Annotated in this window: 53 protein-coding genes and 1 pseudogene (2 of these 54 cut by a window edge); 35 read left to right on the plus strand and 19 right to left on the minus strand. The window is 64.2% G+C overall.

Annotated elements, in window-relative coordinates:
- Nucleotides 1-644: the 5' portion of a DNA-processing protein DprA gene (gene dprA, locus G4G71_RS02640; protein WP_169935298.1), read on the minus strand. It extends 457 nt beyond the left edge of the window; the window shows 644 of its 1101 coding nt (coding positions 1-644); its start codon is at nt 642-644; its stop codon lies beyond the left edge, outside the window.
- 129 nt (nt 645-773) lie between these two features.
- Nucleotides 774-1799 carry a LysM peptidoglycan-binding domain-containing protein gene (locus G4G71_RS02645; RefSeq protein ID WP_169935299.1) on the minus strand — a complete coding sequence of 342 codons (1026 nt, stop codon included), beginning with the start codon at nt 1797-1799 and terminating at the stop codon, nt 774-776.
- 138 nt (nt 1800-1937) lie between these two features.
- Between G4G71_RS02645 and def the strand changes: the two genes are divergently transcribed.
- The 6 genes from def to G4G71_RS02675 all read left to right on the plus strand — a co-directional run bounded on the left by def (nt 1938) and on the right by G4G71_RS02675 (nt 8236).
- Nucleotides 1938-2444 (plus strand): peptide deformylase, encoded by a 507-nt coding sequence (gene def, locus G4G71_RS02650; RefSeq protein ID WP_017518883.1) that lies wholly within the window; start codon nt 1938-1940, stop codon nt 2442-2444.
- A gap of 71 nt (nt 2445-2515) precedes the next feature.
- A complete protein-coding gene (gene fmt / locus G4G71_RS02655; protein WP_169935300.1) occupies nt 2516-3460 on the plus strand; it encodes a methionyl-tRNA formyltransferase in 945 nt (314 codons plus the stop codon).
- The gene (gene rsmB / locus G4G71_RS02660; RefSeq protein ID WP_169935301.1) at nt 3457-4767 is read left to right on the plus strand and encodes a 16S rRNA (cytosine(967)-C(5))-methyltransferase RsmB; all 1311 of its coding nucleotides are present in this window, start codon (nt 3457-3459) and stop codon (nt 4765-4767) included. Before fmt ends, rsmB begins: the two co-directional genes overlap by 4 nt.
- Nucleotides 4768-4917: 150 nt before the next feature.
- Nucleotides 4918-6291 (plus strand): Trk system potassium transporter TrkA, encoded by a 1374-nt coding sequence (gene trkA, locus G4G71_RS02665; protein ID WP_169935302.1) that lies wholly within the window; start codon nt 4918-4920, stop codon nt 6289-6291.
- Nucleotides 6292-6419: 128 nt separating this feature from the next.
- The gene (locus G4G71_RS02670; RefSeq protein ID WP_169935303.1) at nt 6420-7871 is read left to right on the plus strand and encodes a TrkH family potassium uptake protein; all 1452 of its coding nucleotides are present in this window, start codon (nt 6420-6422) and stop codon (nt 7869-7871) included.
- Between the two features lie 47 nt (nt 7872-7918).
- Nucleotides 7919-8236: a tetratricopeptide repeat protein gene (locus G4G71_RS02675; RefSeq protein ID WP_169935304.1), complete on the plus strand. Its 318-nt coding sequence runs from the start codon at nt 7919-7921 to the stop codon at nt 8234-8236.
- 143 nt (nt 8237-8379) lie between these two features.
- Here G4G71_RS02675 and G4G71_RS02680 read toward each other — a convergent pair whose 3' ends face one another.
- From G4G71_RS02680 to ehuR, 9 genes are all read right to left on the minus strand, one after another.
- The gene (locus G4G71_RS02680; protein WP_169935305.1) at nt 8380-9759 is read right to left on the minus strand and encodes an aspartate aminotransferase family protein; all 1380 of its coding nucleotides are present in this window, start codon (nt 9757-9759) and stop codon (nt 8380-8382) included.
- Nucleotides 9760-9775: 16 nt separating this feature from the next.
- Nucleotides 9776-11233, minus strand: coding sequence for an NAD-dependent succinate-semialdehyde dehydrogenase (locus G4G71_RS02685; protein ID WP_169935306.1), 1458 nt, complete (start codon nt 11231-11233; stop codon nt 9776-9778).
- Between the two features lie 134 nt (nt 11234-11367).
- Entirely contained in the window at nt 11368-12015 is a 648-nt protein-coding gene (locus G4G71_RS02690; RefSeq protein ID WP_054907568.1) for a 7-cyano-7-deazaguanine/7-aminomethyl-7-deazaguanine transporter, read from the minus strand.
- Nucleotides 12016-12274: 259 nt separating this feature from the next.
- Complete coding sequence (locus G4G71_RS02695; RefSeq protein ID WP_169935307.1) at nt 12275-12763, minus strand: Lrp/AsnC family transcriptional regulator; 489 nt, start codon at nt 12761-12763, stop codon at nt 12275-12277.
- A 13-nt stretch (nt 12764-12776) separates the two neighbouring features.
- Complete coding sequence (doeB, locus tag G4G71_RS02700; protein WP_169935308.1) at nt 12777-13793, minus strand: N(2)-acetyl-L-2,4-diaminobutanoate deacetylase DoeB; 1017 nt, start codon at nt 13791-13793, stop codon at nt 12777-12779.
- 4 nt (nt 13794-13797) lie between these two features.
- On the minus strand, nt 13798-14988 hold the full coding sequence (gene doeA / locus G4G71_RS02705) for an ectoine hydrolase DoeA (RefSeq protein ID WP_169935309.1): 1191 nt from the start codon (nt 14986-14988) through the stop codon (nt 13798-13800).
- 225 nt (nt 14989-15213) lie between these two features.
- The gene (locus tag G4G71_RS02710) at nt 15214-16206 is read right to left on the minus strand and encodes a cyclodeaminase (protein WP_169935310.1); all 993 of its coding nucleotides are present in this window, start codon (nt 16204-16206) and stop codon (nt 15214-15216) included.
- Complete coding sequence (eutB, locus tag G4G71_RS02715; protein ID WP_169935311.1) at nt 16199-17173, minus strand: hydroxyectoine utilization dehydratase EutB; 975 nt, start codon at nt 17171-17173, stop codon at nt 16199-16201. The genes G4G71_RS02710 and eutB overlap by 8 nt, the downstream gene beginning before the upstream one ends.
- 274 nt (nt 17174-17447) lie before the next feature.
- On the minus strand, nt 17448-18842 hold the full coding sequence (gene ehuR / locus G4G71_RS02720; RefSeq protein WP_169935312.1) for a MocR-like ectoine utilization transcription factor EhuR: 1395 nt from the start codon (nt 18840-18842) through the stop codon (nt 17448-17450).
- Between the two features lie 407 nt (nt 18843-19249).
- Here ehuR and ehuB point away from each other — a divergent pair, with 407 nt between their 5' ends.
- The 4 genes from ehuB (at nt 19250) to ehuA (ending at nt 22375) form a co-directional block, all read left to right on the plus strand.
- Nucleotides 19250-20104 carry an ectoine/hydroxyectoine ABC transporter substrate-binding protein EhuB gene (ehuB, locus tag G4G71_RS02725; RefSeq protein ID WP_169935313.1) on the plus strand — a complete coding sequence of 285 codons (855 nt, stop codon included), beginning with the start codon at nt 19250-19252 and terminating at the stop codon, nt 20102-20104.
- A gap of 77 nt (nt 20105-20181) precedes the next feature.
- Entirely contained in the window at nt 20182-20838 is a 657-nt protein-coding gene (gene ehuC, locus G4G71_RS02730; RefSeq protein WP_169935314.1) for an ectoine/hydroxyectoine ABC transporter permease subunit EhuC, read from the plus strand.
- Entirely contained in the window at nt 20838-21494 is a 657-nt protein-coding gene (gene ehuD, locus G4G71_RS02735; RefSeq protein WP_024765019.1) for an ectoine/hydroxyectoine ABC transporter permease subunit EhuD, read from the plus strand. Before ehuC ends, ehuD begins: the two co-directional genes overlap by 1 nt.
- Nucleotides 21495-21550: 56 nt before the next feature.
- Entirely contained in the window at nt 21551-22375 is an 825-nt protein-coding gene (gene ehuA, locus G4G71_RS02740) for an ectoine/hydroxyectoine ABC transporter ATP-binding protein EhuA (RefSeq protein WP_277352235.1), read from the plus strand.
- Between the two features lie 132 nt (nt 22376-22507).
- Here the strand turns inward: ehuA and G4G71_RS02745 are convergent, their stop codons facing one another.
- The 3 genes from G4G71_RS02745 to G4G71_RS02755 all read right to left on the minus strand — a co-directional run bounded on the left by G4G71_RS02745 (nt 22508) and on the right by G4G71_RS02755 (nt 25268).
- Complete coding sequence (locus G4G71_RS02745; RefSeq protein ID WP_169935315.1) at nt 22508-22774, minus strand: PilZ domain-containing protein; 267 nt, start codon at nt 22772-22774, stop codon at nt 22508-22510.
- A gap of 57 nt (nt 22775-22831) precedes the next feature.
- Complete coding sequence (locus G4G71_RS02750; RefSeq protein ID WP_169935316.1) at nt 22832-24145, minus strand: Nramp family divalent metal transporter; 1314 nt, start codon at nt 24143-24145, stop codon at nt 22832-22834.
- 235 nt (nt 24146-24380) lie between these two features.
- Nucleotides 24381-25268, minus strand: coding sequence for a lysophospholipid acyltransferase (locus G4G71_RS02755; protein ID WP_045214198.1), 888 nt, complete (start codon nt 25266-25268; stop codon nt 24381-24383).
- Between the two features lie 157 nt (nt 25269-25425).
- Between G4G71_RS02755 and G4G71_RS02760 the strand changes: the two genes are divergently transcribed.
- Together G4G71_RS02760 and xrtQ are read left to right on the plus strand one after the other, a co-directional pair.
- Nucleotides 25426-27417 (plus strand): VIT domain-containing protein, encoded by a 1992-nt coding sequence (locus G4G71_RS02760; protein ID WP_169935317.1) that lies wholly within the window; start codon nt 25426-25428, stop codon nt 27415-27417.
- A complete protein-coding gene (gene xrtQ / locus G4G71_RS29890) occupies nt 27414-28751 on the plus strand; it encodes an exosortase Q (protein WP_205896256.1) in 1338 nt (445 codons plus the stop codon). Before G4G71_RS02760 ends, xrtQ begins: the two co-directional genes overlap by 4 nt.
- On the opposite strand, the gene G4G71_RS02775 is transcribed toward xrtQ, so the two are convergent.
- Nucleotides 28748-29302: a DNA-3-methyladenine glycosylase I gene (locus G4G71_RS02775; protein WP_169935318.1), complete on the minus strand. Its 555-nt coding sequence runs from the start codon at nt 29300-29302 to the stop codon at nt 28748-28750. The two genes, xrtQ and G4G71_RS02775, sit on opposite strands and share 4 nt — an antisense overlap.
- Nucleotides 29303-29491: 189 nt before the next feature.
- On the opposite strand from G4G71_RS02775, the gene glyQ reads away from it, so the two are divergent.
- From glyQ to G4G71_RS02795, 4 genes are all read left to right on the plus strand, one after another.
- On the plus strand, nt 29492-30439 hold the full coding sequence (gene glyQ / locus G4G71_RS02780) for a glycine--tRNA ligase subunit alpha (RefSeq protein WP_015474809.1): 948 nt from the start codon (nt 29492-29494) through the stop codon (nt 30437-30439).
- Nucleotides 30439-32493 (plus strand): glycine--tRNA ligase subunit beta, encoded by a 2055-nt coding sequence (gene glyS / locus G4G71_RS02785; protein WP_169935319.1) that lies wholly within the window; start codon nt 30439-30441, stop codon nt 32491-32493. The genes glyQ and glyS overlap by 1 nt, the downstream gene beginning before the upstream one ends.
- Before the next feature lie 101 nt (nt 32494-32594).
- Nucleotides 32595-33125 carry a D-glycero-beta-D-manno-heptose 1,7-bisphosphate 7-phosphatase gene (gene gmhB / locus G4G71_RS02790; protein WP_169935320.1) on the plus strand — a complete coding sequence of 177 codons (531 nt, stop codon included), beginning with the start codon at nt 32595-32597 and terminating at the stop codon, nt 33123-33125.
- 13 nt (nt 33126-33138) lie between these two features.
- Nucleotides 33139-33912: a lysophospholipid acyltransferase family protein gene (locus G4G71_RS02795; RefSeq protein ID WP_169935321.1), complete on the plus strand. Its 774-nt coding sequence runs from the start codon at nt 33139-33141 to the stop codon at nt 33910-33912.
- Nucleotides 33913-33977: 65 nt separating this feature from the next.
- Here the strand turns inward: G4G71_RS02795 and gyrB are convergent, their stop codons facing one another.
- From gyrB to dnaA, 4 genes and pseudogenes are all read right to left on the minus strand, one after another.
- The gene (gene gyrB, locus G4G71_RS02800) at nt 33978-36395 is read right to left on the minus strand and encodes a DNA topoisomerase (ATP-hydrolyzing) subunit B (protein ID WP_169935322.1); all 2418 of its coding nucleotides are present in this window, start codon (nt 36393-36395) and stop codon (nt 33978-33980) included.
- A 3-nt stretch (nt 36396-36398) separates the two neighbouring features.
- Nucleotides 36399-37501: pseudogene (gene recF / locus G4G71_RS02805) on the minus strand (DNA replication/repair protein RecF).
- Nucleotides 37502-37510: 9 nt separating this feature from the next.
- Nucleotides 37511-38617, minus strand: coding sequence for a DNA polymerase III subunit beta (gene dnaN / locus G4G71_RS02810; RefSeq protein ID WP_024765010.1), 1107 nt, complete (start codon nt 38615-38617; stop codon nt 37511-37513).
- Nucleotides 38618-38646: 29 nt separating this feature from the next.
- Entirely contained in the window at nt 38647-40176 is a 1530-nt protein-coding gene (gene dnaA, locus G4G71_RS02815; RefSeq protein ID WP_169935324.1) for a chromosomal replication initiator protein DnaA, read from the minus strand.
- 521 nt (nt 40177-40697) lie between these two features.
- Between dnaA and rpmH the strand changes: the two genes are divergently transcribed.
- From rpmH to glmU, 19 genes are all read left to right on the plus strand, one after another.
- Nucleotides 40698-40832: a 50S ribosomal protein L34 gene (rpmH, locus tag G4G71_RS02820; protein WP_003100258.1), complete on the plus strand. Its 135-nt coding sequence runs from the start codon at nt 40698-40700 to the stop codon at nt 40830-40832.
- 14 nt (nt 40833-40846) lie between these two features.
- Nucleotides 40847-41254, plus strand: a complete 408-nt coding sequence (gene rnpA / locus G4G71_RS02825) for a ribonuclease P protein component (protein ID WP_169935325.1) — start codon at nt 40847-40849, stop codon at nt 41252-41254.
- A complete protein-coding gene (yidD, locus tag G4G71_RS02830; protein WP_037007231.1) occupies nt 41247-41495 on the plus strand; it encodes a membrane protein insertion efficiency factor YidD in 249 nt (82 codons plus the stop codon). Before rnpA ends, yidD begins: the two co-directional genes overlap by 8 nt.
- Nucleotides 41496-41497: 2 nt before the next feature.
- On the plus strand, nt 41498-43246 hold the full coding sequence (gene yidC / locus G4G71_RS02835) for a membrane protein insertase YidC (RefSeq protein ID WP_169935326.1): 1749 nt from the start codon (nt 41498-41500) through the stop codon (nt 43244-43246).
- 107 nt (nt 43247-43353) lie between these two features.
- A complete protein-coding gene (gene mnmE / locus G4G71_RS02840) occupies nt 43354-44721 on the plus strand; it encodes a tRNA uridine-5-carboxymethylaminomethyl(34) synthesis GTPase MnmE (RefSeq protein WP_169935327.1) in 1368 nt (455 codons plus the stop codon).
- 546 nt (nt 44722-45267) lie between these two features.
- Nucleotides 45268-47160: a tRNA uridine-5-carboxymethylaminomethyl(34) synthesis enzyme MnmG gene (gene mnmG / locus G4G71_RS02845; protein WP_169935328.1), complete on the plus strand. Its 1893-nt coding sequence runs from the start codon at nt 45268-45270 to the stop codon at nt 47158-47160.
- Nucleotides 47160-47810 carry a 16S rRNA (guanine(527)-N(7))-methyltransferase RsmG gene (gene rsmG / locus G4G71_RS02850; RefSeq protein ID WP_169935329.1) on the plus strand — a complete coding sequence of 217 codons (651 nt, stop codon included), beginning with the start codon at nt 47160-47162 and terminating at the stop codon, nt 47808-47810. Before mnmG ends, rsmG begins: the two co-directional genes overlap by 1 nt.
- Before the next feature lie 18 nt (nt 47811-47828).
- Nucleotides 47829-48617, plus strand: a complete 789-nt coding sequence (locus G4G71_RS02855) for a ParA family protein (protein ID WP_024765005.1) — start codon at nt 47829-47831, stop codon at nt 48615-48617.
- A gap of 17 nt (nt 48618-48634) precedes the next feature.
- Nucleotides 48635-49507, plus strand: coding sequence for a ParB/RepB/Spo0J family partition protein (locus G4G71_RS02860; protein WP_169935330.1), 873 nt, complete (start codon nt 48635-48637; stop codon nt 49505-49507).
- Between the two features lie 150 nt (nt 49508-49657).
- Nucleotides 49658-50065: a F0F1 ATP synthase subunit I gene (locus tag G4G71_RS02865; RefSeq protein ID WP_169935331.1), complete on the plus strand. Its 408-nt coding sequence runs from the start codon at nt 49658-49660 to the stop codon at nt 50063-50065.
- A gap of 16 nt (nt 50066-50081) precedes the next feature.
- Nucleotides 50082-50951, plus strand: coding sequence for a F0F1 ATP synthase subunit A (atpB, locus tag G4G71_RS02870; protein ID WP_169935332.1), 870 nt, complete (start codon nt 50082-50084; stop codon nt 50949-50951).
- Nucleotides 50952-51061: 110 nt separating this feature from the next.
- Nucleotides 51062-51319 (plus strand): F0F1 ATP synthase subunit C, encoded by a 258-nt coding sequence (gene atpE, locus G4G71_RS02875; RefSeq protein ID WP_003457994.1) that lies wholly within the window; start codon nt 51062-51064, stop codon nt 51317-51319.
- 52 nt (nt 51320-51371) lie between these two features.
- Entirely contained in the window at nt 51372-51842 is a 471-nt protein-coding gene (locus G4G71_RS02880; RefSeq protein ID WP_017518842.1) for a F0F1 ATP synthase subunit B, read from the plus strand.
- A 12-nt stretch (nt 51843-51854) separates the two neighbouring features.
- The gene (locus G4G71_RS02885) at nt 51855-52391 is read left to right on the plus strand and encodes a F0F1 ATP synthase subunit delta (RefSeq protein ID WP_045213782.1); all 537 of its coding nucleotides are present in this window, start codon (nt 51855-51857) and stop codon (nt 52389-52391) included.
- Between the two features lie 18 nt (nt 52392-52409).
- The gene (gene atpA / locus G4G71_RS02890) at nt 52410-53954 is read left to right on the plus strand and encodes a F0F1 ATP synthase subunit alpha (RefSeq protein WP_017518840.1); all 1545 of its coding nucleotides are present in this window, start codon (nt 52410-52412) and stop codon (nt 53952-53954) included.
- Between the two features lie 52 nt (nt 53955-54006).
- Nucleotides 54007-54867, plus strand: coding sequence for a F0F1 ATP synthase subunit gamma (gene atpG / locus G4G71_RS02895; protein WP_017518839.1), 861 nt, complete (start codon nt 54007-54009; stop codon nt 54865-54867).
- 30 nt (nt 54868-54897) lie between these two features.
- Nucleotides 54898-56274 (plus strand): F0F1 ATP synthase subunit beta, encoded by a 1377-nt coding sequence (gene atpD, locus G4G71_RS02900; RefSeq protein WP_045213787.1) that lies wholly within the window; start codon nt 54898-54900, stop codon nt 56272-56274.
- Between the two features lie 40 nt (nt 56275-56314).
- Nucleotides 56315-56740, plus strand: coding sequence for a F0F1 ATP synthase subunit epsilon (locus G4G71_RS02905; protein ID WP_017518837.1), 426 nt, complete (start codon nt 56315-56317; stop codon nt 56738-56740).
- A 111-nt stretch (nt 56741-56851) separates the two neighbouring features.
- Nucleotides 56852-56944, plus strand: the start of a protein-coding gene (gene glmU, locus G4G71_RS02910) for a bifunctional UDP-N-acetylglucosamine diphosphorylase/glucosamine-1-phosphate N-acetyltransferase GlmU (protein ID WP_169935333.1). It continues 1275 nt past the right edge of the window; only the first 93 of its 1368 coding nucleotides appear in the window; its start codon is at nt 56852-56854; its stop codon lies beyond the right edge, outside the window.

The raw sequence follows: 56944 nt of genomic DNA on the forward strand, positions 1-56944 counted from the left end.
GGCGCGGTGTGCAGGGGAAACTCGGAAACCAGCGCGCTGCCCTGCTCGACGATACGCCTCGACAGGCCCAGATGGCGGCGCGGATAGAGGTGCTCCAGGCCGGTCCCCAGCACGGCGACCGTCTTGCCGCCGCCGTCCAGCGCGCCTTCATGGGCGGCCCCATCGATCCCCAAAGCCAGCCCGCTGGTGATCACGAAACCACCGCCGGCCAGGCTCCGGGCGAAGGCCCGCGCGGTATCCAACCCCGGCTTGCTGGCCCGGCGGCTACCGACCATCGCCAGCTGCGGCCGCTCCAGCAAGGTCGGCTCGCCAGCCAGGAACAGCAGGGGCGGTGCATCCTCCAATTCTGCGAGCAGTGCCGGATACCCCGGCGAATCCCACATGAGCAGGTGCTGCTCCGGTGCCTCCAGCCAGCGCATGGCCTGCGCCGCCTGCTCGCGAATACGCGCGTCGCGGCGTGGCTCTGCACAAGTCGACGGCAGCCCCAGGGAGCGCCACGCCGCCGCTGGCGCGCTCAAGGCGGCAGACGCCGAGCCGAAAGCGTCCAGCAGCCGGCGAAAACGCCGTGGCCCAAGTTCGGGCAAGGCATGCAGGCGCAGCCGCGCTTCAAGCTCGGCTGGGGAGAGGGTGGGGTCGACGGGCATGGCGAAATCCTCGATGCCAGGAGATCGCCGGACTATGTCGCGCCTGCCGGTGCCGCCGCTGTCGGACCCTTCCGGATTGCGCCCACAAAAAACCCCGCCGGAGCGGGGTTTCTTCAAGTCACGCGCGCATCACGGGTTCAGGACGCGGTCGTTGACTTCCAGCGAGCGGGTAGCGGTCAGCACCAGCCCGTAGCTCAAGCGGTTGTAAGTACGGAAGACCATCACCAGGCCCGAGCGCTCGTCCGGGATCTTCACCATTTCGTCGGTGACACGATCGCGGACGGTTTCGCCCAGCTTGTAGATGGCCAGCACGTTGCCTTCGGCCAGGCCATCGCGGGTGCCCTTGTCGATGGTCACCACGTCGAACTTGCCGATCTGCGTCACGCCGCGCGGCACGTCGATGATGGTGCCCTTGATCGGGGTGCTCGGCTCGCTGGGCATGAAGGTCGAGGTGATCGCACGTTCCTCGGTGGGGAACAGGCGATCGCCCGAACGGACTTCCTGGGTGGTACGGGTCAGCATCAGGGTGGCGACGTCGCCTTCCTTCGCAGTGACGTTGGCGCCGCCTACATCCATGGCGTCGATGCCCAGGACTTCGTTGGTTTCCGGGTCGGTATAGACCTTGGCCTGGCGGAAGATGCCGTAACTGCTCTCTTCGGACAGCGAATCGCCGCGGGCGTAGGCACGGTCACCGGCACCGCTGATCACGCTCTCCTGGTCGCCAGCGACCACGTAGGGAGCGCTGGAGAAGTCGGTGTCGCTGTCGACGATACGGTTGGACAGCAGGAAGGCGTTGATCTTGTCCAGCGGAATGGTCGGGATCGCCTCGGCGATCGGGGTGCTGCGCACCCGCGGCGACAGCTTGATGGTTCCGCGGGACTCGCCGCGGTTGAGCATCAGGCGCGGCTGGCCGTCGATATACACCAGGCTCAGCACGTCACCCGGGTAGATCAGGTGCGGGTTCTGAATCTGCGGATTCACCTGCCAGATTTCCGGCCACTTCCACGGCTTGCTGAGGAACTTGCCGGAGATGTCCCAGAGGGTGTCGCCCTTCACTACGGTATAGCGATCCGGATGGCCGTCCTTGAGCTGCACGGCAGCCTGCGCCATCCCGCCTGCAGCGAGCAGCAGCAGGGCGAGTAGTGTTTTCCTCATGCGGTGAATCCCTTTATTATGTGTACACATGAAACGCCTGGAAGCCGCCCCTACCGCGCTTTCCAGCCGTTTTTCGATGCTGCTCAGCATATTAGCAGCCGATTTTGACTTTATTCCACAAGTGCATCACAAACGTATATGGCCATTCTGAACATTCTCGAATTCCCCGATCCGCGTCTGCGGACCATCGCCAAGCCGGTCACGGTCTTCGATGACGCCCTGCGCACGCTGATCGACGACATGTTCGAGACCATGTACGAGGCGCCGGGCATTGGTCTTGCGGCAACGCAGATCAACGTACACAAGCGCGTCGTGGTGATGGACCTCTCCGAGGACAAGTCCGAGCCTCGGGTCTACATCAACCCCGAATTCGAATACCTCACCGAGGAAATGGACCAGTACCAGGAAGGCTGCCTGTCGGTTCCCGGCTTCTACGAAAATGTAGACCGCCCGCAGAAGGTGCGGATCAAGGCCCAGGACCGCGATGGCAACCCGTTCGAGGAAGTAGCCGAAGGCCTGCTCGCCGTGTGCATCCAGCACGAGTGCGATCACCTCAACGGCAAGCTGTTCGTCGACTACCTGTCCAACCTCAAGCGCGACCGCATCCGCAAGAAGCTGGAAAAGCAGCACCGGCAACAGGCGTGACCCCATCCCCAAAGGCTTGCCCCGGCAAGCCCCCGCCAGCTCTTTCATAGAGAGCTTTTTGAGAGCCCGATATGAGTCAGAGACTGCGCATCGTCTTCGCCGGTACCCCGGAATTCGCCGCCGAACACCTCAAGGCCCTGCTGGGCGGTCCCCACGAGCTGGTGGCCGTCTACACCCAGCCGGACCGCCCGGCCGGCCGTGGGCAGAAGCTGATGCCCAGCCCGGTCAAGCAGCTCGCCATGGCGAATGGCCTGACCGTGCTGCAGCCGCCGACCCTGCGCGACCCCGCCGCCCAGGCGGAGCTGGCCGCACTCAAACCGGACCTGATGGTGGTGGTCGCCTATGGCCTGATCCTGCCGCAGGTGGTGCTGGATATCCCGCGCCTGGGCTGCATCAACAGCCACGCCTCGCTGCTGCCGCGCTGGCGCGGCGCCGCGCCGATCCAGCGCGCGGTGGAAGCCGGCGACGCCGAGAGCGGTGTGACCGTGATGCAAATGGAAGCCGGCCTGGACACCGGGCCGATGCTGCTCAAGGTCAGCACGCCGATTTCCGCCGAAGACACTGGCGGCAGCCTGCACGACCGCCTCGCCGAACTGGGCCCGAAGGCCGTGGTCGAGGCCATTGCCGGCCTCGCCGCCGGTACGCTCAAGGGCGAGGTGCAGGACGACTCCCTGGCCACCTATGCACACAAGTTGAACAAGGAAGAGGCGCGCATCGACTGGTCGCGCCCGGCCGACGAGCTGGAGCGCCGCATCCGCGCCTTCACGCCGTGGCCGGTTTGCCACACCACGCTCGGTGACGCCGCGCTGAAAGTACTTGGCGCCAAGCCGGCAGAGGGCAAGGGCGTTCCCGGCATGATTCTCGACGCCAGCCGCGACGGCCTACTGGTCGCCTGCGGTGAAGGCGCGCTGCTGCTGACCCGCCTGCAACTGCCTGGAGGCAAGCCGCTGGCCTTCGCCGACCTGTTCAACAGCCGCCGCGAGCAGTTCGCCGCCGGCCTGGTGCTGGGCAAATGAGTACCAATCCTCGTCTGGCCGCAGCCCGTGCGCTGGCCGCGGTGCTCGCCGGCCGCGCCTCACTGGGCAGCTCGTTGCCGACCCAGATGGAGAACGTCGAGCCACGCGACCGCGGGCTGGTGCAGGAACTGGCTTTCGGCAGCGCCCGCTGGCAACCGCGCCTGTCCACCCTCGCCGCGCGCCTGCTGCAGAAGCCGTTCAAGGCTGGTGACCGTGATGTCGAGGCCTTGCTGCTGGTTGGCCTGTACCAATTGCTCTACACCCGCATTCCGCCCCACGCAGCCATTGGCGAAACCGTCGGCTGCGCGGACAAGTTGAAGAAGCCCTGGGCCAAGGGCCTGCTCAACGCCGTGCTGCGCCGCGCCCAGCGCGAGAGCGAAACCCTGCTGGCCGAGGTCGACAAGGACCCGGCCGCACGCCTGGCGCATCCGCGCTGGCTGCAGAAGGCACTGAAGAAATCCTGGCCGGAGCAGTTCGAAGCGATCTGCGCCGCCAACAACGCCCACCCGCCGATGACCCTGCGAGTGAACCGCCGCCATGGCAGCCGCGATGCCTACCTGGAAGAACTGAACCGCGTCGGCTTCGAAGCCACCGCCTGCGAGTTCAGCCGCAACGGCATCAACCTTGTGCAGCCGTGCGATGTGCGCGAGCTGCCGGGCTTTGCCGAAGGCCGCGTCAGCGTGCAGGACGAAGCCGCGCAACTGGCCGCCGACCTGCTGGAACTGGCACCCAACCAGCGCGTGCTGGACGCCTGCTGCGCCCCCGGCGGCAAGACCTGCCACCTGATGGAAGCCGAGTCCGCGCTGGCTGGCGTGGTCGCCGTAGACCTGGAAGAAAGCCGGCTGGTGCGCGTGCGCGAGAACCTCGCACGCCTGCAGCTCGACGCCCAGCTGTTCGCCGCCGACGCCCGCGACACGGCCAAATGGTGGGACGGCAAACCCTTCCAGCGCATCCTGCTGGACGCGCCTTGTTCCGCCACCGGCGTGATCCGCCGCCACCCGGACATCAAGCTGACCCGCACCGCCGAAGACATCGAGGCGCTGGCGCAACTGCAGGGCGAGCTGCTCGATGCCCTGTGGGCCACACTCGAAGTCGGTGGCGTGATGGTCTACGCGACCTGCTCGGTGATGCCGCAGGAGAACAGCGAGCAGATCGCCGCGTTCCTCGGTCGCACCCCCGGCGCCCGCGAGCTGGACCTGCCCGGCCCCTGGGGCATCAAGCAGCCCCACGGCCGCCAGCTGCTGCCACAGCAGGGCGGGCATGACGGCTTCTACTATGCCAAGCTGATCAAGATTTCGGCCCGCTAGGCCAAACGGGCTGCTGCGCGTCGACGATACGTCGTCAGATCACGGTTTCGAATGCTCATTTACATTCGTAAACTCCGCTTCGAAACCGCGTTCTTCCTAGTCTCGTTCTAGCTCGCAATCCCTCCCCCGAGGAGTTAACAAAGAGCTCTCATGAAAATCATCATCCTTGGTGCCGGCCAGGTTGGCGGCACTCTGGCCGAGCACCTCGCCAGCGAAGCCAACGACATCACGGTCGTCGATACCGACGGCGAACGCCTGCGCGACCTCAACGACCGCCTGGACATCCGCACCGTCCACGGCAAGGCCTCGTTCCCCACCGTGCTGCGCCAGGCCGGCGCCGACGACGCCGACATGCTGGTGGCGGTGACCAACAGCGACGAGGTGAACATGGTGGCCTGCCAGGTCGCCTACACCCTGTTCAACACCCCGACGCGCATTGCCCGCGTGCGCGAGGCGGCGTACCTGACCCGCGCCGGGCTGTTCGACAACGAGGCGATCCCGGTCGACGTGCTGATCAGCCCCGAGCAGGTGGTGACCAACTACATCAAGCGCCTGGTGGAATACCCCGGCGCCCTGCAGGTGATCGACTTCGCCGAGGGCAAGGCGCAGCTGGTGGGCATTCGTGCCTACTACGGCGGCCCGCTGGTGGGCCAGGAGCTGCGCCAGCTGCGCGAGCACATGCCCAACGCAGATACTCGCGTGGCGGCGATCTACCGGCGCAACCGGCCGATCATTCCCCAGGGCGACACGGTGATCGAGGCGGACGACGAAGTATTCTTCATCGCCGCCAAGGCCCATATCCGCGCGGTGATGGGCGAGATGCGCCGCCTGGAGGACAGCTACAAGCGGATCATCATCGCCGGTGGCGGCAACATCGGCGAGCGCCTGGCCGAGGCCATCGAAAGCCGTTACCAGGTGAAGATCATCGAGATGAACCCGGCGCGCTGTCGGCACCTCTCGGACAACCTCGACAGCTCCATCGTGCTCCAGGGCAGCGCCTCCGACCGCGACCTGCTGCTGGAAGAAAACATCGGCGACACCGACCTGTTCCTCGCCCTGACCAACGACGACGAGGCCAACATCATGTCCTCGCTGCTGGCCAAGCGCCTGGGCGCGCGCAAGGTGATGACGCTGATCAACAACCCCGCCTACGTCGACCTGGTGCAGGGCGGCGAGATCGATATCGCCATCAGCCCGCAGTTGGCGACCATCGGCACCCTGCTGACCCACGTGCGCCGCGGCGACATCGAGAGCGTGCACTCCCTGCGCCGTGGCGCCGCCGAGGCCATCGAGGTGGTCGCCCATGGCGACGCCAAGTCGAGCAAGGTCATCGGCCGCAGGATCAACGAAGTGCAGCTGCCGCCGGGCACCACCATCGGCGCGGTGATTCGCGACGACGACGTGCTGATCGCCCACGGCGAAACGCAGATCGAGTCCGGCGACCACGTGATCCTCTTCGTGGTGGACAAGAAGCGCATCCGCGACGTCGAGCGCCTGTTCCAGGCCGGCCTGACCTTCTTCTGATCGACCCGGGGGCCGCCACATGGCGGCCCTGCCAGTTAATTCCGAGGCTCTTTCAGACAGGTCCTACTGCGCCATCCAGCCTCCCTTGTCACCCTGCGCGGCCTGTTCCTGCTTGTCTGCCTCCGGTCATGCGCTACTCATCCATCGGTCGAATCCTCGGCGTACTGCTGATGCTGTTCAGCGTTACGCACCTGCCGCCACTGCTCGTGGACCTGCACTACGCCGAGCGCTCCTGGCAGCCCTTCGCGCTGTCGTTCCTGGTCACCTTGCTGACCGGCTTCGCCCTCTGGTGGCCGTGCCGCCAGCACAAGCAGGACCTGCGCATCCGCGATGGCTACCTGGTCACGGCGCTGTTCTGGGTCGTCCTGGGGTCCTTCGGCGCCTTGCCGTTCGCGTTATCCGACGCGCCGCACATGGGCCTGGTCGACTCGCTGTTCGAGTCCTTCTCGGGCCTCTCCACCACCGGCGCGACCGTGCTCACCGGCCTCGATGCGCTGCCCCACGCCATCCTCTACTACCGCCAGCAGCTGCAGTGGCTGGGCGGCATGGGCATCGTGGTGCTGGCGGTGGCGGTGATGCCGATGCTCGGCATCGGCGGCATGCAGCTGTACCGCGCGGAGATGCCCGGCCCGCTCAAGGACCACAAGCTCTCGCCGCGTATCGCCGATACCGCCAAGACCCTCTGGCTGATCTACTGCGGCCTGACCCTGGCCTGCGCGCTGGCGTACTGGGCCGCGGGAATGAACCTGTTCGACGCCGTCGGCCACAGCTTCTCCACCATCGCCATCGGCGGCTTCTCCACCCACGATGCGAGCATCGGCTACTTCGACAGTCCGCTGATCGAGCTGATCTGCATGACCTTCCTGGTGATTTCCGGGATCAACTTCAGCCTGCACTTCCTCGCCTGGCGCCAGCGCAAGGTCAGCCACTACCTGAAGGACCCGGAATGCCGGGCCTACCTGGGCATCCTGCTGGTGCTGTTCCTGATCACCGCGGCGACGCTGATCCTCAAGCACCACTACGACTCGCCCTTGCAGGCGATCCGCTATGCGGCGTTCATGGTGGTTTCGGTGGCGACCACCACCGGCTTCGGTCTAGCCGACTTCAGCACCTGGCCGACCCTGCTGCCGTATCTGCTGCTCTACAGCACCTTCATCGGCGCCTGCGCCGGCTCCACCGGCGGCGGCATGAAGGTGATGCGCATGCTGCTGGTGTACCGCCAGGGCATGCGCGAATTCCTCCGCCTGCTGCATCCCAACGGGGTGTTCCTGGTCAAGCTCGGGCGACGCACAGTGCCCGACCGCGTGGTGGAGTCGGTGTGGGCGTTCTTCTCCATCTACCTGCTGACCTTCGTGACCCTGATGCTGGTGCTGCTGGCCCTGGGCGTGGACCAGCTCACGGCGTTCTCCACGCTCGCCTCCTGCCTGAACAACCTGGGCCCGGCGCTGGGCGAAGCGGCCGTGCATTACGGCCATCTGCCGGGCAGCGCCAAGCTGGTGCTGAGCCTGGCAATGGTGCTGGGGCGGCTGGAGGTGTTCTCGCTGCTGATCCTGCTGACGCCCGCCTTCTGGCGCACATGAGGCACGGATCTTGGGGCAGAATGGCGGCCTGCTGACGGAGACCCGCCATGATCGATTCACTGGAAAAGATGCTCGCCAAGGGCGTGGACAACTCGCTGCTGCGCTTCGGCCTGGGCAAGGGCTACCTGGATGCCGGCGACGCGACGAAAGCCGCCGAACACCTGCGCCGCTGCGTGGAACAGGACCCCAAGTACTCCGCCGCCTGGAAGCTGCTGGGCAAGGCGCTGCAGGTCGAGGGTGACCTGGACGGCGCCCGCACCGCCTGGACCGATGGACTGGCCGCCGCGCAGGCCCACGGCGACAAGCAGGCGGAGAAGGAAATGACGGTGTTCCTGCGCAAGCTGGACAAGGCAAAGGGCGCGTAAACGCCCTTTTCTGTACCGCCCTCGGTCCTACAAAGAGCAATGCTTCAGGGAGCGCAGGAGCGGACTCTGTCCGCGATCGCCTCCCGACTGCTTCGAACTGTCCGGTGGCGCATCGCGGACGGAGTCCGTTCCCACAACAGTTGCTACAGCACCTGCGCCGCCACCGCATCCACCGCCGACTTGGCGATGCCGACAATCTCGTCCGCCTCGGCGCGAGTAAGCACCAGCGGCGGGGCGAAACCGAGGATGTCGCCATGGGGCATGGCGCGGGCGATCATGCCTCGCTCAAGGCACGCAGCCGACACCTTCGGGCCGACTTTCAGCGCCGGGTCAAAGGGCCTGCGCGCCTCGCGGTCGGCCATGAACTCCAGCGCGGCCAGCATGCCGTCGCCGCGCACTTCACCCACCAGCGGGTGGCCCTCGAAAGTCTGGCACAGCTGCTGGTTCAGGTAACCGCCGACCTCCGCGGCGTTGGCGGTGATGTTTTCCCGCTCAAGGATGTTCAGGTTGGCCAGCGCCGCCGCCGCGCAGATCGGGTGGCCGGAGTAGGTCCAGCCATGGCCCATGGCGCCTTCGCGGCTGGACGCGCTATCGATCACGTCCCAGACCTTCTCGCCGACGATCACCGCCGACAGTGGCGCATAGGCGCTGGTCAGGCCCTTGGCCGTGGTGATCAGGTCCGGGCGCATGCCGTAGCGCTGGCTGCCCATCTTGTCGCCGACGCGGCCGAACGCGCAGACCACTTCGTCGGCAATCAGCAGCACGTCGTACTTCGCCAGCACCGCCTGGATCGCCTCCCAGTATCCCTTGGGCGGGACGATGATGCCGCCAGTGCCCATCACCGGCTCGCCGATGAAGGCGGCCACCGTATCCGGGCCTTCGGCGAGGATCAGGTTTTCCAGCTCCTGGGCGCAGTGGCGGACGAAGCTCGCCTCGTCCATGCCCGCCGGCGCCTTGTAGAAGTGCGGGCACAGGGTGTGCTTGACGCCTTCCACCGGCAGGTCGAAGTGCTGGTGGAAGCTCGCCAGCCCCGTGAGGCTGCCGGTGACGATCCCCGAGCCGTGGTAGCCGCGCTGGCGCGAGACGATCTTTTTCTTCTGCGGCCGGCCCAGCACGTTGTTGTAGTAGCGCACCAGCTTGACCTGGGTTTCGTTGGCGTCGGAGCCGGAGAGGCCGTAGTAGACCTTCTTCATGCCTGACGGCGCCCAGTCGCGGATGATCCGCGCGGACAGCTCGATGATCGCCTCGGAAGAATGCCCCACATAGGTGTGGTAGTAGGCCAGGTGCGTGGCCTGTGCATGGATGGCGTCGGCGACTTCGGTACGGCCGTAGCCGATGTTCACGCAGTACAGGCCGGCAAAGGCATCGAGCAGCTCGCGACCCTGGTGATCGCGGATGCGCACGCCGGAGGCGCCGGTGATTATCCTCCCCGGCAGCGCGCCACTGGCGTGATCGTGGGCGTGGGTCGAGGGGTGCATGAAGTGCGCGCGGTCGTCTTCGAACAGCTTGGCGTAGTCGGTCATGGCGGTGTTCTCCCGGTCAGATGGCGCCGTGGTGCAAGGCGAAGTACTTGGTTTCGACGAAGGGCTCGAAGCCCTCGCTGCCGCCTTCGCGACCCAGGCCAGAGGCCTTCATGCCGCCGAAGGGAATGGGGTGGCCGGTGAACTTGGCGCCGTTGACCGCCACCATGGCGAATTCCAGGCGCCGCATCAGCGGCCAGATGTGATCCAGGCGTTGCCCACAAAGGTAGGCGGCCAGGCCGTACTCGGTGTCGTTGGCCAGCCGGACGGCTTCGTCCAGGTCGTCGTACGCGCTCACACCGGCAATCGGCGCAAAGTTTTCCTCGCGCCAGATGCGCATCTGCGGGGTGACGTCGGCCAGCACGGTGGGCTGGTGGAACCAGCCGCCCAGTGCATGGGGTTCGCCGCCGGCGAGCAGGCGCGCGCCCTGGTCGATGGCGTCCCGCACGCGCTCGCAGGTCACGTCGAAGGCGCCCTGGTGCATCAGCGGACCGATCTGGCTGCGCGCATCGCTGGCAGGGCCGACGCGCAGCTCGCGGGCGGCGCGAGCGAAACGCTGCAGGAAAGGCTCATAGAGTTCGCGGGCAACCAGGATGCGGTTGGCCGCGCAGCAGTCCTGCCCGGAGGTCTGGAACTTGGCGTCGATGGCGAACTTCACCGCCTGCTCCAGATCGGCGTCGGGCAGAACGATGAAGGGCGCGTTGCCGCCCAGCTCCAGGGCGACTTTCTTCACGTCGCGGGCGGCGGCTTGCAGCACCAGCTTCCCCACGCGGGTCGAGCCGGTGAAGCTCACGGCGCGCACGCGGCTGTCGCCGACCAGGGTTTCCATGGCCATCTGCGGCTCGCCCAGCACCACGTTGAACACGCCGGCGGGGAAGCCGGCTTCTTCGGCCAGCTGCGCCAGGGCGAAAGCGGAATAGGGCGTCTCGTGGGCCGGCTTGACCACCACGCTGCAGCCGGCGGCAAGGGCGGCGGCGGCCTTGCGGGTGATCATCGCCGAGGGGAAGTTCCACGGCGTCAGCAACGCGGCGACGCCCACCGGCTCGACCACCGTGCCCAGGTGCGCATTGGGGATATGGCTGGGGATGTTGCGGCCGTTCAGCCGGCGCGCCTCTTCGGCGAACCAGGGGATGAAGCTGGCGGCGTAGTCGATCTCGCCAAGGGCCTCGGTCAGCGGCTTGCCCTGTTCAAGGCTGAGGATCTGCGCAAGGTCGTCGCGGTGCAGGCGGATCAGCTCAGCCCAGCGACGCAGCAGGGCGCCGCGCTCATCCAGGCTGCGCGCGCGCCAGGCCAGGAAGGCCGCGGCGGCAGCGTCAATGGCACCGACGATCTGTTCGCGGTCGAGCAGCGGCACGTGGCCGATGGCTTCGCGGGTCGCGGGGTTGTCGACGGCGATGCTGGCGCCGCTGGCGCTGTGCAGCCAATGGCCGTTCACGTAGCAGAGCGACTTGAACAGCAGGGGATGGGCGTAGGACATGGCGGCGGCTCCTTGGAGGATGGCATGGGAACCATCCTAGGGGCCGCGGGCGCGCGGTTTTTTCCTAAGCGGGGGACGACGGCGGCAAATCTTTTTGCAGTTCTGCCGCCGCTGTTGGGCTTTTTCGGGTGGTGTCAGGCCGTTGCGGCGCGACGCAGGTTGCGGGTGATGGCGCTGAGCAGCATGCCGTAGAGCGGCACGAAGAGCATCAGCATGACCGCCAGCTTCACGCCGTAGTCGACCCAGGCGATCTCCACCCAGTGCTCGGCCATGAAGGCGTTGTCGCTGTGCCAGAAGGCGATGGAGAAGAAGGTGAAGGTGTCCAGCAGGTTGCCGAACAGGGTCGAGACCACCGGGGCGATCCACCACTGGCGCATGCGGCGCAGGCGGTCGAAGACCTGGATGTCGAGGATCTGCCCGAACACGTAGGCCAGGAAGCTGGCCAGGGAAATCCGCGCTACGAAGGTGTTGAATTCGCCCAGCGAGGCGAAGCCCCTGAAGGCGCCTTCCTGGAAGATCACCGAAATGACGTAGGAAGCCAGCAGTGCCGGGATCATCACCCGCGCGATGACCAGCCGTGCCGGGCGCTTGCCGAGCAGGCGGACGGTGAGGTCGGTGGCCAGGAAGATGAACGGGAAGCTGAACGCGCCCCAGGTGGTGTGCCAGCCAAAGAGCGTCATTGGCAGCTGCACCAGGTAGTTGCTGGCGATGATGATCAGGATGTGGAACGCGACCAGGCCGGCGAGTGCGCCGCGCCGTGCCGCCGGAAGGGATGCCGACATGCTTGGGCCTTTTTCGTCGATGGGGTGAGGGAACCCATGCCCGGCACCATGCCGAGCGGCGCGCATTGTATACGATCCGGACCGAAAAGTCAGGTTTTATTGTGCAATTTTTGTTCAGCTGAGTTTAGATGCACGGGGCTTTCTTCACCCCAGCCCTCTCCCGCGGGTCAGCGGTCTTTGGTTTTGTAGGAGCGAGCTTGCTCGCGAACCCACCCACCTCCAGCGCGGCCGGTGAATCCGTTCGCGAGCAAGCTCGCTCCTACAGGGAACCTGCCTCCAGCGCCTCGGCAGGAATCGCCGCATCCTGGGTCTTGATCACCTTGGTGACGATATAGGTGAAGTAGCGCTCGATCCCCACATCCTCCAGCAACAGCTGGTCGATGAAGCGCTGGTAGTGGTCGATGTCGCGCGCCTGGATCATCGCGATGTAATCCACCCCGCCACCGGTGGCGTAGCAGAAGCCGACCTCCGGCGACTGCTGCAGGCGCTGCTCGAAACGCCTCATGTCCTGCGCGGTATGCCGCGCCAGGGTGATCTCCACCAGCACCTGCTGCTGCTTGAACAGCGCCGGCCAATCGATCTGCGCGCGGTAGCCCTTGATCAACCCGGCCTCCTCCAGCTTGCGCACACGCTCCCAGGCCGGGCTGACCGAGAGGTTGATCGCCTCGGCCAGGCTCGACTTGGTGATGCGCCCGTCGCCAGCGAGGATGCGCAGGATCTTCAGGTCGTAGCGGTCGAGCTTGATCATGACGGGCTCTCGTTCAGTCCAGTACCTCGGCGACCACCGCCAGGGTGTCGCCACTCTGCACCAGGCCGGGGAAATGCCGCGCGGCGAGGATACCGCTGCGCTTGGCGCGGTACTCCACCGGCGCCGCGCCGGTGCGCAGCACGTCATGCACCCGCGCCAGCACTTCGCCACGCTCGACACGCTCGCCCAGGTCGCGGCACATCTCCAGCAGGCCGCCGTGCTCGCTGGCGACGAAACAGTCACCGTCGGGCATGTCGAGCATCAGCGACTTCGCCGGCTCGATCTCGCCGCGCAGGATGCCAGCCTCAACCAGCAGGTTACGTACACCACGCCGGGCGATAGCCACAGTGCGCGCGCTGCTGGTGCCGCCGCCACCCAGCTCGGTGGTGACGAACAGCTTGCCCTGTTCCTCGGCGGCGCTGTCGTACATGCCCACCGCATCCAGCTCCAGCATGCGCATGGCGTAGGGCGCGGCGAAGGCGCGCATCAGCGCCTCGCTGGCTTCCTGCTGGGCCTTGTCCGGCAGCACGTGGCAGGCGGCGAAGGGCAGGAAATCCAGGGTCCGGCCGCCGGAGTGGATGTCCAGCACCACATCCGCCAGCGGCAGCAGGGTGCGCTGGAAGTAGTCGGCGATCTTCTGCGTCACCGTGCCGTCCGGGCGGCCGGGGAAGCTGCGGTTGAGGTTGCCGGCGTCGATGGGCGAGGTGCGCTTGCCGGCATGGAACGCCGGCGTGTTCATGAACGGCACGATGATCACACGGCCGCGCACGTCCTCGGTCCGCAGTTCCTGGGCCAGGCGGCTGAGCGCCACCGGGCCTTCGTACTCGTCACCGTGGTTGCCGCCGGTCAGCAGCGCGGTGGGGCCGTCGCCGTTCTTCACCACGCAGACCGGGATCATCACCGCGCCCCAGGCCGAATCGTCCCGCGAGTAGGGCAGCTTGAGGTGGCCGTGCTGCACGCCGTCGCGCTGGAAATCGACGCTGGCGGCGATGGGGTTTTCGCGCAGCTCTTTATCGAGGGACTGTGTCATCGCCTCACTCCTTCACGAACAGCTGGCGCGGGTAGTCGCAGAAGGTTTCCACGCCGCGCTCAGTGATGAGGATGCTCTCGGTGATCTCCAGGCCCCAGTCGTCCATCCACAGGCCGGGCATGAAGTGAAAGGTCATGCCTGGTTCGAGCACGCTGTTGTCGCTCGGGCGCAGGCTCATGGTGCGCTCGCCCCAGTCCGGCGGGTAGCTGATCCCGATGGGGTAGCCGCAGCGGCTGTCCTTGTGGATGCCGAACTTCTCCAGCACGCCGAAGAAGGCGCGGGCGATGTCGCCGGTGGTGTTACCCGGTTTCGCCGCGTCGAGGCCTGCGGCGATGCCTTCGACCACGGCTTTTTCCGCATCGAGGAAATGCTGCGGCGGCTGGCCGAGGAACACCGTGCGCGACAGCGGGCAGTGGTAGCGCTTGTAGCAGCCGGCGATCTCGAAGAAGGTGCCGGCGCCGCGCTCGAAGGGTGTGTCGTCCCAGGTCAGGTGCGGCGCGCTGGCGTCGGCGCCGGTGGGCAGCAGTGGGACGATGGCCGGGTAGTCGCCGCCGTGGCCGTCGGCGCCGAGGATGCCGGTGCTGTAGATCTCGGCGACCAGCTCGTTCTTGCGCATACCCGGCTCGATGCGCTCGACGATGTGCGCGTGCATCTTCTCGACGATGCGCGCGGCGATGCGCATGTACTCGATCTCGCGCGGCGACTTCACCGCGCGCTGCCAGTTCACCAGGGCCGTGGCATCGACGAACTTCGCGTTCGGCAGGTTCACCTGCAGTGAGCGGAAGGCGGCGGCGCTGAAGTAGTAGTTGTCCATCTCCACGCCGATGGTCCGATCCGACCAGCCGCGCGCGGCGATGACCTCGCGGGACAGGTAGTCCATCGGGTGGCGCTCGGTGGACTGCACGTAGTGGTCGGGGTAGCCGACGATGTTGTCCGCCTGCATGAACACGGTACGCCGCGCGCCGTTGGCGTCCTGGCCGCGGCCGAACCAGACCGGCTCGCCGTCCAGCGCCAGCAGCACGCACTGGTGCACGTAGAAGGACCAGCCGTCGTAGCCGGTCAGCCAGGCCATGTTCGACGGATCGGTAACCAGCAGCAGTTCGATGCCGCGCTGTTGCATGCTGGCGCGGACCTTGGCGATCCGCTGGGCATATTCCTCCCGGCTGAAGGGGAGGTTGACGACGATCTCGGACATGCGGAAATCCTCTTGGGGGAATCGTTGTCGGGCTTCGTTGGGATAGCCCGAGACTTTTGGTTCCCCTCACCCCAACCCTCTCCCAGAGGGAGAGGTAGCAATCCGAGCCGGCTGACGCCGCGGCTTCATCCTGCACCTGACGGTCCCCTCTCCCGCTTGAGGAGCGGGGCGCGCAGCCAGGGTTAGGGCGAGGGCGCTCTTCCCGCGAAGCGGGACGAAAAATTCTCAGCTGCTGAAACGGAATCCCTTGCCCATCCGCTGTGCCCGCTGGAAGGCCAGGCCGGCGATAGCGGTGTCCTGGGCGCCGGTGCCGGTGAGGTCGCAGAGGGTGATGTCCTCGGCGCGCACACGGCCCTGGCGCAGCCCGGCGATGACTTGACCGAGCTCGGCGAAATCCGCGTCGAGGCTGACGTTGCCGGCCGCCACCGCGTGGTGCAGCTCGCCCAGCACCAGGGTCTGGCTGAGGCGGTCGGCGACGTAGTGGTCGACGGCGGCCAGCGCTTGGGCGGCGATCTCGTTCTTGTGCTCGGCGTCCGAACCCATGGCGGTGATGTGCAAGCCGGGGCGCAGGTGTTTTTTCTGGATCAGCGGTTCGCGGCTGGGCGTGGTGGTGATGGCGATGTCGGCGCCTTCCAGCGCTTCGTCGACGCTGGCGCAAGGCGTGACCGCAATGCCCAGGCTGCCGCTCAGCTCTTCCGCACATTGCCGCGCTTTGGCGATATCCCGCGCCCAGACGCTGGCGCCTTCGATGGGCCGCACCAGGCACAGCGCCTTGAGCTGCAACCGCGCCTGTTCCCCGGCGCCGATCAGCGCGACCTGGCGCGAGTTCTCGCGGGCCAACCATTTGGCCGCCACTGCGCCAGCGCAGGCGGTGCGCACGGCGGTGAGGTAGCCGTTATCCAGCAGCAGCGCGTCGAGCAAGCCGGTTTTGGAGGACAACAACATCATCATGCCGTTGAGGCTGGGCAGGCCCAGCTTGGGATTGTCGAAAAAGCCGGGGCTGACCTTGATGGCAAAGCGCGGCAGGCCGGGCAGGTAGGCGGTCTTCACGTCGACTTCGCCGTTGTGCTCGGGCACGTCCAGGCGAAGGATCGGCGGCATCGCCACCGGTGCCGTGGCCAGCAGGCGAAAGGCCTGTTCGACGGCGTCGAGGCTCTCCCGGTCTATCGCCACGCAGGCGCGCAGGTCGGCTTCGCTGAGCAGGGTGACGTCAGCCATGGGCAGTTTCCTCGAGGATCTGTTGGTGTTGTTCGATGGCGATGTTGCGGCCGCTGACCACCACCACCACCGGGCCGATCGGCGCGATCAGGCCGTCGAGCAGCGCGGCGATGCCCACGGCGGCAGCGCCTTCGACCACCTGCCGCTCCTCGCGGTAGGCGTGACGGATACCGGCGGCAATGGAGGGCTCGTCGAGCAGGTGCAACTGGTCGCAGTAGTCACGGGCGAGTGCGAAGGTGTAGCGGTTGTCCAGGCCGATGCCGCCGCCGAGGGAGTCGGCCAGGGTCGGCAACTCTTCCACGTCCACCGGGTGACCGGCGGCGAGGCTGGCGGCCATGGCGGCGCCTCGGCGCATGCTGATGCCGTGCACGCGAATGCTCGGGTCCGCCTGCTTGAGCGCCAGCGCCACGCCGCCGAACAGGCCGCCACCGGAGAGCGGTACCAGCACCTGGCGCACGTCCGGCAGTTGTTCGAGGATTTCCAGGCCGAGGGTGCCCTGGCCGGCGATGATCTGCGGGTGATCGAAGGGCGGCAGCAGCGCCGCGCCCAGCTCACGGGCAATGCGTTCGGCTTCGGCCTGGGCGTCGTCCTGGCTGTTGCCGATGATGCGGACTTCAGCGCCCAGTTCGCGGATCGCCTGCACCTTGTTCGCCGGAACCAACTGCGACAGGCAGATGGTGGCTTGCACGCCGAGCACGCGCGCGGCGTGGGCCAGCGCCCGGCCGTGGTTACCGGTGGAGGCCGCGACCACGCCCTTGGCCTTTTGCTCATCGCTGAGCTGGGCGATCGCGTTGCTCGCCCCGCGCAGCTTGAAGCTGCCGGTGATCTGCTGGGATTCAAGCTTCAGGTACACCGACGCGCCGAGCAGGCGCGACAGGCTGGGTGAATGCTCCAGCGGCGTCTGCCGTACCAGGCCCTGGATGCGCTGGCGTGCTCGGTACAGCTCGACGAGGGGAATCGGCTCCATCTCGGCCTCCGGGGAATGCAGTGGGGCCGAGTGTAGGGGCGGGAAATTGTCGCGATGAATGTACTAGGACGATGTCGTCTTAAGCAGTGATTTCCGCATGACGGGGCGCAAGAGCCCTACGAAGCCGGCGGAAAAAGGGCTGAGGCTCGCGCAGAATATTTCGAGTAGGAGCGGACTTCGTCCGCGATCGGCATCCGGCGCGTGCGGTAATCATCGCGGACGAAGTCCGCTCCTACGCGCGCCGGAGGTTCGGCATGTAGGAGCGAGTCCGGTGTCAGAAATCGTGAATCTTCGGGTACTGCCCGAACAGCTCGCGCATGTCCTCCAGCGCGGACGCCATGCGCTCGTCGCTGCATTCGGCGCCCATGCACAGGCGCACCGCGCGCGGCCTGGGCGTGCCGCGCACCATGAACGGATCGGGTGGCGTGACAGCGATGTGCCGGTGGCGCAGCTCGCGCACCAGGCTGTCCAGCTCCCAATGCTCGGGAATGCCGATCCAGGCGCTGAGGGAATGCGGATCGCAACCGCGCAGGTGCTCGCCAAGATGGTCGCGCACCAAGCCCTGGCGCTTCTCCAGCACCTGGCGCTGCAGGCCGATCAGCGCCTGGGCGTTACCGTTGCGAATCCACCGTGAGGCGACTTCCGCCAGCAACGGCGTGGCCATCCAGCTGTTCACCCGCAGGATGCTTTCGGTGCGCAGCGCCAGCCGCCGCGGCATGGCCAGGTAACCGATGCGCAGGCCAGTCAGCACACTCTTGGTGAAGCTGGTGCAGTAGAACGACAAGTCCGGCAGGTAGTGGCTGAGCGGTGGCGGGCGGCGCTCGCCAAGCAGCGGGCCGTAGACGTCGTCTTCGATCACGTGAACGCCGTAGCGCTGGGCGATAGCGGCGATCTCGCGGCGGCGCGAGTCGGGCATCAGGCAGGAGGTCGGGTTGTTCAGGTTGGGCGTGCAGACCAGCGCGGTGATGCGCTCGTTCGCGCAGAGGTCTTCGAAGTGCTCGGGGTCGATGCCCTGCTTGTCGATATCCACACCCTTCAAGGTAAAACCCAGCACCTGGGAATTGCCGATCACGCCGTGGTCGGTGAGCTGTTCGCAGAGCACCACATCGTCCGGCCCGGCCAGTGAGGCGAGCGCGAGGAAGATGCCGTGGGCCGCGCCGTTAGTGATCAATACGTCATCGCGCTCGCGCTGCAGGCCCAGCTGCGCCAGCCACTGCACACCGGCATCGCGGTGCGCATCAAAGCCGGCGACCGGGCGGCAGGCGCGCATCCAGGGCTGGTCGGGTTCCTGCGCCAGCGCGCGACAGGTGTCCTGCCAGAGGCGGTCGTGCTCGCGGGTGTGGACGATGCTGGCAATGGAGAAATCCACCAGCGCGCGCTCGGGGTGGTCGACCATGTAATGGGCCATGCCCTCGGTCATCCGCCGCGAGACGAAACTGCCGCGCCCCACCTCGCAGCGCACCAGGCCCTGGCGCTCCAGTTCCTTGTAGGCATTGGTCACCGTTTGCACGCTGATCCCCAGGCCATCGGCGACGTGGCGCTGCGGCGGCAGGCGCTGGCCATCGCTCAGGCGGCCCTGCTCGATGTCGCCGGCAATGGCCTGCACCAAAGTCTTGTACTTGGATTCGCCGACCCGCAGGTCGGCCAGGGCGCGACGCCAGGCTTCCATCTTCAGCGCTCCGTCTGGTCAGGGGTGCAGAGTGACCGACCAGCACACCGGCGGCAATTGTCCTAGTGCAATGTCGATAAAGAAGTGGCTTGCGTATGCTCGGGCGCAGGACACCGCGTGGCACACCGGGCCCCATTGTCAGGCCCGCGCAGAAAAAACCGCCGGATGCGTTCGTCGCGACGGTGGCTTTTTCCCGCCGCGCAGCTGTCGATCGGGAAGAGCCGCAAGGCGCCCGGCCTTAGTCTGGCGTCGAGCTTCTCGGCAATGTCTGCGACAGAGCCGAGAGAACTTCGGAAGGCCCCACCCAGGGCCCGACCTACAAGAACAACAGTCGTACGACATTGCTACCTGCCATCCATCGCCGCGCGCCATGAGCGTTCGGCAAGAGAAGTCCAGGAGATCCGAAGATGAGTACCGCCCCTGTTTTCCTGCGCCGCCTGAGCCTCGCCTGTACCCTCGCCGCCGGCGCCCTGGCCAGCGCCGGCAGCTACGCCGAAACCACCCTGGAACGTATCCAGAGCACCGGCACCGTGCGCATCGGCTATGCCAACGAAGCACCCTTCGCCTACACCGAGACTTCCGGCAAGGTCACCGGGGAATCCCCGGAAATCGCCACGCAGATCTTCACGAAAATGGGCGTGAAGAAGATCGAGCCGGTGCTCACCGAATGGGGCGCGCTGATCCCCGGCCTGCGCGCCGGCCGCTTCGACGTGATCGCCGCGGGCATGTACATCACCCCGCCGCGTTGCCAGCAGGTGATCTTCACCGACCCGCACTACCAGATTCCCGACACCCTGCTGGTGAAGAAGGGCAACCCGAAGAACCTGCACAGCTACGCCGACGTGAAGAACAATCCGGACGTGAAGCTGGCGATCATGTCCGGCACCGCCGAGATGGGCTACGCCCGCGCCGAAGGCGTAGCGGAAGAGCAGATCGTCCAGGTGCCGGATACCACCGCGCAGTTGCAGGCCGTGCGCGCCGGCCGCGCCGATGCCAGTGTCGGCACCGCGCTGACCATGAAGGGCCTGGCTGCCAAGGGCGGCGACGCGGTGGAAGCCATCAGCGACTTCAAGGACGACCCATCGCACATTGGCTACGGCGCCCTGGCCTTCCGCCCGGAGGACAAGGACCTACGCGACGCGGTGAACCAGCAGCTCAAGGGCTGGCTGGGCGGCGCCGAGCACCTGGCGACGGTGAAACCGTTCGGCTTCGACAAGTCCAACGTCACCGACAAGACTGCTGCCGAGCTCTGCAAACAGTGACCGTCGCGGGCGCGCGCCTGCCATAGGACGCGCCCGGCCGGCCATTGAGTCGAACCTGTCGTTACAGGATGCGCATCATGGGTGAATTACTTCCTCTGCTGCTGGAGGGCGCCTGGGTCACCGTCCAGGTGACTGTCTTCGGTTCCCTGCTGGCGGTGGCCGCCGCCATTCTTGCCGCGCTCGGCCGGCTCGCGCCGTGGCCGGCGGTACGCTGGCTGGCGATCGGCTACATCGAGCTGTTCCGCGGCACTTCGCTGCTGGTGCAGCTGTTCTGGCTGTACTTCGTGCTGCCGCTGCCGCCGTTCAATCTGGAGATGAGCGCCTACAGCGTGGCGATCATCGGCCTGGGCCTGCACATCGGCGCCTATGGCGCGGAAGTCATGCGCGGCGCCATCGGCTCGGTGCCCAAGGGGCAGTACGAGGCGGCGCTGGCGCTGAACATGACACCGTTCACGCGCTTTCGTCGGATCATCCTGCCGCAGGCGCTGCTCTGTGCGATTCCGCCGGGCACCAACCTGCTGATCGAGCTGCTGAAGAACACCTCGCTGGTGTCACTGATCACCCTCTCGGACCTGACCTTCCGCGCACGCCAGCTGGACCAGGCGACCTTCGAGACCATGAAGATCTTCGCCCTCACCCTGGTGCTGTACTTCGTCCTGGCCCAGCTCATCGTCTTCCTCATGCGGCGCCTGGAGCGCTGGCTGGGGCACGGCCGCATCCACGGAGGCCTGTGATGAAACTCTTCGACTGGGACTTCGCCTGGCAGATCCTGCCGCAACTGCTGCACGCGTCGCTGCGCACCATCGCCATCACCCTGGTGGGCTTCGCCCTGGCGGTGGTGTTCGGCCTGCTCTTCGCCATCGCCCGGCGCAGCCGCCACGCCTGGCTGTCTTGGCCGGCGGCCTGGCTGATCGAATTCATCCGCAGCACGCCGCTGCTGATCCAGGTCTATTTCCTGTTCTACGTGCTGCCGCTCTACGGGCTGAGCATGACCGCACTGGTGGCCGGCACCCTGGGCATCGCCCTGCATTACGCCTGCTACACCGCCGAGGTCTACCGCGCCGGCCTGGAAGCAGTGCCGCGCGGGCAATGGGAGGCGGTCACCGCGCTGAACTTCTCGCCCTTCAAGGCCTACCGCGAAGTGATCCTGCCCCAGGCCATCCGCCCGGTATTGCCGGCGCTGGGCAACTACCTGATCGCCATGTTCAAGGACACCCCGGTGCTCTCTGCGATCACGGTGGTGGAAATCATGCAGCAGGCGAAGAACATCGGCTCCGACAGCTTCCGCTACCTGGAACCGATCACCCTGGTCGGGGTGTTCTTCCTGCTCATCTCCATCAGCCTGGCCAGCGTCGTGCGCCAGGTGGAAAAACGCACGGCGCTGCCATGACTGACACTTCCGGAGGAAAACCGATGACTGTTCATTCCCTGCAAACTGCCGGGGCGATGTCCTCCCGCGTAGCCACCCAGGATTCGCCGGCCGCGCGCGCCGAGGCAGCCCAGCCCATGGTCAGCTTCCGCAACGTGTGCAAGAGCTACGGCAGCTTCAGCGTACTCAAGGACCTCAACCTGGAAGTGGGCGCCAACGAGAAGGTCGCCATCATCGGCCCCAGCGGCTCGGGCAAGTCGACCCTGCTGCGCGCGCTGATGACCCTGGAGACCATCGACAGCGGCGTGATCGAGGTGGACGGCGAACCGCTGACCCACCTCAAGCGCAACGACGCCCTGGTGCGCGCGCCGGAAAGCCACGTGCGCAAGGTGCGCAGCAAGATCGGCATGGTGTTCCAGAGCTTCAACCTGTTCCCGCACATGAGCGCACTGCGCAATGTAATGGAAGCGCCGGTACAGGTACTCGGCATGCGCCGCGACGAAGCGCGCGAGCGGGCGGTGGAACTGCTGGAGATGGTCGGCCTGGGCAACAAGCTCGAGCACTATCCTTCGCAGCTTTCCGGCGGCCAGCAGCAGCGCGTGGCCATCGCCCGCGCGCTGGCGATGAGACCCAAGGTGATGCTGTTCGACGAGGTGACCTCGGCGCTGGACCCGGAGCTGTGCGGCGAAGTGCTCAACGTGGTGCGCAAGCTGGGCGCCGAGCACAACCTGACGATGCTCATGGTCACCCACCAGATGGGCTTCGCTCGCGAGTTCGCCGACCGCGTGTGCTTCTTCCACCAGGGCAGCATTCTCGAGCAAGGCAGCCCGCAGCAGTTCTTCGGCAACCCGAAGCACGAGCGGACGCGGGCGTTCCTGAGTGCGGTGAACGAGGCGAATTGATGGATTCGGGTGACTTGTCTCACCTGTAGGAGCGAGGGGGCGCCTAGCCCTTGCTCGCGAACCTGGACTCCGCAGCAGGGGCTGTTCGCGAGCAAGCTCGCTCCTACGAAGAGCCGGTTCCGGAAAGGTATTTCAGGCGTTGCCGACGAAGCGGAAACCCGCGCCCTCGGCGTCGGTGCGCATCACTTCCATCTCCAGGATCGGCGCATCGAAGGGCATGTCCTGCACCTGGCCGGTGACCCGCGTCCCCGCGGGCAGCGCGGCGAGCACTTCATGGCGAACGTAGACGCCGCCGTCCGACAAGTCACGGGTATGGCCGAACACGTCGCCGAAGTCGGGGTGACTGATCTTGATCCGGCACTTCATCGGGGTCCGCGGGTACTGCCTTTGGTTGGCCATGGATGGCATCCGTCCTGAATGTCAGCGCATTAATGGGCCTCAAACCCATGGGTCAGGTCAAGCCAGCAGTTGCAGCAGCAGCCAGAGATTGGCGGCGCTGATGACGCAGAACAAGCTCCACGCCAGCACGCGGGTCAGCAGGCTGTTGACGAACTCGCCCATCAGCGCGCGGTCGCTGGTGAAGCGGATCAGCGGCCAGAGCGCGAAGGGCAGTTGCAGGCTGAGCACCACCTGGCTGAGCACCAGCAGCTTGCCGATCGCCTTGTCGCCCAGCATCAGCACGCCAATCAATGCCGGGATCAGTGCCAGCGCGCGAGTGATCAGGCGGCGCTGCCAGCAGGGAATCTTCATCTGCAGGAAGCCTTCCATGATCACCTGCCCGGCGATGGTGCCGGTAAAGGTGGAACTCTGCCCCGAGGCGAGCAGTGCAACGCCGAAGAGGATCGCGGCAAGCCCGGTGCCCACCAGCGGTTCGAGCAGGCGGTAAGCGTCCTGGATTTCGGTGACGCCGGTGTGGCCGGTCTCGTGGAAAGCGGCGGCGGCGAGGATCAGGATCGCCGCATTGATCAACAGCGCGAGGCTCAGCGAAACCACGGTGTCGATGCGCGTCAGGCGGATAGCGGCGGCCTTGCCGTTGCTGCCGCTGACCTGGCGCGTCTGCACGATGGAGGAGTGCAGGTAGAGATTGTGCGGCATCACCGTGGCGCCAAGGATGCCGACGGCGAGGTACAGCGGCTCGCGTTGGCTGATGGCGTCCCAGCTGGGCAGGAAGCCGGCGGCGACGTCCGGCCAGTGTGGTTTGATAAGGATCAACTCGACCAGGTAGCAGCCGCTGATAGTGATGATCAGGCCGAGCATGATCGCTTCCAGATGGCGGAAGCGCTGGCCCTTGAGGCCGAGCACGATGAGCGTGTCGAAGGCGGTGAGGATGACGCCGGTGACCAGGTCGACACCCAGCAACAGGTGGAAGGCGAGGGCGCAGCCGAGCACTTCGGCGAGGTCAGTGGCGACGATAGACAGTTCCGCCAGCAGCCATTGCAGGCGCGCTCCGCCCAGGCTGTAGCGACTGCGCGACAGCTGCGCCAGGTCTTGCCCGGTGACAATGCCCAGGCGCATCGCCAGGCATTGCAGGACCATGCCGGCGAGGCTCGACAGCAGCACCACGAACAGCAACTGATAGCCGAAGCCCGAACCGGCTTCGATGGCGGTGGCCCAGTTGCCCGGGTCCATGTAGCCGATGGAGACCAGCAGGCCGGGGCCGGCGAACTGCAGGATGCGCTTCCACAGTGGCGCGCTGGCCGCGACCTGGATGCTGCCTTTGACTTCCGAGGGGCAGAACGGCGCGGTGGCGGTGGTCGGCAGGCCGAGCATGCTGGTTCTTCCTGGCTTGTGAGCGGGCGCCTTGCCCTCTCCCTAACCCTCTCCCTGAAGGGAGAGGGGACTGTCCGACATGCTCGGTCACTCGGGAGCTCGCCGGCAACAAAGGCTCCGGCGAAATCCTGGACTTGCCGCCGGCAGAGACTGGCTCTCTCTCCCTTCAGGGGGGACGCCTAGTCAGAGAGCTGGGGAGAGGGAGCTCCCGGGGAACGCTAAAGCATCAAGCAGCTCAGTACCACTTCGCCTCGCCTTCGGGCCGCTTCTTGAAGCGCTTCATGGTCCACATGTACTGGCTCGGATAAGCGCGCACGTACTTGGCCAGCTCGCGGCTGAGCGCTGCCACGGACACTTCCATGTCCTTGTCGTACATGTCCGCCGGCGCGGCTTCAAGGATCACCTTGTAGCCGCTGCCATCGGGCAGGCGCACGGCGTGGAAGAACACCCCGCGCGCCTTGCCGCGCGAGAGCAGGGACGGCACGAACTTGCTGGTCAGCGCCGTGGTGCCCAGGTAAGGCACGAACAGGCCCGAGCCGAGGTCCGGTTCCGGATCGCAGGGAATACCGACGCAGCCGCCGTTCTTCACTTCCTTGATCACGCTCTTGATGCCTTCGGGCGTGGACGGCGCGACGCGGTTGCCCAGTTGCACGCGCTGTTTCTTCAGCAGGTCGTCCACCGCCTTCAGCTTGGGCGGGCGGTAGAAGATGATCGGCTTGGCGTAGGAGCAGTAGAAGTGGTTGAGCACTTCCCAGTTGCCCAGGTGGCTGGTGATGCCGACCAGGCCGTCCCCGGAGGCCAGCGCTTCTTCCAGCACCTCCATGCCTTCGACTTCGCGGATGTACTGCAGCGATTTCTGTGGCGACCACATCCAGGCGCAGGCGCTCTCGGTGAGCGTGCGGCCGATGTCCATCAGGCTCCGGCCGACGAGTTTCTCCAGCTCGGCCTCGGACAGCTCGGGGAAGCAGTGCGACAGGTTGATCCGCACGATCTCGCGGGAGCGGTTGGGCAGCTTCCACATCAGCCAGCCAATGCCCGCGCCCAATGCGCCCACCGCGCGCCACGGCAGCATGGCGAACAACCGCAGGAAGCCCACCACCAGTGCGCCCTTGAATTTCTCCACGGAAAACTCCTTCAAGCAGATGGCGGCCATTGTAGCCGCTCGCGCCGGCATTTCGGGCGCCATCGAGGCTCCACACAATCTCCACCCAGCGAGCACATTGCGCCCACGGCGCGCGCGCAACCTGCGGCCATCCGATCCATAGGCCCGGAGGCCCGCGATGCGTACCCGACCCTTACTTGCACGGTTGTGCTGCCTGCTGATGGCCATGAGCGCCAGCCTGGCGGCGTTGGCCGACGAAGGCAGCGCCTTGAATGAAAACAATGCCAGCCCCTACTTCTTCGTCGAGAGCACCGACGCATCCGTCGATGCACTCCCGCTCAAGGCGACCCGCGTGGATGCCCGCGTGCTCGGCAACATCGCCGAGGTGACGGTGACCCAGGAATATCGCAACCAGGGCGCGACGCCGCTGGAAGCGCGCTATGTTTTCCCCGCCTCGACCCGCGCTGCAGTCCACGGCATGACCGTGCGCCTTGGCGAACGGGTGATCCAGGCGCAGATCCGCGAGAAGCAGAAGGCCCAGGCCGAGTACCAGCAGGCCAAGAGCGCGGGCAAAACCGCCGCGTTGCTGGAGCAGGAGCGCGAGAACGTGTTCCAGATGCAGGTCGCCAACATCCTGCCCGGCGACGTGGTGCAGGTAGAGCTGCGCTACAGCGAGCTGCTGGTGCCCACTGACGGACGCTACCAGTTCGTGTTCCCCACCGTGGTCGGCCCGCGCTACAACGGCAAAGGCACTTCCGGCAGCGGCAACCAGCCGTGGATCTCGACGCCCTACCTGCAACAGGGCCAACCCTCGGCCACGCAATTCGCCCTGCAGATGGAGTTGCTCGCGCCGGTGCAGATCGGCGAGATCGCTTCGCCCTCGCACCACATCGACATCCAGCGTGACGGTCAGCGCGCCACCCTCCACCTGGCCGCCGACGAGGCCACCGGCAACAACCGCGACTTCATCCTCGACTACCGCCTGGGCGGCGATCAGGTGCAAAGCGGCCTGCTGCTGTCGCACGGCGCGCAGGAGAACTTCTTCCTCGCCATGGTCACGCCACCGCGCGCGCCGGATACCAAGCTCATCGTGCCGCGGGACTACGTGTTCATCGTCGACGTGTCCGGCTCCATGAACGGTTTCCCGCTGGACACCACCAAGGCCCTGCTGCGCGACCTGATCGGCCGCCTGCGGCCCAGCGACACCTTCAACCTGCTGCTGTTCTCCGGCGACAACCGCAAGCTCGCCGACACCTCCCTGGCGGCCACGCCGGCCAACCTCCGCCGCGCCACCGACATGCTCGATGGCGAGCAAGGCGCCGGCGGCACCGAACTGATGCCGGCCCTGCGGGAAGCGCTGGCGATGCCCACCGCCCCGGAGCGTTCGCGCAGCTTCGTGGTGATCACCGACGGCTTCGTCAGCGTCGAAAGCAGCGCCTACCAACTGGTCCGCGAGAACCTGAACAAGGCCAACCTGTTCGCCTTCGGCATCGGCAGCTCGGTGAACCACAGCCTGATTGAGGGCCTGGCACGGGCAGGGCAGGGCGAGCCCTTCATCGTCACCGACCAGCGTTCGGCCGGCGAGCAGGCCGAACGCTTGCGCCGCATGATCGACAGCCCGCTGCTGCAAGGTATTCACGCAAGCTTCGAAGGGCTGGAGGTCTACGACGTCGAACCCCAGCAACTGCCCGACCTCTTCGCCAACCGCCCGCTGGTACTGTTCGGCAAATGGAAGGGCGAGCCCCGCGGCGAACTGCGCATCGACGCCCACTCGGCGGACGGCCCGTTCCAGGCGCGCCTGCCCATCAGCACTACCAGCCTCGACGAAAACGGCGACGCACTCGCTCACCTCTGGGCGCGCAAACGGCTGGCCAGCCTGATGGACCAGGAAGCCCTCGATGGCGGCTTCGAGTTCAGCTCGCAGATTCTCGACCTCGGCCTGAAGTACCAGTTGCTCACTCCTTACACCTCGTTCATCGCCGTCGACCAGCAAGTGCGCAACGCCGATCCGCAGGCGAGCAAGTCCGTCGACCAACCGCTGCCGCTGCCCCAGGGCGTGAACAACAGCGCCATCGGCAGCACGGTGCCGGGCACACCCGAACCCGGCGTCTGGGCCATGCTGCTGCTCGCCGGCCTTGGCGCATGGTGGTGGCGGAGGAAAGCGGCATGACGCGCCGCCTGCCCGGCTGGAGCTGGTTGGCACTCGCCGCGCTCGCCGCCTGGCCCAGTTGGTTGTGGGCGGTACGCCGGCTGGGAGATGGTTCGGACGATCCGCTGGGGATCATCGCCCTGGCAGCGCTGGGGCTGTTGCTCTGGCGCGACCGCTCCGGCCAGCGGGCGCAGCCACGCCCGACCTGGCTGGCGCTCGCGGTGGCCTTGCTGCTGGTGGCGGCGCTCAGCCAGTCGCTGCTGCCGCCGCTGTTGCGCGGGCTGGTCTCGGTGCTGGCGCTGTTGCTGGTGATCCTCAGCCTGCGCTCGCCCGATCAACCCTGGCTGTCCTGGCTCGGCCTGGGCTTCCTGTCGCTGCCGCTGCTGTCGTCGCTGCAATTCTTCGTCGGTTATCCGCTGCGGGTGATCACCGCCGAGGTCAGCGCCTGGCTGTTGCGCCTCGGCCCCTGGTCGGTGGAGCGCCAGGGCAGTGCGCTGCTGATCGATGGCCAGTGGGTAATGGTCGATGCGCCCTGCTCGGGCATCCAGATGGCCTGGGTCGGCTACTTCACCGCCTGCACGCTGGCGGCCTGGCTGCGGCTGCCGGATCGGTTGCTACTGCGCCGGTTGCCGCTGGTAGGCATGCTGGTGCTGGGCGGCAATATCCTGCGCAACACGCTGCTGGTGTGGGGCGAAAGCGGGGCGAGCGGATTTCCCGGCTGGGCTCACGAAGGCGTCGGCTTGCTGGTGTTCGCGGCGGTGTGCGGGATGATCCTGCAGGTGATCGGGCGGCGTTCATTCGACGCGCCTGCGCTGGGCGAGGCGGCATGCTCCACGGCACCGGCAAACGTCCAGGCAACTTTCCTGGGCGCATTGCTGCTGGCGATGGTCTGGCCGCTGTTGGCGCCGGGTTCCGCCTCCGCAAACGCGATCGCCCCTCACGAATGGCCGGCGCAGTTCGAGGGTCGCCTGTTGCGGCCGCTCGCTCTTTCTCCGGTGGAGCAACGCTTTGCCGAAGACTTCCCCGGCCGGCTCGGCCGCTTCACCGATGGCCAGCGCAGTATCGTGCTGCGCCAGGTGCTGCGGCCGACGCGCAAGCTGCACCCGGCGGAAGACTGCTTCCGCGCCGTCGGCTACCGCGTCGAGCAGACGCAACTGCGCAAGCGAGTGGGAGCGGAAGGTTTGCAGCGCTGCTTCGTCGTCACGCGCGACGGCGTGAAGTTGCAGGTCTGCGACTACATCCAGGACGCTGCCGGCCAGTCCTTCTCCGATACCTCGGCCTGGTACTGGTCGGCGCTTTCCGGGCGCTCCACGGGACCATGGCTGGCGGTCACCCTGGCCAGCTCGCTGCCTTAGGCGCGGGTCAGCTGGGTGTAGCGGTCGCAGTCGGTGGTGTGGTCCATCACCATGCCGGTGGCCTGCATGAAGGCGTAGCAGATGGTCGGGCCAACGAAATTGAAACCGGCCTTGCGCAGCGCCTTGCTCATGGCCTCGGCCTCGGGCGTCACTGCCGGCACCTGGCCGCGTTCGCTGAAGTGATTGATCTTCGGCTTGCCGCCGACGAAGGACCAGAGGAACGTCACCGGGTCTTCCAGCTCCAGCCAGGCCCGGGCGTTCTGCCGCGCCGCCTTGAGCTTGGCGAAGTTGCGGATGATGCCCGGGTCCTGCATGCGCTCCTCGATCTCCTCGTCGCTCATGCGCGCCAGGCGCTCGGGATCGAAGCCGAACAGCACCTCGCGGTAGCGCTCGCGCTTCTTCAGCACGGTGATCCACGACAGGCCCGCCTGCGCGCCTTCAAGGATGAGCATCTCGAATAACGCCTGCGGATCGCGCTGGGGCACTCCCCATTCGGCATCGTGGTAGGCGATGTACAGCGGGTCGTCGTTACACCAGAAGCAACGAGGCATGGCGGTCGTCCTGACAGAGAAAGCCCGACTATAGACAATTCACTGTATGAAAATACAGTCATCCGGCAAATTTTCCGGTCGATTCGTGAACTCCCGCCGGGCGGCCGGAAATCGCTGAGAAGCCCAAGCTGCAAGCGTCTTGCGGTATACTGCCGGGTTTTAGTCGCATATCCAGCACAGGTGAAATTCGTGAGCCAGACTACGCCCGCCGTGCCCACCTTCCAGGACCTGATCCTCGCCCTGCAAAAATACTGGGCCGATCAGGGCTGTGTGGTGCTGCAGCCCTACGACATGGAAGTAGGCGCCGGCACCTTCCACACCGCCACCTTCCTCCGCGCCGTGGGCCCGGAAACCTGGAACGCGGCGTACGTGCAACCCAGCCGCCGCCCCACCGACGGTCGCTACGGTGAAAACCCAAACCGCCTGCAGCACTACTACCAGTTCCAGGTAGTCCTCAAGCCCAACCCGGAAAACTTCCAGGAGCTGTACCTGGGCTCGCTGCAGGCCATCGGCATCGACCCGCTGGTGCACGACATCCGTTTCGTCGAGGACAACTGGGAATCGCCGACCCTTGGCGCCTGGGGCCTGGGCTGGGAAATCTGGCTGAACGGCATGGAAGTCACCCAGTTCACTTACTTCCAGCAAGTGGGCGGTATCGAGTGCTACCCGGTCACCGGTGAGATCACCTACGGCCTGGAGCGCCTGGCCATGTACATCCAGGGCGTCGACTCGGTGTACGACCTGGTGTGGGCCGACGGCCCGTTCGGCAAGGTCACCTATGGCGACGTGTTCCACCAGAACGAAGTGGAACAGTCGACCTACAACTTCGAGCACGCCAACGTCGAGAAACTGTTCGAGCTGTTCGACTTCTACGAAAGCGAAGCCAACCGCCTGATCGAGCTGCAACTGCCGCTGCCGACCTACGAGATGGTCCTCAAGGCCTCGCACACCTTCAACCTGCTGGACGCCCGCCGCGCCATCTCGGTGACCGAGCGCCAGCGCTACATCCTGCGCGTGCGCACCCTGGCCCGCGCCGTGGCGCAGAGCTACCTGCAGGCCCGCGCCCGCCTCGGCTTCCCGATGGCCACCCCCGAATTGCGTGATGAAGTACTGGCCAAGCTGAAGGAGGCCGAATAATGAGCGCGAAGGATTTCCTCGTCGAACTGGGCACTGAAGAGCTGCCACCCAAGGCGCTGAAGAGCCTCGGTGAAGCCTTCCTGGCCGGCATCGAGAAGGGCCTGAAGGCCGCTGGCCTGACCTACGCCGCCGCACGCTGCTACGCCGCGCCGCGCCGCCTGGCCGTGCAGATCGACCAGCTTGCCGTGCAGCAGCCCGACCGCACCGTGAACCTCGACGGCCCGCCGGTGCAGGCTGCCTTCGACGCCAGCGGCAACCCGACCCAGGCCGCCCTGGGCTTCGCCAAGAAGTGCGGCGTGGACCTGGAACTGATCGACAAGAGCGGCCCGAAGCTGAAATTCAGCCAGACCATCGCCGGCCAGCCCGCCGTTGGCCTGCTGCCGGGCATCGTCGAAACCTCGCTGAACGAGCTGCCGATTCCCAAGCGCATGCGCTGGGCTGCCCGTCGCGAAGAGTTCGTGCGTCCGACCCAGTGGCTGGTGATGCTGTTCGGCGATGACGTCGTCGACTGCGAGATCCTCACCAAGAAAGCCGGTCGCGAATCCCGCGGCCATCGCTTCCACAATCCGGCCAACGTGCGCATCACCGCTCCGGCCAACTACCTGGAAGACCTGCGCAGTGCCCACGTGCTGGCCGACTTCGCCGAGCGCCGCGAGATCATCTCCAGGCGCGTTGCCGAACTGGCCGCCGAGCAGAAGGGCAGCGCCATCGTCCCGGCCGACCTGCTGGATGAAGTGACCGCGCTGGTCGAGTGGCCGGTGCCGCTGGTGTGCTCCTTCGAGGAGCGCTTCCTCGCCGTGCCGCAGGAAGCCCTGATCACCACCATGCAGGACAACCAGAAGTACTTCTGCCTGCTGGATGCCAACGGCAAGCTGCTGCCGCGCTTCATCACCGTGGCCAACGTCGAGAGCAAGGCGCCGGAGAACATTGTTTCCGGCAACGAGAAGGTCGTGCGCCCGCGCCTGACCGACGCCGAATTCTTCTTCAAACAGGACCAGAAGCAGCCGCTGGAAGCCTTCAACGCTCGCCTGAAGAACGTGGTGTTCCAGGCCCAGCTCGGCACCGTCTACGAGAAGGCCGAGCGCGTGTCCAAGCTGGCCGCCTACATCGCCGAGCACATCGGCGGTGACGCGACCAACGCCGCCCGCGCCGGCATCCTCTCCAAGTGCGACCTGGCCACCGAGATGGTCGGCGAGTTCCCCGAGATGCAAGGCATCGCCGGTTACTACTACGCCACTGCCGGTGGCGAAGCCAAGGACGTCGCCCTGGCGCTGAACGAGCAGTACATGCCGCGCGGCGCTGGCGCGGAACTGCCGGGCACCCTGACCGGTGCCGCGGTCGCCGTGGCCGACAAACTTGACACCCTGGTCGGCATCTTCGGCATCGGCATGCTGCCCACCGGCAGCAAGGACCCGTACGCCCTGCGCCGTGCCGCCCTGGGCGTGCTGCGCATCCTCATCGAGAAGCAGCTGGACCTGGATCTGGTCGATGCCATCGGCGTCGCCGTGGCCCAGTACGGCGACAAGGTGAAGGCCGAGGGTCTGTCCGAGCAGGTACAGGACTTCGTCTTCGACCGCCTGCGTGCTCGCTACGAGGACGAAGGCGTGGACGTAGCCGTATACCAGGCCGTGCGCGCGCTCAAGCCGACCGCTCCGCTGGACTTCGACCAGCGCGTGCAGGCCGTTCAGGCGTTCCGCCAGTTGCCTGAAGCAGCCGCCCTGGCCGCCGCCAACAAGCGCGTGTCGAACATCCTGGCCAAGGCCGAAGGCGACGTGCCTGCCGCCGTCAACGCCAGCCTGTTCGCCGAGACCGCCGAGAAGGCCCTTGGCAGCGCCGTGGCAAGCGCCGAAGCGGAAGTAGCCCCGCTGGCCGCGGCTCGCGATTATCGTGCAGCCCTGGCCCAACTGGCGGCGTTGCGCGCGCCGGTCGATGCCTTCTTCGAGGAAGTGCTGGTCAACGCGGACGACAGCGCCGTGAAGGCCAACCGCTACGCGCTGCTGGCCAAGCTGCGCGGGCTGTTCCTCGGCGTCGCCGACATCTCGCTGCTGGGTTGATGCCTGCCTGAGGAAGCCGGGAGTTCGAAGCGGTTCGCCGTAACGGACTCCCGGCTTTTTCGTTTCCGACTCCTCCACGCGTCTGACTTACCGAAGCCCCCATGAAGCTACTGATCCTCGATCGCGACGGCGTCATCAACCAGGATTCCGACGACTACATCAAATCCCTCGCCGAGTGGATTCCGATCCCCAGCGCCATCACCGCCATCGCGCGCCTCAGCAAAGCCGGCTGGACCGTAGCCGTGGCCACCAACCAGTCCGGCATCGCCCGCGGCTATTACGACCTGGCGACGCTGGAAAGCATGCACGCGCGCCTGCGCGAACTGGTGGCGGAGCAGGGCGGTGAACTCGGGATGGTGGTCTACTGTCCCCATGGTCCCGACGACGGCTGCGACTGCCGCAAGCCGAAACCCGGTATGCTGCGACAGATAGCCCAGCACTACCGCGCAGATCTGAAAGGAGTCTGGTTCGTTGGTGACAGCCGGGGTGACCTGGACGCCGCGCTGGCCGTCGATTGTCTGCCCGTGTTGGTAAAGACCGGCAAGGGCGAGCGTACGTTGGCCAAGTCGTTGCCTGAAGGCACGCTGGTATTCGACGATCTGGCAGCGGTTGCCGACCACCTACTTTCCTGAGGATCCATCTCCCATGTCGATAGTGCAGGCCATCAGAACCGTTCTCTTCTACCTGCTGCTGTCGTCCAGCGCCTTCGTCTGGGGCACCCTCAGCCTGCTCATCGCGCCCTTCCTGCCATTCCGCGCGCGCTACCGATTCATCGCGCAGGCCTGGTGCAAGTTCGCCGTCTGGCTCGCCGGCGTGATGGTAGGCGTGCGCTACGAACTCAAGGGCGCGGAGAACATCCCGGACCAGCCCTGCGTGATCCTCGCCAAGCACCAGAGCACCTGGGAGACCTTCTTCCTCACCGGCTACTTCGAGCCACTCAGCCAGGTGCTCAAGCGCGAGCTGCTGTTCGTTCCCTTCTTCGGCTGGGCCATGGCGCTGCTCAAGCCCATTGCGATCAACCGCGACCAGCCGAAGCTGGCCCTCAAGCAGATCGCCAAGCAGGGCGACGAACGCCTCAAGCAGGGCGCCTGGGTACTGATCTTCCCGGAAGGCACCCGCGTTCCCACGGGCCAGATCGGCAAGTTCTCCCGCGGCGGCGCGGCGCTGGCGGTCAACGCCAACCTGCCGGTTCTGCCGATCGCGCACAACGCCGGGCACTGCTGGCCGAAGAACGGCTGGGCGAAGATCCCCGGCACCATCCAGGTGGTGATCGGCCCCGCCATGTATGCAGAAGGCGAGGGCGCACGCGCCATTACTGAACTCAACCAGCGCGCCGAGAACTGGGTTGCGCAGACCCTGCGCGAAATGGGCGAGCTGCCAGCCGATGCCACACCGCAGACAGTCGCCGAAGCCTCCTGACGCTCCTGCCGACAAAAGAAAAGGGCCCCGAAGGGCCCTTTCTTTTTGCCTGTAGCTTTCCCGAATCAGACGTCCAGGTTGGACACCGCCAGGGCGTTGCTCTCGATGAAGTCGCGGCGCGGCTCCACGGCATCGCCCATCAGGGTGTTGAACAGCTGGTCGGCGGCGATGGCATCCTCGATGGTCACCTTCAGCATGCGGCGCACGTTCGGGTCCATGGTGGTTTCCCACAGCTGGTCCGGGTTCATCTCGCCCAGTCCCTTGTATCGCTGGATGCTGTGACGCTTGGTGCCTTCGGTCATCAGCCACTCCAGGGCTTCCTTGAAGCTGCTGACGGCCTTCTTGCGCTCGCCCTTCTGCACATAGGCGCCTTCTTCCAACAGGCTGTTCAGCTTGGCGCCCAGCTCGGTCACCGAGCGGTAGTCATTGCTGGCGAAGAAGTCGCGGTTGAAGGTGACGTAGCTCGACAGGCCGTGGGCAACCATTTCGACCTCCGGCAGCCACAGGTGACGCTCGCGGTCTTCCCGCAGGTTGACCTTGTAGACCAGACCGGATTTCTCCGCGGCCTTCAGGCGAGCCTGGTACTGGTCCAGCCAGCCCTGCATGGCAGCCTGATCGCCCAGTTGGTCGACTTCGATGCGCGGCAGGTAGACGAAGTGCTCGGTCAGGTCCTGCGGATAGAGACGGGACAGGCGGGACAGCGTACGCATGACGGTGCGGTACTCGTTGACCAGCTTCTCCAGCGCTTCGCCGGACAGGCCCGGGGCGCTTTCGTTGACGTGCACGCTGGCCTCTTCGAGGGCCGACTGGGTCATGTACTCTTCCATGGCCACGTCGTCCTTGATGTACTGCTCCTGCTTGCCACGCTTGACCTTGTACAGCGGCGGCTGGGCGATGTAGATGTAGCCGCGCTCGACCAGCTCCGGCAGCTGACGGAAGAAGAAGGTCAGCAGCAGGGTACGGATGTGCGAACCGTCGACGTCAGCATCGGTCATGATGATGATGTTGTGGTAACGCAGCTTGTCGATGTTGTACTCCTCGCGACCGATACCGCAGCCCAGCGCAGTGATCAGCGTTCCGACCTCCTGGGAGGACAGCATCTTGTCGAAGCGAGCCTTCTCGACGTTGAGGATCTTGCCTTTGAGCGGCAGGATGGCCTGGGTCTTGCGGTTACGGCCCTGCTTGGCAGAACCGCCCGCGGAGTCACCTTCCACGATGTACAGTTCGGAGAGGGCGGGGTCCTTCTCCTGGCAGTCGGCGAGCTTGCCCGGCAGGCCGGCGATATCCAGCGCGCCCTTGCGGCGGGTCATCTCACGAGCCTTGCGCGCGGCTTCACGGGCGCGGGCGGCGTCGATCATCTTCCCGACCACAGCCTTGGCTTCGTTCGGGTTCTCCAGCAGGAAGTCGGCGAAGTACTTGCCCATCTCCTGTTCCACGGCGGTCTTCACCTCCGAGGAAACCAGCTTGTCCTTGGTCTGGGAACTGAACTTCGGATCCGGCACCTTCACCGAAATAATCGCAGTCAGACCTTCACGGGCGTCGTCGCCAGTGGTGGCGATCTTGAACTTCTTCGCCAGGCCTTCCTGTTCGATGTAGTTGTTCAGGTGACGGGTGAGGGCAGAGCGGAAGCCCGCCAGGTGAGTACCGCCGTCACGCTGGGGAATGTTGTTGGTGAAGCAGAGGATGTTCTCGTTGAAGCTGTCGTTCCACTGCAGGGCAACTTCCACGCCGACACCGTCTTCTTCACGCTGGCAGTTGAAGTGGAAGACCTGGTTCACCGCGGTCTTGTTGGTGTTCAGGTATTCGACGAAGGCGCGCAGGCCGCCCTCGTACTTGAACAGCTCTTCCTTGCCGGCACGCTCATCGCGCAGGACGATGCCCACGCCGGAGTTCAGGAAGGACAGTTCACGGATCCGCTTGGCCAGGATGTCCCAGCTGAAGTGGATATTGTGGAAGGTTTCCGGAGAGGGCTTGAAGTGAACCTCTGTGCCCGAACCTTCGGTATCGCCCACTGGGCGCAGCGGGAATTGCGGGACGCCGTGGTGATAAACCTGTTCCCAGACCTTGCCTTCGCGGCGGATGGTCAGGCGCAGCTCGTGGGAGAGGGCGTTCACCACCGACACACCTACGCCGTGCAGACCGCCGGAAACCTTGTAGCTGTTGTCGTCGAACTTACCGCCGGCGTGAAGGACGGTCATGATGACCTCGGCCGCGGAGACCCCTTCTTCCTTGTGGATATCCACCGGAATGCCGCGACCGTTGTCGCGCACGGTGATGGATTCATCGGTGTGAATGGTGATGCTGATCTCGCTGCAGTAGCCCGCCAGCGCTTCGTCGATCGAGTTGTCCACGACCTCGAATACCATGTGGTGCAGGCCAGTGCCGTCGTCGGTATCACCGATGTACATGCCCGGACGCTTACGTACGGCGTCCAGCCCCTTCAGTACCTTGATACTGGAAGAGTCGTAGGTGTTCTCGCTCATTCTTCACTCCCGATGGTAGTGTCCTGAGAGACGCGCCCATGTTCCACGTGGAACATCGACACCGGCGTTTCCATTTGCCAGCCGTCTTTCAATAAGTGCGGATCGACGCAGGTGATGAATACCTGGCAACCCAGATCTTCGAGAAGTCGGCACAAAGACAACCGATGCTTCTCATCCAATTCGGAGGGGAGATCGTCCACCAGGTAGACGCATTGCCCGCGCTTCGCCTGGTTGATCAAATGCCCCTGGGCGATCCGCAACGCGCAGACCACCAATTTCTGTTGACCGCGGGACAAGATCTCCGCGGCATTGTGTCCTCCCAGACGAATTCGCAGGTCCGCCCGTTGGGGCCCCGCCTGGGTGTGGCCCATCTGCTGATCACGCAACAGGCTGGACGACAGCACCTCGCTCAATTCGCGTTCCTTGTCCCATCCCCGGTAATAGCTGAGCGTCAGGTCATTGAGCTGGATGAGCTCGGCCAGAGTGCGCTCGAACTGGGGCTTCAAGGCCTGGATATAGGACCGACGATACGCATCGATTTCGTCGCTCGCCGAGCATAATTCCCTGTCCCACGCAGCTTGCGAAGCACCGTCCAGTCTACCATGTCGGAGCCACGAGTTCCGCTGCCGCAGGGCCTTCTGCAGTCTTTGCCAGGCGACCATGAAGCGTTGTTCCACGTGGAACACACCCCAGTCGAGAAACTGCCGGCGAATCTTCGGCGCACCTTCCAGCAGACGGAAACTGTCCGGATTGATCAGCTGCAGCGGCAAGGTCTCGGCGAGCTGGGCAGCACTGCGTGCATTCTGCCCATCGATACGAATCTGGAACTCACCCTGGCGATCCCGCGAAACCCCCAGACTGCTATCGAAGCCATTCCCCAGGCGCACCTGTCCGAACACCGTGCAGGCCGGTTCTTCGTACTGGATGACAGGTTGCAGACGCATGCTGCGGAAGGAGCGCGCGAGGCCGAGCAGATGGATGGCTTCCAGCACGCTGGTCTTGCCGCTGCCGTTTTCGCCGTAGAGGATGTTGATGCGGGGGGAGGGGGAGAAGGTCACCGGGTGCAGGTTGCGCACCGCGGTGACCGAAAGGCGGGTAAGGGACATCGATACGCGTCAGAGGCGCATCGGCATGACGACGTAGGCAGAATCGTCGTTGTCCGCTTCCTGCAGCAGCGCACTGCTGTTGGAGTCAGAGAGGATCATGCGTACCTGCTCGGTACCCATCACACCCAGGACGTCCAGCAGATAGCTGACGTTGAAGCCGATTTCCAGGCTGCCGCCGTTGTAGTCGACCTGCACTTCTTCTTCCGCCTCTTCCTGCTCCGGGTTGTTCGCCTGGATTTTCAGGAGGCCGTTGGAAAGCTGCAGACGGATACCACGGTACTTCTCATTGGAAAGAATCGCGGTACGGCTGAAGGCTTCACGTAGCACCTGGCGATCACCAATCACCAGCTTGTCACCGCCTTTGGGCAGCACACGCTCGTAATCGGGGAACTTGCCGTCCACCAGTTTGGACGTGAAGGTGAACTCGCCAGTGGTCGCGCGGATGTGGTGCTGGCCAAGAACGATGGAGACTTCGCCATCCTGCTCGGTCAACAAACGAGCCAGTTCGAGGATGCCTTTACGCGGCACGATCACCTGATGGCGATCCTGTGCTTCCGGCACGCCATTGCTCAGCGAGCACATGGCCAGGCGGTGACCGTCAGTAGCCACGGCGCGCAAGGTACCGCCACCGACTTCCAGCAGCATGCCGTTGAGGTAATAGCGAACATCCTGCTGCGCCATGGCGAAGCTGGTGCGATCGATCAGGCGACGCAGCTTGCTCTGCACCAGGCTGAAAGTCAGCGAGCCCGGGCCTTCTTCCACCGTGGGGAAGTCATTGGCGGGCAGGGTGGAGAGGGTGAAGCGGCTGCGGCCGGCTTTCACCAGGAGCTTCTGCTCGTCGACGCGGATATCGATCACGGCATCGCTGGGCAGGCTCTTGCAGATGTCCATCAGCTTTCGCGCCGGCACGGTGATTTCGCCCGGCTCAGCGGCGTCTTCCAGCGTGACACGGCCAACCAGCTCGACTTCGAGGTCGGTACCGGTGAGCGACAGTTGCTGACCTTCGACGACCAGCAGGACGTTGGAAAGAACCGGCAGCGTCTGGCGGCGCTCGACGACGCCAGCGACCAGCTGCAGGGGTTTCAACAGAGCTTCGCGTTGAATAGTGAAATGCATGGTCTAGTCCCTTGCCTCGTGAGGCTGCGTCAGGTGGTCAGAGTACGCAGCAGGTTCTTGTAGTCCTCGCGGATATCCGCGTCGGATTCCTTGAGTTGAGCGATCTTACGACAGGCGTGCAGCACCGTGGTGTGATCCCGACCGCCGAAGGCCACGCCGATCTCCGGCAGGCTGTGGTTGGTCAGTTCCTTGGAAAGTGCCATGGCAACCTGGCGCGGACGCGCCACCGAGCGCGAACGGCGCTTGGACAGCAGGTCGGCGATCTTGATCTTGTAGTACTCGGCGACAGTGCGTTGGATGTTGTCGATGCTGACCAGCTTGTCCTGCAGGGCCAGCAGATCCTTCAGCGACTCGCGGATCAGCTCGATGGTGATCGGCCTCCCCATGAAATGGGAGTGAGCGATCACGCGCTTCAGCGCGCCTTCCAGCTCTCGCACGTTGGAGCGAATGCGCTGGGCGATGAAGAACGCAGCGTCATGCGGCAACTCGACCTTGGCCTGCTCGGCCTTCTTCATCAGGATCGCCACGCGGGTTTCCAGTTCCGGCGGCTCCACGGCCACCGTCAGGCCCCAGCCGAAGCGTGACTTCAGGCGCTCTTCCAGGCCTTCGATTTCCTTCGGGTAACGGTCGCTGGTCAGGATGACCTGCTGGCCGCCTTCGAGGAGGGCGTTGAAGGTGTGGAAAAACTCTTCCTGGGAACGCTCCTTGCGGGCGAAGAACTGAATATCGTCGATCAGCAGAGCGTCCACCGAACGGTAGAAACGCTTGAACTCGTTGATGGCATTCAGCTGCAGCGCTTTCACCATGTCCGCGACGAAGCGTTCCGAATGCAGGTACACGACCTTGGCATTGGGATTCTTCTTCAGCAGGTGGTTACCCACAGCGTGCATCAAGTGGGTTTTACCCAGGCCGACGCCCCCATAAAGGAAGAGCGGGTTGTAGCCGTGCTTGAGGTTGTCCGCTACCTGCCAGGCTGCCGCGCGGGCCAACTGGTTCGATTTACCCTCGACGAAGTTCTCGAAGGTAAAGGTGCGGTTGAGGTAGCTGGTGTGCTTGAGCGCACCTTCTACCTGCACGTTGCGCTCGGTGCGCACGGCAGCTGCGGGCATCGCGGCCGCCAGCGGGTCGATCCCCGGGCTAGATTCGTCGAGATCGGCGATGGTCTGCACCGGCGCCGCCTGGATTGGCTGGGGCTCGGAAACAGGCATCGCGACGGGCGCCGGAGCAAAGGACATCGGCGCCACCGCCGGTTGCGCGACCGGTTGCACGTTGACCTGAGGCGTCGGTACCAGGGCCGGCCTGGGCGTGCGGCTACGGCGACTGCCGATCAGCAGCGAAATCGCCGGGATCTGGCCATTGCCACGCTCGCCCAGCAGCTCCAGCAGGCGCCCCATGTACTTCTCATTGACCCAGTCGAGTACGAAGCGGTTGGGTGCGTAGACGCGCAACTCTTCCCCTTCGGCCTCGACCTGCAAAGGACGAATCCAGGTGTTGAATTGCTGGGACGGCAGCTCGTCGCGCAGAAGCTCCACGCACTGCTGCCAAAGTTCCACGGACACGGATATCCCCCAAAAGAAGTCGCAAAGCGAAACAGACCGCCATTGTATCCCCGCCAGACCAACTTATCCACAGTTAAGCGTGCCAGGACACAAGCAAAATCAAGGTGTTAATGATTTTACCGGCGGTCGGGTAATAGCGCCTTGAACCTTGTGGATAACAGCTTGATGGGGCAGGGGACGACGCAGGGGATCAATCTGTGGAAAAAATCCCTGTGGAAAAATCTGCATTCCATACCCAGCTTTCCAACCGGCTCCCCACAAGCCGCACACCACTTCCCGACAAGGTTATCATTGGCCGCGGCCCGCTCACCCCGTACCCTGGGATGAGTTATGCACAGGCAGGTGCCTGCATAAACATAATCATCGCTTCAATCTTTAAAGAAAGAGATTTCCTTCCTTTCTATAGATTTTGTTTCCGATGCTGGTTGGAAATTGACCTGACCGCGTGATTTCACTAGAATCGCCGGTCTCTTTAAACGGGGTCACTGCGACCTCATGTCGTCAAACCCAGGTACCGAATCATGAAACGTACTTTCCAACCCAGCACCCTCAAGCGCGCTCGCGTTCACGGCTTCCGCGCTCGCATGGCCACCAAGAACGGTCGTCAGGTTCTGTCGCGTCGTCGCGCCAAGGGCCGCAAGCGTCTGACCGTCTGATTTGCCCGACACAGGTGGTGAGTCAAGATTTCAGCCGGAAAAAACGTCTTCTGACAGCCCGGCAATTCACAGCAGTCTTCGACTCCCCCACCTCCAAGGTTCCCGGCAAGCACATTCTGCTGCTGGCGCGCGAAAACGGTCTCGATCATCCCCGCCTCGGCCTGGTGATCGGCAAAAAGAACGTCAAGCTCGCCGTCGAGCGTAACCGCCTTAAACGTCTTCTCCGCGATTCCTTCCGCCTCAACCAGCAGAAGCTGGCTGGTCTGGATATCGTGGTGATCGCGCGCAAGGGCCTTGGCGATCTGGAGAATCCGGAGCTGCATCAGCAGTTCGGCAAACTCTGGAAGCGCCTGTTGCGCAATCGGCCAAATCCGGAACCTGCGACAGAATCCCCGGGAGTGGCCGACAGTTCCCATGCGTAGACTGGCGCTGTTACTGATCCAGTTTTACCGCTACGCCATCAGTCCCATGATGGGCAGGCACTGTCGTTTCTACCCCAGCTGTTCCTGCTACGCGCAGGAGGCCATTGAAATCCATGGCTTCCTGCGTGGTGGCTGGCTGGCCGCTCGTCGCCTAGGCCGCTGCCATCCCTGGCACCCCGGTGGCTACGATCCGGTACCGCCAGACCCTTCCAAGCCCGCCCCTTCCTCGACGGCCGAGTAACCATGGACATCAAACGTTCAATCCTATTCGTCGCCCTGGCAATCGTGTCCTACGCGCTGGTTCTCCAGTGGAACAAGGACTACGGCCAGCCCGAACTGCCGGCGCAGACCGCGACCTTCAATCAGACTGAAGGCCTGCCGGACACTTCCGTGCCTGCCGGCAACGCGGCCAACGCTGACGTACCCACCACGCAGAACGCACAGGCCAGCCTGCCCAACGAGCAGAAGCCGGCGGTAGCCAGCGAACAACTGATCCGCGTGAAGACCGATGTTCTGGACCTGACCATCGACCCGCGCGGTGGCGACGTGATCAGACTCGGCCTGACCCAGTACCCGCTGCGCCAGGACCGCCCGGATGTGCCGTTCCCGCTGTTCGAGCGTGACAACCAGCGTACCTATCTGGCCCAGAGCGGCCTGACCGGTGCCAATGGTCCGGACGCCGCTGCCAGCGGGCGCCCGCTCTACGCTTCGGCTAAACCCGTCTACGAACTGGCGGACGGCCAGGACCAGATGGTCGTCGACCTGACTTATGCACAGGACGGCGTCAGCTACATCAAGCGCTTCACCTTCCACCGCGGCCTGAAAAACGACTGCACCGAGAAGGAAAAGGCGCAGAAGAAGCTCGAGTGCATCAACCCCAATGCCTATCAGGTCGGCGTGAGCTACCTGATCGACAACCAGAGCGACAAACCGTGGAGCGCCTCGCTGTTCGCCCAGCTCAAGCGTGACGCCAGCGTCGACCCGTCCTCCACCACCGCTACCGGTGTGTCGACTTACCTCGGCGCCGCGGTCTGGACCCCTGAAAAGCCCTACGTAAAAGTGTCCATGAAGGACATGGACAAGGAGCAGTTCAAGGAAACCGTCCAGGGTGGCTGGGTAGCCTGGCTGCAGCACTACTTCGTCACCGCCTGGGTCCCCGCCAAGGGCGATACCCACAGCGTGATGACCCGCAAGGACGCCCAGGGCAACTACATCGTCGGCTACACCGGCCCCAACCTGACGGTTGCGCCGGGTGCCAAGGGCGAAACCAGCATGACCCTGTACGCCGGCCCCAAACTGCAGGCGTACCTGAAGGAACTCTCCCCGGGCCTGGAACTGACCGTCGACTACGGTCCGCTGTGGTTCATCGCCCAGCCGATCTTCTGGCTGCTGCAACATATCCACAACCTGGTAGGTAACTGGGGCTGGTCGATCATCTTCCTGACCATCGTCATCAAACTGGCCTTCTTCCCGCTGTCGGCTGCCAGCTACCGCTCCATGGCCCGCATGCGCGCCGTGTCGCCGAAACTGGCCGCCCTGAAGGAACAGCATGGCGACGATCGCCAGAAGATGTCCCAGGCGATGATGGAGCTGTACAAGAAGGAGAAGATCAATCCGCTGGGCGGCTGCCTGCCGATCCTGGTGCAGATGCCGGTCTTCCTCTCCCTGTACTGGGTACTCCTGGAAAGCGTCGAGATGCGCCAGGCCCCGTGGCTGGGTTGGATCGTCGACCTGTCGGTGAAGGATCCGTTCTTCATCCTGCCGATCATCATGGGCGCCACCATGCTGGTTCAGCAGATGCTCAACCCGACTCCGCCGGACCCCATGCAGGCCAAGGTGATGAAGCTGATGCCGATCATCTTCACCTTCTTCTTCCTGTGGTTCCCGGCCGGCCTGGTTCTGTACTGGGTTGTGAACAACTGCCTGTCCATCGCGCAGCAGTGGTACATTACCCGTCGGATCGAGGCTGCCGCGAAGAAGGCTTCCGCCTGATATCGCAGCCTGACACCGATCGACAAGACGCCCCCTCGTGGGGCGTTTTGCTATGTGGATAACTTTGCTTTCCCGCGCGCCATGAACACCACCGCGAGACCGCCGACATGAATACAGCCCGTGAAACCATCGCCGCCGTCGCCACCGCTCAGGGCCGTGGTGGGGTGGGCATCGTCCGCGTCTCCGGCCCCCGTGCCCGCGCCATGGCCATTACCCTGAGCGGACGCGAGCCGCAGCCGCGCCATGCGCACTACGGGCCGTTCCATGCCGATGATGGCGACGTCATCGACGAAGGCCTGCTGCTCTTCTTCCCCGGCCCGAATTCCTTCACCGGCGAGGATGTGCTTGAGCTCCAGGGCCACGGCGGCCCGGTGGTGATGGATATGCTGCTGCAACGTTGCCTGGAGCTGGGAGCGCGCCAGGCCCGTCCGGGTGAGTTCAGCGAACGCGCGTTCCTCAATGACAAGCTCGACCTGGCCCAGGCAGAAGCCATCGCCGACCTTATCGAAGCCAGCTCGGCCCAGGCTGCGCGCAATGCCGTGCGTTCACTGCAAGGGGAATTCTCCCGCCGTGTGCACAGCCTGACCGATCAATTGATCGGCCTGCGCATGTATGTCGAGGCCGCCATCGACTTCCCGGAAGAGGAAATCGACTTCCTCGCCGATGGACATGTGCTGTCGCAACTGGATGCGGTGCGCGCAGAACTTGCCTCGGTGCTGCGCGAGGCTGGCCAGGGCGCGCTGCTGCGCGATGGCATGACCGTGGTGATCGCCGGACGTCCCAACGCCGGCAAATCGAGCCTGCTGAACGCTCTGGCCGGCCGCGAAGCCGCCATCGTCACCGATATCGCCGGCACCACCCGCGACGTGCTGCGCGAACATATCCACATCGACGGCATGCCGCTGCACATCATCGATACCGCCGGCCTGCGCAGCACCGACGACCATGTGGAAAAGATCGGCGTGGAACGCGCGCTAAAGGCGATCAACGAAGCCGACCGGGTACTCCTGGTTGTCGACTCCACCGCACCGGAAGCCAGCGACCCCTTCGCGCTGTGGCCAGAGTTCCTCGACAGCCGCCCTGATCCGGCGCACGTGACCCTGATCCGCAACAAGGCGGATTTATCCACAGAGTGCATCGGGCTGGAAGAGAGCGCTGACGGCCACGTTACGATCACTCTATCAGCCCGTTCCGGTAATGGCCTGGACCTGCTGCGCGAACACCTGAAGGCCTGCATGGGCTTCGAGCAGACCGCCGAGAGCAGCTTCAGCGCCCGCCGGCGGCACCTCGAGGCCCTGCGCCAGGCAGGAGACAGCCTCGAACACGGCCGCGCACAGCTCACCCTGAGCGGCGCGGGCGAACTGCTGGCCGAGGACCTGCGCCAGGCCCAGCAGGCACTTGGCGAGATTACCGGCGCCTTCACGCCGGACGACCTTCTGGGCCGAATCTTCTCCAGCTTCTGCATCGGCAAGTAATCCACAACCCGGCCTTTCCCTACCGGTGACGGAGCCATTCCGTCGCCGCGCGTCCTGCTGCCTCCGTTTTCCCTCTGGAACATCTATCCACAGCCATGAATTCATCTTAAGCCTAGTGATACGTGGCTTTCAGAGAATAAAAGACGCCTTCCACAGGCGTTCGTGAACCTTGTGGAAAAGTACCGTACAGCTCAGTAGACAACCCCTGCACCATCCTGTTGATAAATCCACCTGTTGATAACATGGCACTTCATCCACAGGCTGAACACGGGAGATCCCCTGCAACCTGACAGCATCGACACAGGGTTGTTATCGGCTGAAACAGTGATGATTCAAGGCCTGCATCAGCTTATCCACAGAAAACCGCTTCACCATACATAAACACAAGCTCTAAAAAGATTTAAAAAAGTTCCTCTCTTTTATTTTCTATAGCGTCGAACAAAACCGATTGGCTGTTTTTTGTTCAGCGCCTTCAATCGAAAGCCCTTAACCCCTATACTGTCCGGCTCTCTTCTTTCTCCTTGATCAACAGGCACGAGGTGCGTGGTGGATTTCCCTTCCCGTTTTGACGTGATCGTGATCGGCGGCGGCCATGCCGGCACAGAGGCCGCATTAGCGGCTGCACGCATGGGCGTGAAGACGCTGCTGCTCACCCACAATGTGGAAACCCTCGGCCAGATGAGCTGCAACCCCGCCATCGGTGGGATCGGCAAGAGCCATCTGGTCAAGGAAATCGATGCCCTGGGCGGCGCCATGGCGCTGGCTACCGATAAAGGCGGCATCCAGTTCCGCGTACTGAACAGCCGCAAGGGCCCGGCCGTACGCGCTACTCGTGCACAGGCAGACCGCATCCTCTACAAGGCAGCGGTGCGTGAAATCCTCGAGAACCAGCCCAACCTCTGGATATTCCAGCAATCCTGCGATGACCTGATCGTCGAGCAGGATCAGGTGCGCGGCGTGGTGACCCAGATGGGTCTGAAATTCCATGCGGATAACGTCGTGCTCACCGCCGGTACCTTCCTCGGCGGACTTATCCACATCGGTCTGCAGAATTACTCCGGCGGCCGCGCAGGCGATCCGCCCTCCATCGCCCTGGCCAAGCGCCTTCGCGAGCTGCCCCTGCGTGTCGGTCGCCTGAAGACCGGGACGCCTCCGCGCATCGATGGTCGCAGCGTCGATTTCAGCGTGATGACCGAACAACCGGGCGATACCCCGATTCCGGTGATGTCCTTCCTCGGTTCCAGGGAAATGCATCCGCGCCAGGTCAGTTGCTGGATCACCCACACCAACTCGCGGACCCACGAGATCATCGCGTCCAACCTCGATCGCTCGCCCATGTACTCCGGTGTGATCGAAGGTGTCGGCCCGCGTTACTGCCCGTCGATCGAAGACAAGATCCATCGCTTCGCCGACAAGGACAGCCATCAGGTCTTCCTCGAACCCGAGGGCCTGACCACGCACGAGCTTTATCCGAACGGCATCTCCACTTCGCTGCCCTTCGACGTGCAACTGGATATCGTTCGTTCTATCCGCGGCATGGAGAACGCACACATCGTCCGTCCGGGCTACGCCATCGAGTACGACTACTTCGATCCGCGCGACCTGAAGTACAGCCTGGAAACCAAGGTCATCGACGGCCTGTTCTTCGCTGGCCAGATCAACGGCACCACCGGCTACGAAGAAGCCGGCGCCCAGGGCCTGCTCGCCGGCACCAACGCCGCACTGCGTTCGCAAGGCCGCGACAGCTGGTGCCCGCGTCGTGACGAGGCCTACATCGGCGTACTGGTCGACGACCTGATCACCCTCGGCACCCAGGAGCCGTACCGCATGTTCACGTCGCGCGCCGAATACCGGCTGATCCTGCGCGAGGACAATGCCGACCTGCGCCTGACCGAGAAAGGCCGCGAGCTGGGTCTGATCGACGACGAGCGCTGGGCAGTATTCGAAGCCAAGCGCGAAGGTATCGAGCGTGAAGAGCAGCGTCTGAAGAGCACCTGGGTTCGCCCGAACACTGCGCAGGGCGATGCCATCGCCGAGCGCTTCGGTACGCCGCTGGCCCATGAATACAACCTGCTCAACCTGCTGGCCCGACCGGAAATCGACTACGCCAGCCTGGCCGAAGTGACCGGCGCTGGCGCAGAAGACCCGCAGGTCGCCGAACAGGTGGAGATCCGCACCAAGTACGCCGGCTACATCGATCGCCAGCAGGAAGAGATCGCTCGCCTGCGTGCCAGCGAGGACACCCGCCTGCCTGTGGATATCGACTACCAGTCCATTTCCGGGCTGTCGAAGGAGATCCAGCTCAAGCTGGGTAATGCCCGACCGGAAACCCTCGGTCAGGCCGGCCGCATCCCGGGCGTGACCCCGGCGGCGATTTCCCTGTTGCTGATCCATCTGAAGAAGCGCTCGTCCGGCCGTCAGCTGGAGCAGAGCGCCTGATGTCCCTGGTCACTGCCCGCCACGCCGACGAACTCGCGCGTGGCATCCAGACGCTCGGCCTGGATATCGACGCCGTTGCCCAGCAACGCCTGCTGGACTACCTGGCCCTGCTGGCCAAGTGGAACAAGGCCTACAACCTCACCGCCGTGCGCGATGTGGATGAAATGGTCTCGCGCCACCTGCTCGACAGCCTGAGCATCGTCGCGCAATTCGAAGCCGCCGGCGGTGAGCGCTGGCTGGATGTCGGCAGCGGTGGAGGCATGCCCGGCATACCGCTGGCCATCCTGTACCCCGCAAAGTCCCTGACCCTGCTGGACAGCAATGGCAAGAAGACCCGCTTCCTGACCCAGGTGAAGCTGGAGCTCAAGCTCGACAACCTGCAGGTTATCCACAGCAGGGTGGAAGCCTTCCAGCCCGAGCAGCCGTTCAACGGGATCGTCTCCCGGGCTTTCAGCAGCCTCGAAGACTTCACGAACTGGACGCGTCACCTGGGTGACACTCGAACCAACTGGCTGGCCATGAAAGGCGTGCACCCCAGCGACGAGCTCGCGGCACTCCCGGAGGATTTCCGGGTCGAAGCCGAACACGCTCTGGCGGTGCCGGGTTGCCAAGGCCAGCGCCATCTGCTGATACTGCGCCGCACTGCATGACGGGGAGTGGGGAAAACCATGGCTAAGGTATTCGCGATCGCCAACCAGAAGGGTGGCGTCGGCAAGACCACGACCTGTATCAACCTCGCGGCATCGCTGGTCGCTACCAAGCGACGCGTGCTGCTGATCGACCTCGATCCACAGGGCAACGCCACCACTGGCAGTGGTGTGGATAAGTTGTCCCTGGACCATTCCATCTACGACGTGCTCACCGGCGAATGCGACCTGGCCCAGGCCATGCAGTTCTCCGAGCACGGCGGCTACCAGCTGCTGCCCGCCAACCGCGACCTCACCGCGGCAGAAGTGGTGCTGCTGGAGATGGACATGAAGGAGCATCGTCTGCGCCACGCGCTGGCGCCGATCCGCGAGAACTACGACTTCATCCTCATCGACTGCCCGCCGTCGCTGTCGATGCTGACGGTCAACGCACTGTCCGCCTCGGACGGCGTGATCATCCCCATGCAGTGCGAGTACTACGCACTGGAAGGGCTGACCGACCTGATGAACAGCATCCAGCGCATCGCCGAGCGCCTGAACCCGGCGCTGAAGATCGAAGGCCTGCTGCGCACCATGTACGACCCGCGCATCAGCCTGACCAACGACGTCAGCGCGCAGCTGCAGGAACACTTCGGCGACAAGCTCTACACCACCGTGATCCCGCGCAACGTGCGACTCGCTGAAGCCCCCAGCTTCGGCATGCCGGCGCTGGTCTACGACAAGCAATCGCGCGGTGCCCTCGCCTACCTGGCGCTGGCCGGCGAGCTGGTGCGCCGTCAGCGTGCCGCCCGCACCACCGCACCCGCCTAAGAGATTAAGGAACCCGCATGGCCGCCAAGAAACGAGGTCTCGGACGCGGGCTGGACGCCCTGCTCAGTGGCTCCAGCGCCGCTACGCTGCAGGAAGAAGCCGTTCAGGTGGACAGCAGGGAGCTGCAACACCTGCCGCTGGACCTGATCCAGCGCGGCAAGTACCAGCCCCGCCGCGACATGGACCCGCAGGCCCTCGAGGAGCTCGCCCAGTCGATCAAGGTCCAGGGCGTGATGCAGCCCATCGTGGTGCGCCCCATCGGCAACGGTCGCTACGAGATCATCGCCGGCGAGCGCCGCTGGCGCGCCACCCAGCAGGCCGGCCTGGACAAGATCCCGGCGATGGTCCGCGAAGTGCCCGATGAAGCTGCCATCGCCATGGCGCTGATCGAGAACATCCAGCGCGAGGACCTCAACCCCATCGAGGAAGCGGCCGCGCTGCAGCGCCTGCAGCAGGAATTCCAGCTGACCCAGCAACAGGTCGCCGACGCCGTGGGCAAATCCCGCGTAACCGTCGCCAACCTGTTGCGGCTGATCGCCCTGCCGGAAGAGATCAAGACCCTGCTCTCCCATGGTGACCTGGAAATGGGCCATGCCCGCGCATTGCTCGGACTGCCGGAAAATCGGCAGGTTGAGGGTGCGCGACATGTTGTCGCACGCGGTTTCACCGTGCGTCAGACCGAAGCACTAGTGCGCCAGTGGCTCAATACATCCGAGGAACCTGTCAAAACGGTCAGGACCGACCCCGACATCAGCCGTCTGGAACAGCGCCTGGCTGAGCGCCTGGGCGCTCCCGTGCAGATTCGCCACGGGCAGAAGGGCAAGGGCCAGTTGGTGATCCGATACAACTCCCTCGACGAGTTGCAGGGTGTACTCGCCCACATACGTTGATACGAACGTCTATGTAGGGGTTAGGGAAAATCACTACCTGACGGTTGAATGGGTATGCCGCGCCACCTATACTCTGCGCGCAATTTTGTCGGCACAAAGTATGCCAAGTTGTTGATTTGTGAAGCCGACGCCAGAGGACTGTGAGTAAAGATGGAACCCCGCAAGCCCAATCGTTTGCCCTTCCATCGCCAGCCGGCTTTTAGCCTGCTGCTCGTCCAACTGGTGCTGCTGCTTATCGGTGCAGCAACCCTGTGGTTTGCCCGGGGATCGGTCGCAGGCTATTCCGGCTTATTGGGTGGCCTGATTGCGTGGTTGCCGAATCTGTACTTTGCTCGCAAGGCGTTCCGTTACAGCGGAGCGCGTTCTGCCCAGCTGATAGTCCGGTCCTTCTATGCCGGTGAGGCGGGAAAACTGATTCTGACGGCAGTGCTCTTCGCACTGACGTTCGCAGGTGTGAAGCCACTGGCGCCGCTGGCGCTGTTCGGCATCTACCTGCTGACCCTGGCGGTCAGCTGGTTGGCACCCCTGCTGATGCGAAACACATTTACAAGACCTTAGAGCGATTGAGGCAAACATGGCAGCAGAAAGCGCTTCGGGTTACATCCAGCACCACTTGCAGAACCTGACTCTGGGTCGTCTGCCGGATGGTTCCTGGGGGTTCGCCCACACCGCCGAACAAGCCAAGGAAATGGGCTTCTGGGCATTCCACGTTGATACCCTGGGCTGGTCCGTATTCCTCGGCCTGGTGTTCATCCTTATCTTCCGCATGGCCGCCAAGAAGGCTACCAGCGGTCAACCCGGCGGCCTGCAGAACTTCGTTGAAGTGCTGGTGGAGTTCGTCGACGGCAGCGTGAAGGACACCTTCCACGGCCGTAATCCGCTCATCGCACCACTGGCGCTGACCGTGTTCGTCTGGATCTTCCTGATGAACCTGATCGACCTGGTGCCCGTGGACTTCCTGCCGCTGGCGGCTCAGGCGGTCACCGGCAATGAGCATCTGTTCTTCCGCGCCGTGGCCACTACCGATCCGAACGCCACCTTCGGCATGTCGATCGCAGTGTTCGCGCTGATCATCTTCTACAGCATCAAGGTCAAGGGTATCGGCGGCTTCCTCGGCGAACTGACCCTGCACCCGTTCAACAGCAAGAACATGGTGGTTCAGATCATCCTGATCCCGGTGAACTTCCTGCTGGAGTTCGTGACCCTGATCGCCAAGCCGGTATCCCTGGCACTGCGTCTGTTCGGCAACATGTACGCCGGCGAGCTGATCTTCATCCTGATCGCCGTGATGTTCGGCTCCGGCATTCTCTGGCTGGGCGGCATGGGTGTCGTGCTGAACTGGGCGTGGGCCGTGTTCCACATCCTGATCATCACCCTGCAGGCCTTCATCTTCATGATGCTGACCATCGTCTACCTGTCGATGGCGCACGAAGACAGCCACTGATCCCAAGATTCTGTACGCCCACTCCCTCATGGGAGTGGGCGTAAGAAGAGCTTCACCACCTTAACTTGCTTCAACCTTTAACCAACACGACAAAAAAGTCGGGAGGAAAAATGGAAACTGTAGTTGGACTCACTGCTATCGCCGTTGCTCTGCTGATCGGTCTGGGCGCTCTGGGTACCGCCATCGGCTTCGGCCTGCTGGGCGGCAAGTTCCTGGAAGGCGCTGCTCGTCAGCCGGAAATGGTTCCGATGCTGCAGGTCAAAATGTTCATCGTCGCCGGCCTGCTCGACGCCGTGACCATGATCGGCGTTGGTATCGCTCTGTTCTTCACCTTCGCTAACCCGTTCATTGCTCAGGTTGCCCAGTAATTTCCGCAACGCGGAAATCTGTGACTGAACAACGAACGAGCGAGGTATTGGCGTGAACATTAATGCAACTCTGATCGGCCAGGCCATCGCGTTCGCCATCTTCGTCCTGTTCTGCATGAAGTTCGTGTGGCCTCCGGTCATCGCGGCTCTGCACGAGCGTCAGAAGAAGATCGCCGACGGCCTGGACGCTGCCAACCGCGCGGCTCGTGACCTGGAACTGGCTCACGAGAAAGCGGGTCAGCAACTGCGCGAAGCCAAGGCTCAGGCAGCCGAAATCATCGAGCAGGCGAAGAAGAGCGCTAACCAGATCGTTGACGAAGCCCGTGATCAGGCCCGTGCCGAAGGTGATCGCATGATCGCTCAGGCCAAAGCCCAGATCGAACAGGAACTCAACAGCGTCAAAGACGCCCTGCGTGCCCAAGTGGGTGCCCTGGCTGTCTCCGGCGCCGAGAAGATCCTGGGTGCTTCGATCGATGCCAACGCGCAAAAGCAGCTGGTTGATCAACTGGCCGCCGAGATCTAAGCAGAGGGCGATATGGCAGAACTGACCACATTGGCTCGTCCATACGCGAAGGCGGCTTTCGAGTACGCCCAGGCTCATCAGCAATTGGCCGATTGGTCCGCTGCTCTGGGTGTGCTGGCTGCAGTGTCGCGGGACGACACCGTGCGCCAGCTGCTCAAAGAGCCCCAGCTGACCGCAGCAGCCAAGGCTGACGCGCTGATCGACGTGTGTGGCGACAAGCTCAATGCTCCGGCCCAGAACTTCGTCCGGACTGTGGCTGAAAACAAGCGGCTCGACCTTCTGCCGACCATCTTCGTGATGTTCGAGCAACTCAAGGCCGAGCAGGAAAAATTGGTCGAGGTCGAGGTCACCAGTGCCTTCGCCCTGGACCAGCAACAGCAGGACAAACTCGCCAAGGCTCTCAGCGCCCGGCTCAGTCGCGAAGTGCGACTTCATGCGTCGGAAGACGCGAGCCTGATCGGCGGCGTGGTAATTCGCGCCGGTGACTTGGTAATCGATGGCTCGGTGCGCGGCAAAATCGCGAAACTGGCCGAAGCGTTGAAATCTTGAGTTTGAAGGGGCAGCGGCATGCAGCAACTCAATCCTTCCGAAATTAGTGAAATCATCAAGGGGCGCATCGAGAAACTCGACGTCGCCTCGCAAGCGCGCAACGAAGGCACCATCGTCAGTGTTTCCGATGGCATCGTGCGCATCTTCGGTCTGGCCGACGTCATGTACGGCGAGATGATCGAATTCCCGGGCGGCGTCTACGGTATGGCGCTGAACCTGGAGCAAGACTCCGTCGGTGCTGTGGTACTGGGTGAATACCAGGACCTCAAAGAAGGCATGAACGCCAAGTGCACCGGCCGCATCCTGGAAGTACCGGTTGGTCCGGAACTGCTGGGTCGCGTTGTCGACGCCCTGGGTAACCCGATCGATGGCAAAGGCCCGATCGATGCCAAACTGACCGACGCTGTCGAGAAAGTGGCACCGGGCGTGATCTGGCGTAAGTCGGTAGACCAGCCGGTTCAGACCGGTTACAAGTCGGTCGACGCCATGATCCCGGTTGGCCGTGGCCAGCGCGAGCTGATCATCGGTGACCGTCAGATCGGTAAAACCGCTCTGGCCATCGACGCCATCATCAACCAGAAGAACAGCGGCATCCGCTGCGTCTACGTTGCCATCGGTCAGAAGCAATCGACCATCGCCAACGTCGTGCGCAAGCTGGAAGAAAACGGCGCCCTGGCCAACACCATCGTGGTGGTTGCCAGCGCTTCGGAATCCGCTGCTCTGCAATACCTGGCTCCGTACTCCGGCTGCACCATGGGCGAGTACTTCCGTGACCGCGGCGAAGACGCTCTGATCGTTTATGACGATCTGTCCAAGCAAGCTGTTGCCTACCGCCAGATCTCCCTGCTGCTGCGCCGTCCGCCGGGCCGCGAAGCTTACCCGGGCGACGTGTTCTATCTCCACAGCCGTCTGCTGGAGCGCGCTTCCCGCGTTTCCGAAGAGTACGTAGAGAAGTTCACCAACGGCGAAGTGAAAGGCAAGACCGGTTCCCTGACCGCCCTGCCGATCATCGAGACCCAGGCCGGCGACGTTTCCGCGTTCGTTCCGACCAACGTGATCTCGATCACCGACGGCCAGATCTTCCTGGAATCCGCCATGTTCAACTCGGGTATCCGTCCGGCCGTCAACGCCGGTATCTCGGTATCCCGTGTAGGTGGCGCGGCCCAGACCAAGATCATCAAGAAGCTGTCCGGTGGCATTCGTACCGCCCTGGCCCAGTACCGTGAACTGGCGGCCTTCGCCCAGTTCGCCTCGGACCTGGACGACGCGACCCGCAAGCAGCTGGAACATGGTCAGCGCGTTACCGAGCTGATGAAGCAGAAGCAGTACGCGCCGATGTCCATCGCCGAGATGTCGCTGTCCCTGTATGCCGCCGAGCGTGGCTTCCTGCAGGACGTCGAGATCGCCAAGGTGGGCGCCTTCGAACAAGCGCTGATCGCCTACTTCCAACGTGAGAACGCCGCTCTGCTGGCGAAGATCAACGAGAAGGGTGACTTCAACGACGAAATCGACGCAGGCATCAAGGCTGGCATCGAGAAGTTCAAGGCCACCCAAACCTGGTAAGCCGCAGCGGGGGTCGGTGACGGCCCCCGCCTGCTAAACCGATAGGTGTGAAATGGCAGGCGCAAAAGAGATTCGCAGCAAGATTGCGAGCATCAAAAGCACGCAAAAAATCACCAATGCCATGGAAAAGGTGGCGGTGAGCAAGATGCGCAAGGCACAAATGCGCATGGCGGCCGGCCGTCCCTACGCGGAGCGCATTCGCCAGGTGATCGGCCATCTGGCCAACGCCAACCCGGAATACCGTCACCCGTTCATGGTCGAGCGTGAAGTAAAACGCGTCGGCTACATCGTGGTGAGCTCCGACCGTGGCCTGGCTGGCGGCCTGAACATCAACCTGTTCAAGGCGCTCGTCAAGGACATGAGCGGGCAGCGCGATCGTGGCGCAGAGATTGACCTCTGCGTGATCGGCTCCAAGGGTGCATCCTTCTTCAAGAGCTATGGCGGCAACGTGGTTGCAGCTATCAGCCACCTGGGCGAAGAGCCGTCGATCAACGATCTGATCGGCAGCGTCAAGGTCATGCTGGATGCCTACCTGGAAGGTCGTATCGATCGCCTGTACGTGGTTTCCAACAAGTTCGTCAACACCATGACCCAGAAGCCGACCGTGGAACAGCTGATTCCGCTGGTGGCCGAGGACAATGCCGAGCTGAAGCACCACTGGGACTACCTCTACGAACCCGACGCCAAGGCCCTCCTCGACGGCCTGCTGGTGCGCTACGTGGAATCCCAGGTGTACCAGGCCGTGGTTGAGAACAACGCCTGTGAGCAGGCGGCCCGGATGATTGCAATGAAGAACGCTACCGACAACGCCGGTGATCTGATCAGTGGTCTGCAACTGATCTACAACAAGGCACGTCAGGCGGCGATCACCCAGGAAATCTCGGAAATCGTCGGCGGCGCTGCCGCGGTGTAAGAACAGGTTCAAAATTCAGAGGAACCAGACATGAGTAGCGGACGTATCGTTCAAATCATCGGCGCCGTGATCGACGTGGAATTCCCGCGCGATGCCGTGCCGAGCATCTACGAGGCCCTGAAGGTTCAGGGCGTCGAAACCACCCTGGAAGTTCAGCAGCAGCTGGGCGACGGCGTGGTTCGTTCCATTGCGATGGGTTCCACCGAAGGCCTCAAGCGTGGCCTGAACGTGGAAAGCACCGGCGCAGCCATCTCCGTCCCGGTCGGCACCAAGACCCTGGGCCGTATCATGGACGTGCTGGGCAACCCGATCGACGAAGCTGGTCCGATTGGCGAAGAAGAGCGCTGGGGTATTCACCGCGACGCTCCGTCCTACGCTGACCAGGCTGGCGGCAACGACCTGCTGGAAACCGGCATCAAGGTAATCGACCTGGTCTGCCCGTTCGCCAAGGGCGGTAAAGTCGGTCTGTTCGGTGGCGCCGGTGTCGGCAAGACCGTAAACATGATGGAACTGATCCGTAACATCGCCATGGAGCACAGCGGTTACTCTGTGTTCGCTGGTGTGGGCGAGCGTACTCGTGAGGGTAACGACTTCTACCACGAGATGAAGGATTCCGGCGTACTGGACAAGGTAGCCCTGGTTTACGGCCAGATGAACGAGCCGCCGGGCAACCGTCTGCGCGTTGCACTGACCGGCCTGACCATGGCCGAGAAGTTCCGTGACGAAGGCCGTGACGTACTGCTGTTCATCGACAACATCTACCGTTACACCCTCGCCGGTACCGAAGTATCCGCACTGCTGGGCCGTATGCCTTCCGCAGTAGGTTACCAGCCGACCCTGGCCGAAGAGATGGGCGTTCTGCAAGAGCGCATCACCTCCACCAAGAAAGGCTCGATCACCTCGATCCAGGCCGTCTACGTTCCCGCGGACGACCTGACCGACCCGAGCCCGGCGACCACCTTCGCCCACTTGGACGCCACCGTCGTACTGTCCCGTGACATCGCCTCGCTGGGTATCTACCCGGCAGTTGATCCGCTGGACTCGACTTCCCGTCAGCTGGACCCGCTGGTCATCGGCCAGGATCACTACGACACCGCTCGTGGCGTGCAGTACGTTCTGCAGCGCTACAAGGAGCTGAAGGACATCATCGCGATCCTGGGCATGGACGAACTGTCCGAGTCCGACAAGCTGCTGGTGGCCCGTGCTCGTAAGATCCAGCGCTTCCTGTCCCAGCCGTTCTTCGTGGCTGAAGTATTCACCGGCTCGCCGGGCAAATACGTCTCCCTGAAGGACACCATCGCTGGCTTCAAAGGCATCCTCAACGGCGACTACGATCACCTGCCCGAGCAGGCGTTCTACATGGTCGGCGGCATCGAAGAAGCCATCGAGAAAGCGAAGAAGCTGTAATCCGTGCGCCCGGCAACGGGCGCTTACGTGAGGCAAGGGTATGGCTATTACTGTCCACTGCGACATCGTCAGCGCCGAAGCGGAGATCTTCTCCGGTCTGGTTGAGCTGGTCGTAGCGCACGGCTCCCTGGGCGATCTGGGTATCGCTCCGGGCCACGCGCCGCTGATCACCGAGCTCAAGCCGGGTCCGATCCGCCTGGTGAAGCAGGGTGGCGAGCAGGAGGTGTACTACATCTCCGGCGGCTTCCTCGAAGTACAGCCGAACATGGTCAAGGTTCTCGCCGACACCGTGATTCGCGCAGGCGACCTCGACGAAGCGGCTGCCCAGACCGCACTGAAGGAAGCTGAGAAGGCTCTGCAAGGTAAAGGTGCAGAGTTCGACTACAGCTCCGCCGCAGCCCGCCTGGCCGAAGCCGCAGCGCAACTGCGCACGGTCCAGCAGGTTCGCAAGAAGTACGGCGGCTAAGCCGCGAAGTCCTCCGGGACTTCAGCGTCAAATGGGAAAAGGGTAGCCTTGGCTACCCTTTTTCTTTTTCCACTCGCGGGTAATCCCGCTCACCAGGACGGTCTCCCACCCATGTCTCTCGAAATCGTCATTCTTGCTGCCGGCCAGGGCACCCGCATGCGCTCGGCCCTGCCGAAAGTCCTGCATCCGGTCGCTGGCAAACCG

The sequence above is a fragment of the Pseudomonas multiresinivorans genome, from assembly GCF_012971725.1.
GTDB classification, from domain to species: domain Bacteria; phylum Pseudomonadota; class Gammaproteobacteria; order Pseudomonadales; family Pseudomonadaceae; genus Pseudomonas; species Pseudomonas multiresinivorans.

Coding starts and splice junctions, on each gene's coding strand:
- G4G71_RS02905 (WP_017518837.1), top strand. CDS start 56,315: ATGGCTATTACTGTCCACTGCGACATCGTCAGCGCCGAAGCGGAGATC.
- dnaN (WP_024765010.1), bottom strand. CDS start 38,617: ATGCATTTCACTATTCAACGCGAAGCTCTGTTGAAACCCCTGCAGCTG.
- rpmH (WP_003100258.1), top strand. CDS start 40,698: ATGAAACGTACTTTCCAACCCAGCACCCTCAAGCGCGCTCGCGTTCAC.
- atpD (WP_045213787.1), top strand. CDS start 54,898: ATGAGTAGCGGACGTATCGTTCAAATCATCGGCGCCGTGATCGACGTG.
- trkA (WP_169935302.1), top strand. CDS start 4,918: ATGAAAATCATCATCCTTGGTGCCGGCCAGGTTGGCGGCACTCTGGCC.
- G4G71_RS02695 (WP_169935307.1), bottom strand. CDS start 12,763: ATGATCAAGCTCGACCGCTACGACCTGAAGATCCTGCGCATCCTCGCT.
- G4G71_RS02670 (WP_169935303.1), top strand. CDS start 6,420: ATGCGCTACTCATCCATCGGTCGAATCCTCGGCGTACTGCTGATGCTG.
- G4G71_RS02750 (WP_169935316.1), bottom strand. CDS start 24,145: ATGCTCGGCCTGCCGACCACCGCCACCGCGCCGTTCTGCCCCTCGGAA.
- doeA (WP_169935309.1), bottom strand. CDS start 14,988: ATGTCCGAGATCGTCGTCAACCTCCCCTTCAGCCGGGAGGAATATGCC.
- ehuB (WP_169935313.1), top strand. CDS start 19,250: ATGAGTACCGCCCCTGTTTTCCTGCGCCGCCTGAGCCTCGCCTGTACC.
- yidD (WP_037007231.1), top strand. CDS start 41,247: ATGCGTAGACTGGCGCTGTTACTGATCCAGTTTTACCGCTACGCCATC.
- G4G71_RS02855 (WP_024765005.1), top strand. CDS start 47,829: ATGGCTAAGGTATTCGCGATCGCCAACCAGAAGGGTGGCGTCGGCAAG.
- ehuA (WP_277352235.1), top strand. CDS start 21,551: ATGTCCTCCCGCGTAGCCACCCAGGATTCGCCGGCCGCGCGCGCCGAG.
- G4G71_RS02885 (WP_045213782.1), top strand. CDS start 51,855: ATGGCAGAACTGACCACATTGGCTCGTCCATACGCGAAGGCGGCTTTC.
- atpG (WP_017518839.1), top strand. CDS start 54,007: ATGGCAGGCGCAAAAGAGATTCGCAGCAAGATTGCGAGCATCAAAAGC.
- fmt (WP_169935300.1), top strand. CDS start 2,516: ATGAGTCAGAGACTGCGCATCGTCTTCGCCGGTACCCCGGAATTCGCC.
- rsmB (WP_169935301.1), top strand. CDS start 3,457: ATGAGTACCAATCCTCGTCTGGCCGCAGCCCGTGCGCTGGCCGCGGTG.
- G4G71_RS02860 (WP_169935330.1), top strand. CDS start 48,635: ATGGCCGCCAAGAAACGAGGTCTCGGACGCGGGCTGGACGCCCTGCTC.
- G4G71_RS02865 (WP_169935331.1), top strand. CDS start 49,658: ATGGAACCCCGCAAGCCCAATCGTTTGCCCTTCCATCGCCAGCCGGCT.
- atpB (WP_169935332.1), top strand. CDS start 50,082: ATGGCAGCAGAAAGCGCTTCGGGTTACATCCAGCACCACTTGCAGAAC.
- xrtQ (WP_205896256.1), top strand. CDS start 27,414: ATGACGCGCCGCCTGCCCGGCTGGAGCTGGTTGGCACTCGCCGCGCTC.
- G4G71_RS02690 (WP_054907568.1), bottom strand. CDS start 12,015: ATGTCGGCATCCCTTCCGGCGGCACGGCGCGGCGCACTCGCCGGCCTG.
- def (WP_017518883.1), top strand. CDS start 1,938: ATGGCCATTCTGAACATTCTCGAATTCCCCGATCCGCGTCTGCGGACC.
- G4G71_RS02775 (WP_169935318.1), bottom strand. CDS start 29,302: ATGCCTCGTTGCTTCTGGTGTAACGACGACCCGCTGTACATCGCCTAC.
- glyS (WP_169935319.1), top strand. CDS start 30,439: ATGAGCGCGAAGGATTTCCTCGTCGAACTGGGCACTGAAGAGCTGCCA.
- doeB (WP_169935308.1), bottom strand. CDS start 13,793: ATGACACAGTCCCTCGATAAAGAGCTGCGCGAAAACCCCATCGCCGCC.
- atpA (WP_017518840.1), top strand. CDS start 52,410: ATGCAGCAACTCAATCCTTCCGAAATTAGTGAAATCATCAAGGGGCGC.
- G4G71_RS02710 (WP_169935310.1), bottom strand. CDS start 16,206: ATGGCTGACGTCACCCTGCTCAGCGAAGCCGACCTGCGCGCCTGCGTG.
- G4G71_RS02680 (WP_169935305.1), bottom strand. CDS start 9,759: ATGACCGACTACGCCAAGCTGTTCGAAGACGACCGCGCGCACTTCATG.
- yidC (WP_169935326.1), top strand. CDS start 41,498: ATGGACATCAAACGTTCAATCCTATTCGTCGCCCTGGCAATCGTGTCC.
- rsmG (WP_169935329.1), top strand. CDS start 47,160: ATGTCCCTGGTCACTGCCCGCCACGCCGACGAACTCGCGCGTGGCATC.
- ehuD (WP_024765019.1), top strand. CDS start 20,838: ATGAAACTCTTCGACTGGGACTTCGCCTGGCAGATCCTGCCGCAACTG.
- G4G71_RS02685 (WP_169935306.1), bottom strand. CDS start 11,233: ATGTCCTACGCCCATCCCCTGCTGTTCAAGTCGCTCTGCTACGTGAAC.
- ehuR (WP_169935312.1), bottom strand. CDS start 18,842: ATGGAAGCCTGGCGTCGCGCCCTGGCCGACCTGCGGGTCGGCGAATCC.
- G4G71_RS02675 (WP_169935304.1), top strand. CDS start 7,919: ATGATCGATTCACTGGAAAAGATGCTCGCCAAGGGCGTGGACAACTCG.
- G4G71_RS02795 (WP_169935321.1), top strand. CDS start 33,139: ATGTCGATAGTGCAGGCCATCAGAACCGTTCTCTTCTACCTGCTGCTG.
- gyrB (WP_169935322.1), bottom strand. CDS start 36,395: ATGAGCGAGAACACCTACGACTCTTCCAGTATCAAGGTACTGAAGGGG.
- gmhB (WP_169935320.1), top strand. CDS start 32,595: ATGAAGCTACTGATCCTCGATCGCGACGGCGTCATCAACCAGGATTCC.
- G4G71_RS02645 (WP_169935299.1), bottom strand. CDS start 1,799: ATGAGGAAAACACTACTCGCCCTGCTGCTGCTCGCTGCAGGCGGGATG.
- ehuC (WP_169935314.1), top strand. CDS start 20,182: ATGGGTGAATTACTTCCTCTGCTGCTGGAGGGCGCCTGGGTCACCGTC.
- mnmE (WP_169935327.1), top strand. CDS start 43,354: ATGAATACAGCCCGTGAAACCATCGCCGCCGTCGCCACCGCTCAGGGC.
- G4G71_RS02760 (WP_169935317.1), top strand. CDS start 25,426: ATGCGTACCCGACCCTTACTTGCACGGTTGTGCTGCCTGCTGATGGCC.
- G4G71_RS02745 (WP_169935315.1), bottom strand. CDS start 22,774: ATGGCCAACCAAAGGCAGTACCCGCGGACCCCGATGAAGTGCCGGATC.
- eutB (WP_169935311.1), bottom strand. CDS start 17,173: ATGGAGCCGATTCCCCTCGTCGAGCTGTACCGAGCACGCCAGCGCATC.
- atpE (WP_003457994.1), top strand. CDS start 51,062: ATGGAAACTGTAGTTGGACTCACTGCTATCGCCGTTGCTCTGCTGATC.